Raw genomic sequence first — 57,671 nt, 5'->3', positions numbered from 1 at the left:
CGGCGGCGGCCACGCGCGGGTCCTCGACCCGGAGGGTCACCACGTCGAGACCGGTCTCGGGACGCGACCGCCAGTAGTCGTGCAGCACGACGGCCTGCGCGCTGCGCAGACCGAGTACGTCGATCCGCAGGGCTCGCGAGCCCGGCCCGACCGAGGCGACGGCGCGCTCGACACCCGCCACGATGCTCCGCGCGTGGGGGAGGAACGCCTGACCGTCGAGCGTCAGCTCGACCCCCCGGGCGGTGCGGGTGAAGAGACGGACGTCCAACTCCCGCTCCAGGGCGGCGATCCGCTTGGAGACCGCCTGTTGCGTCACGCCCAGCTCATCGGCCGCACGCCTCAACTGCCCGAGCCCGGCGGCCCGGACGAACGATCGCAGTGCCTCGGTGTCCACGGCTTCACCCTAGGCACGCACAACCGGCCGTTGTGGCGCGCCGGGGATCAGTTGTCCGCGTCGGACCCGCCGGCCGCCGCGTCCTCGGCGGGGGTGTCGTGCAGTCCGAGACGGAGGTGTTCGATGTGGAAGAGGGCCTGGTCGAGGAGTTCGGCGACATGGTGGTCGTACAGGGCGTAGACGATCGAGCGGCCTTCACGCTCTCCGGTGACCAGGCCCAGGTTCCGCAGCAGGCGCAGCTGGTGGGAGCAGGCGGATGCCTCCATGCCGACGGCTTCGGCGAGGTCGCCCACCGCGCACGGGCCCTCCTGGAGCCGGGCCAGGATCCGTAGCCGCGAAGGGGTGGCGAGCGCCTGGAGGGTCGCGGCGACGTCCGCGGTGCCGACCGCGTCGAGGCGTTCGCGGGTGGTGGCGGAGTTCCGGGCGTCTGTTCCATGACCCATGCCGGCCATCCTAACGATGACACCTGAAGACCTGTTCATATATTCCTGTACGGTGGACGCGTCGTCCTCTCCGCCCGCGAAGGGTTCCTCCGTCATGCCTCCAGCCGTACTCAGGCGCCCGGCTCCGCCCATCGGGGGCCGCGGGGCTCTCGCTCCCCGGCGCCGCACACCCGTGCTCGCGCTGTCCGAGGCCCGCTGGGCCGGAGCCGCCCTGGCGCTCTTCCTGATCGCCCTGCCACTCCAACTCACGGGCGCTCCCGCGTGGTTGTGGGGCCCGCTGTACGCGGTCGCCTATGTCACCGGCGGCTGGGAACCGGCCTGGGCCGGGCTCACGGCACTGCGGGAGAAGACCCTCGACGTGGATCTGCTGATGATCGTCGCCGCGATCGGCGCGGCCTCGATCGGGCAGGTGATGGACGGCGCGCTGCTGATCGTCATCTTCGCCACCTCGGGCGCGCTGGAGGCGCTGGCCACCGCCCGTACCCAGGACGCGGTACGCGGCCTGCTCGATCTCGCTCCCACGACCGCGAACCGTCTCCGCGACGACGGCGCCGAGGAGACCGTCGCCACCGGCGAACTCGTCGTGGGCGACACGATCCTCGTCCGGCCCGGCGAGCGCGTCGGCGCGGACGGGCGGGTACGGGAGGGGGCGAGCGAGGTCGACCAGGCGACGATCACCGGCGAGCCCCTGCCGGTGGCCAAGGAGCCCGGTGACGAGGTCTTCGCCGGCACCCTGAACGGCACCGGCGCCCTGCGGGTGAAGGTGGAGCGCGACGCCGCCGACTCGGTGATCGCCCGGATCGTCACGATGGTCGAGGAGGCGTCCGCGACCAAGGCGCCGACCCAGCTGTTCATCGAGAAGGTCGAACAGCGCTACTCCATCGGCATGGTCGTCGCGACCCTGGCGATCTTCCTCGTTCCACTCACGCTCGGCGGGGAGTTGACGGACTCGCTCCTGCGGGCGATGACGTTCATGATCGTCGCCTCGCCGTGCGCGGTGGTGCTGGCCACCATGCCGCCCCTGCTCTCCGCGATCGCCAACGCGGGCCGCCACGGCGTCCTGGTCAAGTCCGCGGTGGTGATGGAACGACTGGGCCGGATCGACGCGGTCGCCCTCGACAAGACGGGCACCCTCACCGAAGGCACCCCACGGGTCACCGACATCCGCCCCCTGACCGGCTCCGGACTGGACGAGGACACCCTGCTGGCGCTGGCCGCCGGGGCGGAACACCCCAGCGAACACCCGCTGGCCCGCGCCGTCGTGACCGCCGCGCGCACGCGCGGCCTCGACGTGCCGGAGACACGGGACTTCACCTCCGCCCCCGGCGTCGGGGTCACCGCGACCGTCGGAGGCGCGACCGTCGCGGTCGGCGCCCCCGCCCGCCTGCCCGGCGGCGCGGACGGTACGGCCCCGGCGGTCCGTGAGTTGGAGGACGGCGGCCGTACGGTGGTCCTCGTCCTGCGCGACGGTTCGCCCGTCGGGGTCCTGGGCATCGCCGACCGCCCCCGCCCCGACGCCCTCGCCACGGTCGCCTCCCTGACCACCCTCACCGGCGCCGCACCGACGCTCCTGACGGGCGACAACCCGCGAGCCGCCGCCCACCTGGCCGCGGAGCTCGGCATCACCGACGTACGGGCCGGCCTGCTGCCGCAGGACAAGGTCACCGCCGTACGCGACTGGGAGGCGGCCGGGCGCAGGGTCCTGGTGGTCGGCGACGGCGTGAACGACGCCCCCGCCCTGGCCGCCGCGCACACCGGCATCGCCATGGGCCGCGCGGGCTCCGACCTCGCCCTGGAGACCGCCGACGCGGTCGTCGTCCGCGACGAACTCGCCACCGTCCCCGCGGTCCTGAACCTCTCCCGCGCCGCCCGCCGCCTGGTGATCCAGAACCTCGTCATCGCAGGGGTGTTCATCGCCGGCCTCACGATCTGGGACCTGGCGGGCCACCTCCCCCTGCCGCTCGGCGTCCTGGGCCACGAGGGCTCCACGCTCCTGGTCGCCCTCAACGGCCTCCGCCTCCTCCGAGAGACCGCCTGGACCCGCGCGACCACACTCCCCGCTCCCCCGGCCCCGGCCCCGGCAGCCGACCCCGGACAGAGCAAAAGCCCCGGATCACGGCGAGTGAGTTCCGGGGCTTGAGCGGAGCCGCCTTCGGGATTCGAACCCGAGACCTACGCATTACGAGTGCGTTGCTCTGGCCAACTGAGCTAAGGCGGCAAGCTGCGGAGTTGTCTGTCCGCGCACGGTCAGGTTCGCATCAGCAGCGGGGCCGAGTCTACAGGGTTCTTATGGGTGCCCCGCACCAGCCCGGGGGTCGGGCGGAGGGGTGGTCAGCACTTCTTGCCGTTCTTGGGTGGGGTGCCTTCGAGGAGGTAGGTGTTGATCGCCGTGTCCACGCAGTCGCTGCCGCGCCCGTACGCCGTGTGGCCGTCGCCGTCGTAGGTGAGCAGGACGCCGGAGGAGAGCTGCTCGGCGAGGGCCTGGGCCCACTTGTACGGGGTCGCCGGGTCGCGGGTGGTGCCGACCACGAGGATCGGGGGCGCGCCCTTCGCCTCGATGCGGTGGGGGGTGCCGGTCGCCTCGGCCGGCCAGTAGGCGCAGTTCAGGCCGGCCCAGGCCAGGCCCGTGCCGAAGACCGGGGACGCCTCCTGGAAGGAGGGGAGTGCTCTGTCGACGTCGGCGGGTTCCTTGAAGGCGGCCGGGAGGTCCAGGCAGTTCACGGCCGCGTTGGCGTACATGAGGTTGCTGAAGGAGCCGTCGCCCTCGCGTTCGTAGTAGCTGTCGGCCAGGGCGAGGAGCCCGGAGCCGTCGCCGTCCATCGCGCTGGTGAGGGAATCCCGGAGACCGGGCCAGCCGGACTCGTCGTACATGGCGTTGATCACACCCGTGGTGGCCAGGGACTCGCCGAGCTCGCGCGGTTCGCCGGTCGGGACCGGCTCGGTGTCGAGGGTCTTGAAGAAGGACTTCATACGCTCGGCCGCGTCGGCGGCCGAGACCGTGCCGAGCGGGCAGTCCGGCCGCTTGACGCAGTCCGCCGCGAACGCCGCGAACGCCGTCTCGAAGCCCGCCGTCTGGTCGCGGTTCATCTCGTCGGCCGGCAGGGAGGGGTCCATCGCCCCGTCGAGGACGAGGCGGCCGACCCGCTTGGGGAAGAGTTCGGCGTACGTGGCGCCGAGGAAGGTGCCGTACGACGCCCCGACGTACGACAGCTTCCTGTCGCCGAGGGCCGCCCGCAGGATGTCCATGTCGCGGGCGGCGTCGATCGTGGAGACGTGCGGGAGGATCTCGGCGGAGCGCTTCGCGCAGCCCTGGGCGAGCTTCTTGTAGGAGGCCGCCAGGAGGTTCCGCTCGGCCGCGTCGTCGGGTGTCTGGTCGACCTGGGTGAAGGCGTCCATCTCCTTGCCGGTGAGGCATTCGACGGGGGCGCTGCGGGAGACTCCGCGCGGGTCGACCGCCACCATGTCGTACCGGGCGAGGACCGGCGCCGGGTAGCCGATGCCCGCGTACCCCTGGAGGTAGTCGACGGCCGAGCCGCCGGGCCCGCCCGGATTGACCTGGAGGGAGCCCAGGCGCTCGCCGGGACCGGTGGCCTTCTTGCGGGCGACGGCGAGTTTGATCTCGGTGCCGTCCGGCTTGTCGTAGTCGAGCGGCGCCCGCATCGTGGCGCACTGGAAGTCGGGCACGCCGCATCCGCGCCAGTCGAGCTTCTGCGCGTAGTACTTCTTCAGCGCGGCCGGCGCCCCGGACTCCGGCGACGCCCCGCCCGACGACGAATCGCCGGACGTGCAGCCCGAGACGAGCAGCCCGGCCGCGGCCAGCCCGGCGGCGGAGAGACGGAGGAGGCGCCTGAGGTCCATTCGAGGAGCCTAACCGTCACACGGCGGGTGTCTCCTTTCCGAGCCCGTACGGGTGAGGGCGCTCACCCGGCCCGCAGCGACACCGTCATCGCCTCGACCGCCAGCAACGGCGCCACGTTGCGGTCGAGCGCCTGGCGGCAGGCCACGATCGCCTCTATCCGGCGCAGGGTGGCCTCCGGCGCCGACCCTCTGGCGATCCGGTCGAGGGCGTCCCGTACGTCCTCATTGGCGATCCCCGTGCGCGAGCCGAACTGGATCGCCAGCACGTCCCGGTAGAAGCCCGTCAGATCGGTGAGCGCCAGATCGAGGCTGTCCCGCTGCGTACGGGTGGAGCGGCGCTTCTGCCGGTCCGCCAGCTCCTTCATCACGCCCGCCGTACCGCGCGGCATCCGGCCGCCGGGCGCGGCACCGAGGGCGGCCTTCATCTCCTCGGTCTCCTTGGCGTCGACCCCCTCGGCGACCTCCTTGGAGTCCTCCCCCGCCGCGTCGATCAGCTCCTGCGCAGCCCGCAGACAGCCGCCGATGTCCTCGACACGCAGCGGGACCTTGAGGACGGTGGCCCGGCGGGCCCGGGCCCGCTCGTCCGTGGCGAGACGGCGGGCGCGGCCGATGTGCCCCTGGGTGGCACGCGCCGCCGCGGCGGCGGCCTCCGGCTCGATGCCGTCGCGCCTGATCAGGACGTCCGCGACGGCGTCCACCGGTGGCGTACGGAGCGTGAGATGGCGGCAGCGGGAGCGGATCGTGGGCAGGACGTCCTCCAGGGAGGGCGCGCAGAGCAGCCAGACCGTGCGGGGCGCGGGCTCCTCGACGGCCTTCAGCAGGACGTTGCCCGCGCCCTCGGTGAGGCGGTCGGCGTCTTCGAGGACGATGACCTGCCACCGTCCGACCGCCGGGGAGAGCTGGGCGCGGCGGACCAGCTCCCTGGTGTCCTTGACGCCGATGGAGAGCAGGTCGGTGCGGACCACCTCGACGTCCGCGTGCGTACCGATCAGGCTCGTGTGGCAGCCGTCGCAGAAACCGCAGCCCGGTGTGCCGCCGAGCGCGCGGTCGGGGCTGGTGCACTGGAGGGCGGCGGCGAAGGCCCTGGCAGCGGTGGAACGGCCGGAGCCCGGCGGGCCGGTGAAGAGCCACGCGTGCGTCATCTTCGTCGCCTCGGGCGGCGCGGCGCCCGAGGACTCGGCGGTGACGTGGGCGTCCGCGTCACGGGCGGCCGCGGTGAGCGTGTCGGCGATGCGGTCCTGCCCGACGAGGTCGTCCCATACGGTCATGCGCCGTCACCGCCTCCGAGTTCGCGTGCTTCGGCATCCGGACCGGCTGCCGACTTCCGGGATCCATTGTGGGGGCAGGGTCTGACAATCCCGCCCCAGCCGGACGGAGGCCGACATTCCGGCCCCGGCCGTCAGCCGGGGCCGGACCCTCTCAGCGACCGTGCCCCCGACCGCCGCGCGCCCCGCCGTTGTCGTCCTCGTCGTCGTGCGGGCCGAGCAGTTCGTCCGCCAGCGTCGGCAGGTCGTCCAGCGGAGTCTCCTCCGCCCAGTCGGAACGCCGCCGGGCCGGCCGCTCCGGGTCGATCTGCGGCATCTCGCGCGTCCGGTCGTCCCCCGACGACGTGGCCGGTGCGGGCGCCGTTCCCCGCTCGCCCTCCCGGAAGTAGCCGGGCGGCACCCGGTCGGCCGGGTCCGCGTCCCGTACGGGCGGCAGTACGGCGGTCTCGTCCGCCGCCCGGTCGCCGGGCCGCGCCCCCGAGCCCTCGCGTACGTCGGGCATGTCGCGCACCGGAGGCAGTACGGCCGTCTCATCGACCGCTCGGTCCGACGCGCCACCCGGACCCGACCCACCACCAGTCCCCGACGCGGCACCCGGACCGGACCCGGACCTTGAACCCGAACCGGGCCCCGAACCGGACTCCGGCGTTCCCGCCCCGTCCGCCGGGTCCGGAACCTTCGGGATCACCCGCGTCTCGTCGTTGTCCGTGCCGCCCGGTTCGCCGCCCTTCGGCGCCGGCACCTCCTGCGTCGCGTCGTCCGGGGCGACCACCCGCTTCCCGCCCGCGGTACCCGCGCCACCCGTCGGCGGCTGCACGACCGGCGTCGGAACGGTCAACTCACTGTCCGACTCGGCACGTTCGGCCTTCGCGGCCTCCTCGGCGGCCTCCGTCAGCCGCCGCGCCTCCTCGGCACGCAGCAGGGACTCCTCGGCCCGGCGCTGCTTCTCGCGCCGCCGCTCCTCCGCCTCGGTCCTGAGCCGGCTCTGCTCCTCGGCGAGCCGCCGCAGCCGCTCCTGCTCCGCGCGCCGCGCGGCGTCCTCGGCCTCGCGCCGTACGCGCTCCTCCTCGGCGAGCCTGCGCGCCTCCTCGGCCCGCTCCCGCGCCTCCATCGCCTGCCGGTCGGCCTCGCGCTGCCGCGCCTCCTCCAGCTCGCGGCGCTTGCGCTCCTCCTCCTCGGCCCGGAGCTTGGCGAGCTGCGCCTGCCGCTCGCGCTCCTGGCGCTCCTCCTCGGCCTTCCGCGCCGCCTCTTCCTCGGCCCGGCGCCGCGCCTCCTCGATCGCGGCCTTCCGCGCCTCCTCCTGCGCCTTCACCTCGGCGGCGGACAGCGGCAGCATCTGGTCGAGCCGGTGCCGTACGACGGTGGTGACGGACTCGGCCTCCTGTGCCGCGTCCACGACCAGGTAGCGGCCCGGGTCGGAGGCGGCGAGCGTGAGGAAGCCGTCGCGCACCCGCTGGTGGAACTCGACGGGCTCGGACTCCAGCCGGTCGGGCGCCTCCGTGAAGCGCTCGCGCGCCACCTCGGGCGAGACGTCGAGCAGCACCGTCAGGTGCGGTACGAGACCGTCCGTGGCCCAGCGCGAGATACGGGCGATCTCGGTCGGCGCCAGATCACGCCCGGCGCCCTGGTAGGCAACGGAGGAGTCGATGTAGCGGTCCGAGATGACGATCGCGCCGCGCTCCAGGGCGGGGCGTACGACCGTGTCGACGTGCTCCGCGCGGTCGGCGGCGTACAGCAGCGCCTCCGCGCGGTTGGACAGACCGGCGCTCGACACGTCCAGGAGGATCGAGCGGAGCCGCTTGCCCACGGGCGTCGCGCCGGGCTCGCGGGTCACGACGACCTCGTGGCCCTTGGCGCGGATCCACTCGGCCAGCGCCTCGACCTGGGTCGACTTCCCGGAACCGTCGCCGCCCTCGACGGCGAGGAAGAAACCGTTCGCCGCCTGCGTCTGCACCGGGTCGGCGCCGCCGCGCAGCGCGTCACGCAGATCACGCCGCAGCGGTACGCCCGACCGGTCGTCGGTCTTGGCGAGCACGACGGCGGCCACCGGCAGCAGCAGCGCGCCGACCAGCATCAGTGTGAAGGCCGCGCCGCCGTGCGCGAAGACGAAGTCCCCGGAGGCGAGCCGGTGCGGTCCGATCGCGGCGGCCAGCAAGGGCGCCACGACGGCGCCGAGCGCCACGAAGACGCGTACGACGGCCTGGAGATGGTCGGTCTGCCGGCCGCGCCGGTACTCCTCGGTCTCCTGGTCGATCAGCCCGTGGCCGGTGTTCGCCGCGACACCCGCGGACACACCGGCGAGGAGCGCCACGAACAGCACGGTCGCCGTGTCCGGGACCAGGCCCATGGCCAGCAGCGCGACACCGGTGACGGCGATCGCCAGCGCGAGCAGGCGCCGCCGGGACAGTCCGGGCAGCACCTTCGCGGCGCCGCGGATGCCGATTCCCGTGCCGCCGGTCAGGGCGAGCACCAGCAGGGCGAAGGCGACCGGCCCGCCGCCCAGGTCCTTGGCGTGCAGTACGGAGACGGCGGCGGCGGACGCGATGGCCGCGGCGACGGACGCGCAGGCGGCGACGAGCAGCGGCACCGCGCCCGTACGGCCCTTGTCGGGGCCGGTGCCGGTCTTCGGCAGGCGCAGTCCTTCGAGCGGCGAGCGCGGGCGCGGGGTGGGGCCGCCGGGCAGCTCCAGCATGAAGAGGGTCGACACGGAGGCGGCGAACAGGCCGGCCGCGACGTACGAACCGAGGGCCGCCTGGTGCAGCGAGAACCACTCGATGCCCGTGCCCAGCAGGTTGCCGATCAGCGTGACGACCAGCAGAACGGCGGCGGCCAGCGGGATCGCGACGAAGCCGGTGCGCAGCGAGAGGCGGCGCAGCGCGTCGAGGTGGTCCGGCAGCGGGCGTACGGCGGCGCCTTCCGGCGGCGGGGCCGGGAGCAGCGCGGGCGCCGCGCTCTCCTTGGCGACGGTCCAGAAGCGCTCGGCGACGCCGGCGACGAAGACCGTACTGAGAAGGATGGGCAGTGCGTTGGCGGGAGTCCAGTCGAGCCACAGCGGCGCGACGATGAGCAGCGCGAGGCGTACGCCGTCGGCCCCGATCATCGTCCAGCGGCGGTCCAGCGGGCCGCCCTTGACGTCGGCGTTGGTGCCGGCCGTCGCGCCCGCCTTCGGCTCCGGACTCCGCCCGCCGGTGCTCCCGGTGCTCCCGGCCTTCTTCGGCCCCGTCCCGCTTCCGGGTGCGGTGAGGGCGGAGAGCGGTCCGAGGAGCACGGCTCCGAAGAGCACTGTGGCAAGGATCCGGGCACCGAAGACCGCGGCGACCGCGAAGGCCACTCCTCGGTATCCGGTCCCGAACGAGCCCTCGACGACCGCCGCCTGCAACGACAGCAGCAGAAGCACGAGCAGGGCGAGTGCATCGCCGACGCTGCCCACGAGCTGTGCGCCCCACAGCCGCCGAAGCGGGGGGAAGCGCAACAAGGCTCGTACGGCACGCTCTCGTGAGTCTGCGGCAAGTGCGTCGGAGTCGGAGGTGGGGCTCACGACCGTTGGCTGCTCGGCTCGCGTCATCCGCCCAGCCTATCCGGAGCCCGGACGTCCTCGGAGGCCCGCCCGAACATACGACCGCCGCGCGGGTCTCCGGGGAGTCCCTGCGCGGCGGTTCCACTGGTCCTACGCGTCCTTGTGGCGGTCCTACTCGTCCGTCTTCGTGGCCGACGACGCGCTCGACTTCTTGGCGGCGGTCTTCTTGGCGGCCGTCGTCGTCTTCTTGGCCGCGGTCTTCTTCGCGGCCGCCGTCTTCTTCGCGGGAGCCTTCTTGGCGGTGGCCTTCTTCGCCGGGGCCTTCTTCGCCGTCTTCTTCTTGGCGGGCCCCTTGGCACGCTTCTCGGCGAGCAGCTCGTAGCCGCGCTCGGGCGTGATCTCCTCGACGCTGTCGCCGGTCCGCAGGGTCGCGTTCGTCTCGCCGTCCGTGACGTACGCGCCGAAGCGGCCGTCCTTCACGACCACCGGGCTGCCGCTCACCGGGTCCGTCCCGAGCTCCTTCAAAGGAGGCTTCGCCGCCGCCCGGCCGCGCTGCTTGGGCTGGGCGTAGATCGCCAGCGCCTCGTCCACCGTGATGTCGAAGAGCTGCTCCTCGCTGGTCAGCGACCGCGAGTCGGTGCCCTTCTTCAGATACGGGCCGTACCGGCCGTTCTGGGCGGTGATCTCGACACCTTCGGCGTCGGTACCGACGACGCGGGGCAGCGACATCAGCTTCAGCGCGTCCTCCAGCGTCACCGTGTCCAGCGACATCGACTTGAACAGCGAGGCGGTCCGCGGCTTGACTGCGTTCTTCCCGGTCTTCGGGGTGCCGTCGGGCAGGACCTCGGTGACGTACGGGCCGTAACGGCCGTCCCTCGCCACGATCTGGTGCCCGCTCCGCGGGTCAACGCCGAGTTCGAAGTCGCCGCTGGGCTTGGCCAGCAGCTCCTCCGCGTACTGGACGGTCAGCTCGTCGGGCGCCATGTCCTCGGGCACGTCGGCGCGCTGGTGGCCCTCCGCGTCCTTCTCTCCGCGCTCGACGTAGGGGCCGTAGCGGCCGACGCGCAGCATGATGCCGTCGCCGATCGGGAAGGACGAGATCTCGCGTGCGTCGATGGCGCCGAGGTCCGTGACGAGCTCCTTGAGCCCGCCGAGGTGGTCGCCGTCGCCGTTGCCCGCGGCGGCAGCGGCGGTCGCCGCGTCCGTCACGCCCTCCGGGCCGTCACCGGCGCCGAAGTAGAACCGCTTGAGCCACGGCACGGACTGCGCCTCGCCCCGCGCGATGCGGTCGAGGTCGTCCTCCATCCGCGCGGTGAAGTCGTAGTCCACGAGCCGGCCGAAGTGCTTCTCCAGCAGGTTCACCACGGCGAAGGAGAGGAACGACGGGACGAGCGCGGTGCCCTTCTTGAAGACGTAGCCGCGGTCGAGGATCGTGCCGATGATCGACGCGTACGTCGAAGGGCGCCCGATCTCGCGCTCTTCCAGCTCCTTGACCAGCGACGCCTCGGTGTAGCGGGCCGGCGGCTTGGTGGCATGGCCGTCGACGGTGATCTCTTCGGCGTTGAGCGCGTCTCCCTCGGCGACCTGCGGCAGCCGGCGCTCGCGGTCGTCGAGCTCCGCGTTCGGGTCGTCGGCGCCTTCCACATAAGCCTTCATGAAGCCGTGGAAGGTGATCGTCTTGCCGGACGCGGAGAACTCGGCGTCCCGGCCGTCGCTCGACGTGCCCGCGATCTTGACCGTGACGCTGTTGCCGACCGCGTCCTTCATCTGGGAGGCAACGGTGCGCTTCCAGATCAGCTCGTAGAGCCGGAACTGGTCGCCGGTCAGACCGGTCTCGGCGGGCGTGCGGAAGCGGTCGCCCGAGGGACGGATCGCCTCGTGCGCCTCCTGCGCGTTCTTGACCTTGCCGGCGTACGTACGCGGCTTGTCGGGCAGATAGCCCGCCCCGTAGAGCTGGGTGACCTGCGCCCGCGCCGCCGAGACGGCGGTGGCGGACAGCGTCGTGGAGTCCGTACGCATGTAGGTGATGAAGCCGTTCTCGTACAGCTTCTGCGCGACCTGCATCGTCGACTTCGCCCCGAAGCCCAGCTTGCGCGAGGCCTCCTGCTGGAGCGTCGTCGTACGGAAGGGGGCGTACGGGGAGCGGCGGTAGGGCTTCGACTCGACCGAGCGGACGGCGAACGACGTGTCCCGGAGGGCGGCGGCCAGCGCGTGCGCGTCGGCCTCGTCCAGATGCAGCACCTGGTCGGTCTTGAGCTGTCCGTCGGGGCCGAAGTCGCGGCCCTGGGCGATTCGGCGGCCGTCGACGGCCGACAGCCGGGCGTTGAGCGAGGAGGGGTCGGAGGCGTCACCGGCGCGTCCGGTGCCGAAGGTGCCCGTCAGGTCCCAGTACTCGGCGGAGCGGAAGGCGATGCGCTCGCGCTCGCGCTCGACGACGAGCCGGGTGGCGACGGACTGGACACGGCCGGCGGACAGGCCGCGCATGACCTTCTTCCAGAGGACCGGCGAGACCTCGTAGCCGTACAGCCGGTCCAGGATGCGGCGGGTCTCCTGCGCGTCCACCATCCGCTTGTTGAGCTCGCGGGGATTGGCGACGGCGGCCCTGATCGCTTCCTTGGTGATCTCGTGGAAGACCATCCGGTGCACCGGCACCTTGGGCCTGAGGACCTCCTGGAGGTGCCAGGCGATGGCCTCGCCCTCGCGGTCCTCATCGGTGGCGAGGAAGAGTTCGTCGGACTCGGCCAGCAGCTCCTTGAGCTTTCTGACCTGGGCCTTCTTGTCGGCGTTGACGACGTAGATGGGCTGGAAGTCGTGTTCGACGTCCACACCGAGCCGGCGTACCTCGCCGGTGTACTTCTCGGGCACCTCGGCGGCGCCGCTCGGGAGGTCGCGGATGTGCCCGACGCTCGCCTCGACGACATATCCCGGGCCGAGATAGCCCTTGATCGTCTTCGCCTTGGCAGGCGACTCGACGATGACGAGTCGGCGGCCGGCGCGTCCGGTCTCGCTGGTCGGGGACAACTTCGCTCTTCTCTCCGGTCGGCACTCGATGGCCCGTACAGCCCTACCGCGGTACGGCAGTACGACACCGCAGGGCAGGACATGCCCCGCTATGACGCTGCTTCGCTGCGGAGTGTGACGGTACAACCCGCCCCCGTGTCAAACGGCGAAAGACCGCAGCGGCCACTCGAACGGTAACCCGAGTCAGGACGTTTCCGCCGCCCGGACCCGGTGGCCCGCCGCGTGGGACGGCGCCCGCGCGCCGTACGGACGGGGTCGGCCACGGGCCCGTGGGAGCGGCTTCGCCGCAGGTCCCGGGGGTGGGCGCGGGGCACACCCCGGGCGGGATCCCGGCGGGAGCGGACCGCGTCCGGGCGGTGTGGGAGCGGTCGGGCGCGCCGGGTGGGCGGGGCGCCGGCCGTGCCGGAGGGACCGGGGGTCAGATCCGGCCGAAGCACCAGACGCCGAGTGCCAGGAACGACACGCCCGCCAGGGCGGCCAGCGTGACGGATGTCGCGGCGCTCACACCCTGCACCACGGGGGCGCGGTGCAGGACGCGCGCTCCCGTCCACACCAGCAGTGCCGCCCCGAACAGCGCGAACGCCGCTCCCGCGAAGATCGCCGGCCCGCTCTCCATGCCTGTACCCCGTTCGATTCCCGATGCCGTGAGGCTCCGGAGGCAGAGGCTGGCACCCCGGTGCGTCATTGGCGCGAATTCCGCGTGAACGGCGCGGGGGGTTCACTCGCGCGGCGTCCACCGGGGCCGGCGGGCCGAGACCGGTCGGGCGGCCTGTGAGGCGGCGGAGACGGCGGCGCCACCCGGCGTGCGCCGGCCGACTCCCGCCCCGGCACCCGTCGGCTGCGCCCGTACGGTCTCCGTCGGCTGGGCGAGGCGAAATACGCCAGGGGCACACAGGGGCGGACCGGTCCCGTGATCAGTGTCAGGACGGCCGGTCCGCGGTCAGGCGATCCGGTCGCGGACCGCCCGGCGCCCGGGGCACCGGCCGCCGAGAGGCCGGGACCGGAGGCTGGGGCCGGGGCCGGTCAGGGACCGGCGACCGGTACGAGGAAGCCCTCCTCCACCAGCAGCCGGATCGCGCGGGGCGTCCGGTCGCGCAGCAGCACCGGGTCCTCCCCCATGAGCTGGGCGATCGCGTCCAGGATCCGTCCGGCGCTCAGCGAGCCGTCGCAGACCCCCGCGAAGCCCGCGGCGACCGTGTCCACCTTCGTCGCGCGCCGCATACCGCGGTTCTGACGGAGCAGTACGTGCTCGGGGTCCTCCGCGCCGGGCAGCCCGACCTGTTCCTGGACGACCTCGGGGGCGAGCGTGAAATGAGCGGTCAGCAGGGCGGCGTCGTCGTGCGCGCGCAGATAGTCCTGGCGCTCGAAGTGGGCCCGTACGGTCTCGCCGAGAGGCTGCTCGACGGGGTGCGGCCACTCCTCCACGAGCACCGAGGGCCGCTCGGAGCCCGACTTCCTGAGGGTGATCCAGCCGAAGCCGACGGCCTTGGTCTTCCGTGCCTCGAACTCGTCCAGCCACGCGTCGTACCGCGCTGCGTACGCCTCCGGGTCCGTCCGGTGGTCGCCGCTGTCGCGCAGCCACAGCTCCGCGTACCGCGTCACGTCCTGCACCTCGCGCTGCACGATCCAGGCGTCGCACCCGCGCGGCACCCAGGACCGCAGCCTGTCCTGCCACTCCTCGCCCTCCACGTGCTGCCAGTTGGCGAGGAAGTGCGCGTACCCCCCGTCGGCGAGGCGGTCGCCCGTCTCCTGGACGAGCGTGCGGCAGAGGTCGTCGCCGCCCATGCCGCCGTCGCGGTAGGTGAGCCGGGCGCCGGGAGAGATCACGAACGGCGGGTTCGACACGATCAGGTCGTACGTCTCGCCGTCGACCGGCTCGAAGAGGGACCCCTCGCGCAGGTCGGCGGCCGGCTCCCCGGACAGGGCGAGCGTCAGCCGGGCGCACTCCAGCGCGCGCGGGTTGAGGTCGGTGGCCGTGACCCTGGTGGCGTGGCGCGCCGCGTGCAGCGCCTGGATGCCGGATCCGGTGCCGATGTCGAGGGCCTTGGCGACCGGCGTACGGACCGTGAGTCCGGCGAGTGTCGTGGACGCCCCGCCGACGCCCAGCACCACGCCCTCGCCGTGGCCGCTCGCCCCGGAGGCGCCGCCGACGGCGCAGCCGAGGTCGGAGACGATGAACCAGTCCTCTCCGTCCGGGCCGCCGTACGGCCTCACGTCCACGGCGGCGCTGACGTACGCCCCCTCCGGACTCTCCGGGCCGTGCTCCAGGACCCACCCGTCGGCCAGGCACTCCTCCAGGGGGAGTACGGCACGGGCCCGCTCGGCGGGGACCGGCCGCTGGAGCAGGAAGAGTCTGACGAGCGTTTCGAGCCGGGTGTCGCCGCGGGTGGCCCGCAGGGCGGGCACGGTCTCGCTGCGGGCCAGCGCGGCGTAGGCGGGCGCGCCGAGCAGGTCCAGCAGGCCGTCGACGGTGAAGTCGGCGGCGAGGAGTGCGTCGCGGAGCCGGGGCGAGTGGTCGGGCGCGGGAAGGCTGGTCGTACTCACCCGTCCATTGTGGCGGCTGCCACCGACAAACGCCCGCGGCCCGGCGCCCCGGGCGGGGTGCCGGGCCGCGGGACGCGCGTCCGAGAGCGCTGCTGCGACACGTACGAGGGGCCGGCGCACGACGGGGCTCGTGTACGACGGGCCCGCGCACGACAACCTGTGCACGGCGGCCCGTTCTTCTGACGAATCGGCAGAGGAGGAGGCCGCGCCGGGTCGGCGGGGCCGCGCCGGGAAGCCCACCTCGGGCGCCCGCTCCAGGGGACCCTTCTCAGGAGGACGCGTCGGCGGACGGCTCCGCCGCGGAGCCGCCCGATCCGGACTCGGCGGGCGCCGACGTCTTCGGCCGCTGGCAGCCGGACTGCTTCGCCATCGCCGCGCCCACGTCACCGGACTGGAGCTTCTGAAGCGCCTCGTCACCGCTCGCGCTGAGCTTGTCGAGGTCGTCGGCGACGCCCTTGAGGCCGTCGGCGAACTTCGCCTGGTCCTTGGTGTCGAGGTCGTCCACGTCGCTCTTGAGCCCGGCGTACGCCTTGGAGGTGGCGTTCAGCTCGGCGACGGCCTCCTTCTGGGTCTTCTCGCCGTCGTCGACGGGCGGGGCGCCCGCTCCCTGCACCGCGGCGCCCAGCGCCTTGTAGGCGTCCGAGATGGACTGGAAGGCCGCCGCGTCGGTCTTCTGGACGTCGGCGGGCTTGCTGCTGTCCGAGGTGGCCTGCTGGATCGAGGTGTTGGCGTTCGCGATCTTCGTCAGCTGCGGCTGGACCTGGTCGCAGACCTTCTTGGCCCAGTCGTTCACCTTGCTGTCGCTGTCGTCGCTGCACCCCGACAGCGCCATGAGCAGTACCGAGCCGCCGGACAGTGCGGCGGCGAGCTTCTTGTTCACCGGATTGGGTCCCTTCCAAGGCTCTCGGCCCCGGAACATACACGCCGAGTGGGTGACTACCGCATGCCGACTGTCCGACCTATTGGTTTATGCAACCATTTACCCCCAGGGAGAGAACCCTCACTCCAGCGGCGCCCGCAGTACGCGGGACGGGCGGGCGACGCGTCAACACGCGCCACCCGCCCGTCACTTGCCGTACCACCGCAAGGGGGCGGACACGTTCCGCCACCGAGCGGCTACCGAAGGGCTACGAAGCCACCGCCGGATCCGGCGACTTGGTCGTGCCGTCGCCGGAGCCGCCTCCGTCGTCGCCCCCTTCGCCGCCGTCGTCGACGGTCACCGAACGCCGCTTGGAGACGTACACCGCGCCGACGATCACCGCGATCGCCAGCACGGCCACCAGCGCGCGCACCCAGGGGTTGGCGTCGCCGCCGTAGCTGAACTGCACCACCGCCGGAGCGATGAGCAGCGCCACCAGGTTCATGACCTTCAGCAGCGGGTTGATCGCCGGTCCGGCCGTGTCCTTGAACGGGTCGCCGACGGTGTCGCCGATGACGGTCGCGGCGTGGGCGTCACTGCCCTTGCCGCCGTGGTGGCCGTCCTCGACGAGCTTCTTGGCGTTGTCCCACGCCCCGCCGGAGTTGGCGAGGAAGACGGCCATCAGCGTGCCGGTGCCGATCGCGCCGGCCAGGAAGGAGCCCAGCGCGCCGACGCCGAGGGAGAAACCGACCGCGATCGGGGTGAGGACGGCGAGCAGTCCCGGAGTGGCCAGTTCGCGCAGCGCGTCCTTCGTACAGATGTCGACGACGCGTCCGTACTCGGGCTTCTCCGTGTAGTCCATGATCCCGGGGCGCTCCCGGAACTGCCGCCGCACCTCGTAGACCACCGAACCCGCCGACCGCGACACGGCGTTGATCGCGAGCCCCGAGAAGAGGAAGACGACCGCGGCGCCGAGGATCAGCCCGACCAGGTTGTTGGGCTGGGAGATGTCGAGGCTCAGGCCCATCTCGCCGGCCTTCGCCCCCACGTCCGAGACGGCCGTGGCGATGGCGTCCCGGTAGGAGCCGAAGAGTGCCGCCGCCGCCAGTACGGCGGTCGCGATGGCGATGCCCTTGGTGATGGCCTTCGTGGTGTTGCCCACGGCGTCGAGGTCGGTGAGGACCTGGGCGCCCGCGCCCTCGACGTCCCCGGACATCTCGGCGATGCCCTGGGCGTTGTCGGAGACGGGACCGAAGGTGTCCATGGCGACGATGACGCCGACGGTGGTGAGCAGTCCGGTGCCGGCCAGCGCCACCGCGAAGAGCGCGAGCATTATCGAGGTGCCGCCGAGCAGGAACGCCCCGTAGACGCCGAGACCGATCAGCAGCGCCGTGTAGACGGCGGACTCCAGACCGATCGCCATACCGGCCAGGACGACGGTGGCGGGCCCGGTGAGCGCCGATTTGCCGATGTCGCGGACCGGGCGCCGGTTGGTCTCGGTGAAGTAGCCCGTGAGCTGCTGGATGAGCGCGGCGAGCACGATACCGATGGCTACCGCGACCAGCGCGAACGTCCTCGGGTCACCGGAGTGCGAGGTGATCTCCTCGGCGGTCACGCCGTCCAACTCCGCGTACGTGGACGGCAGGTACGTGTACGCCGCCACGGCCACCAGGATCAGCGAGATCACCGCGGAGATGAAGAAGCCGCGGTTGATCGCGGTCATCCCGCTGCGGTCGGAGGCCCTCGGTGCGACGGCGAAGATGCCGATCATCGCGGTGATGACACCGATCGCGGGGACGATCAGCGGGAAGCCGAGCCCGAAGTTGCCGAACGCGGCCGTGCCGAGGATGAGCGCGGCGACGAGTGTCACGGCGTACGACTCGAAGAGGTCGGCCGCCATGCCTGCGCAGTCGCCGACGTTGTCCCCCACGTTGTCGGCGATGGTCGCCGCGTTGCGCGGGTCGTCCTCGGGGATGCCCTGCTCGACCTTGCCGACGAGGTCGGCGCCGACGTCCGCGGCCTTGGTGAAGATGCCGCCGCCGACACGCATGAACATGGCGATCAGCGCGGCACCGAGGCCGAAGCCCTCCAGGACCTTGGGGGCGTCCTCGGCGTAGACGAGGACCACGCAGGAGGCGCCCAGCAGGCCGAGGCCCACCGTGAACATGCCGACCACGCCACCGGTGCGGAAAGCGATCTTCATTGCCTTGTGCGCGACGGCTGTCAGATCCTTTTCCGGTTCGCCCTCCGCCGGGGTCGCCTCTCGCGCGGCGGCTGCGACACGCACATTGCTGCGTACCGCGAGACGCATGCCGAAGTATCCGGTGGCCGCCGAGAAAAGCGCACCCACCAGGAAGAACAGTGAACGTCCCGCTCGTTCCGACCAGCCGTCGGCCGGAAGCAACAACAACAGGAAGAACACCACGACAGCGAAAATACCGAGGGTGCGCAACTGCCGTGCCAGATAGGCATTCGCGCCTTCCTGTACAGCCGCCGCGATCTCCTTCATGGAGCCGGTGCCCTCGTCGGCCGCCAGTACCTGACGGACCAGTCGCTGGGCGACGATCAGCGCCGCCAGCGCGATGACCGCGACAATGATCACGATCAGTCTGTTGTCGTCCGTGAGTATCGCGGCAGCGAGAGAAGTGGGGTGCTCGGACAGTTGTGGATCGATGTGGCCCGCCATTCGTCCTCCTTGACGCTCAGCGCTCAAGATGGACGGATTGTAGGGAGCGGAAGCTGATCAAAACAGAGTGCGCCGCGTGTAATGGACCTTGACTTGCGGAGCCGCAAATGATCGGAGCCCGAAAAGCGTTCCGAAATGCGTAATGGGATGAACGCATTGACTGGTGATCCATTATCCCGGGGAAATAGAAAAGGCCCTGCTCAGCAGGGCCTCATAGAAATTGGATCACACTCTCCCGGCCGAACCGGGGACGGACCGTCCCGGACGGGCCGACCGTACGCCGCAGGCCGTACACATACGCGTATTCAGGGGAGCGCGACCGCCGAGGCGGTCGGCCAGCTCATCCGGATGACGCCGCCGACGCCGTCCGACGTCACTTCGACGTCGTCGACGAGCCCGCTGATGACCGCGAGACCCATCTCGTCCTCGCCGTCGCCCGTGTCCTTCTCGTAGAGATCGCCCGAGAGGACGGACCTGCGGGAGACCGGCACGTTCTCGGCGGCCGCCGTGGTGCCCGGGGCGGGCACCTCGTCGCCGACCTCGATGGAGAAGGTCTTCTCCTCCTCCGTCAGCACGACCCGTACGGGCGCGGTGATGCCGTGGCTGCGGTGCAGACCGACCGCGCGACTGCACGCCTCGCCGACGGCGAGCCTGACCTCGTCCAACACCGCCTCGTCGACACCGGCCCTGCGCGCCACGGCAGCCGCCACCAGACGGGCCGTCCTGACGTGCTCGGGCTGGGCGCTGAAGCGGAGTTCAACGGTGGCCATGCGATCCCCCTCAGACGTTCGAGCGTGCGAAAACTGGGGCGCGGGCGCCCCGGGCACGGTGCCCGGCGCTCCCCGCCCTTCCTTCCGAAAGCCTCCGGCCGGACTCAGTCGGTGGCGGCGACGGCCTCTTCGACCGTGGTGTGAATGGGGAACACCTTGGTCAGGCCAGTGATCCGGAAGATCTTGAGAATGCGCTCCTGGTTGCAGACGAGCCGCAGCGAGCCCTCGTGGGCACGCACACGCTTGAGTCCGCCCACGAGCACGCCCAGGCCGGTCGAGTCCAGGAAGTCCACGCCCTCCATGTCGACGACCAGGTGGTAGCTGCCGTCGTTCACCAACTCGACCAACTGCTCGCGCAGCTTGGGCGCGGTATACACATCAATCTCGCCACCGACCTCGACGACCGTACGGTCGCCACCTGGGCCGGACACATTGCGAGTCGACAGGGACAGGTCCACGGATCCTCCAGCACCTTGCAATCGAGCGGTCGCCCCTCGGGTCTCTCCCGACGGAGCCAGGGGGCGTATCGCCAGCCGCGATGGCATTCAATCACTTACCGGCAGCCATGCACGACGCCTTAGGACCATTGTCCGCCACGCCAGTGACAGACTCGGTGCCGATGGCCACGAATCACGGTCCTGGCAGGCCGCCCGAGAGCGGGGAACCCCGCCCCTCCCCCGGTACGGTCCTGGACCGGCTCACCGCGGGAGCGGGCCGGGCCGCGCGCATCACCCATACGGAGCACTTGCCCCCACGTGCGGGTCGTCATGCGGTCTGGCCCGATCGCATCAGGCCAGAAGTGATCAACGCCATTCAACTGGCCGGGGTCGACCACCCGTGGGCCCACCAGGCCGCCGCCGCCGAGCACGCCCTGGACGGCGAATCCGTCGTGATCGCCACCGGCACCGCGTCCGGCAAGTCCCTCGCCTACCTCGCGCCGGTGCTCAGCACGCTCCTGGAGGGGTCCGAGGCACCCAACGGTCGCGGCACGACGGCCCTGTACCTTTCCCCGACGAAGGCGCTCGCCGCCGACCAGCGCCGCGCCGTGAAGGCGCTCGCCGCACCGCTCGGCAACGGTGTGCGCCCGGCCGTGTACGACGGCGACACCCCCGTCGAGGAACGCGAATGGGTACGCCAGTACGCCAACTACGTCCTCACCAACCCCGACATGCTGCACCGCGGGATACTCCCCGCCCACCCCCGCTGGTCCTCCTTCCTGCGCTCCCTGCGCTACGTCGTCATCGACGAGTGCCACACCTACCGCGGTGTCTTCGGCTCCCACGTCGCCCAGGTCCTGCGCCGGCTGCGGCGTGTCTGCGCGCGGTACGGCTCCGACCCCGTCTTCCTCCTCGCCTCGGCCACCGCCGCCGAGCCCGCGTCGGCCGCCGGGCGGCTCACCGGTCTGCCCGTCCACGAGGTCGCCGACGACGCCTCACCGCGCGGCGAGGTCGTCTTCGCCCTCTGGGAGCCCCCTCTCACCGAACTCCACGGCGAGAAGGGCGCGCCCGTCCGACGCACCGCCACGGCGGAGACGGCCGACATCCTCACCGACCTGACCCTCCAGGACGTCCGCTCGGTCGCCTTCGTACGGTCCCGGCGCGGCGCCGAACTGATCTCGGTCATCGCCCAGGAACGCCTCGCCGAGATCGACCGCTCCCTCGTCGGGCGCGTCGCCGCCTACCGGGGCGGCTACCTCCCCGAGGAACGCCGCGCCCTGGAGCGCGCCCTGCACTCCGGCGAACTCCTCGGCCTCGCGGCCACCACCGCCCTGGAGCTGGGCATCGACGTCTCCGGCCTCGATGCCGTCGTCATCGCCGGCTATCCGGGCACCCGCGCCTCCCTGTGGCAGCAGGCGGGCCGCGCCGGACGGGCCGGCCAGGGCGCGCTGGCCATCCTGGTCGCCAGGGACGACCCGCTGGACACGTTCCTCGTCCACCACCCCGAGGCGCTGTTCCGGCAGCCCGTCGAGTCCACCGTCCTCGACCCGGACAACCCGTACGTCCTCGCCCCCCATCTCTGCGCGGCCGCCGCCGAACTGCCGCTCACCGAGGCCGATCTGGCGCTCTTCGGACCTGCGGTGCCCGAACTGCTGCCGCAACTCGTCACCGCGGGCCTGCTGCGGCGGCGCACCACCGGCTGGTACTGGACCCGCCGTGAGCGGGCCGCCGATCTCGCCGACATCCGGGGCGAGGGAGGCCGGCCCGTCCAGATCGTGGAGGCGGGCACCGGCAGGCTGCTCGGCACCGTCGACGAGGCGGCCTCCCACACCGCCGTGCACGACGGTGCCGTCCATCTGCACCAGGGCCGCACCTATCTGGTGCGGCGACTGGACCTGGCGGACTCGGTCGCGCTCGTCGAGGAGGCCGCCCCGCCGTACTCCACCACCGCGCGCGACACCACCGCCATCTCCGTCCTCGAAACCGACACGGAGATCCCGTGGGGCGGTGGGCGCCTCTGCTACGGCTCCGTCGAGGTCACCAACCAGGTCGTCTCCTTCCTCCGCCGCCGGCTCATCACCGGCGAGGTCCTGGGCGAGAGCAAACTCGATCTGCCGCCCCGCACACTGCGCACCCGCGCCGTCTGGTGGACGGTCACCGAGGACCAGCTCGACGCCGCCCGGGTCAATCCCGAGCAGTTGGGCGGCGCCCTGCACGCCGCCGAGCACGCGTCCATCGGGATGCTCCCGCTGTTCGCGACCTGCGACCGGTGGGACATCGGCGGCGTCTCCGTACCGCTCCACCCGGACACGCTGCTGCCGACGGTCTTCGTGTACGACGGCCACCCCGGCGGCGCGGGGTTCGCCGAACGCGCCTTCCACACCGCGCGCGAATGGCTCACCGCGACGCGCGAGGCGATCGCCTCGTGCGAGTGCGAGGCGGGCTGCCCGTCGTGCGTCCAGTCCCCGAAGTGCGGCAACGGCAACGAGCCCCTGCACAAGCGCGCGGCCGTCCGGCTCCTGGGCGAACTCCTGAGGTCGGCTCCCCCTCCGGCGGAGGCACCGGACCTGCCGGGACCGCGGACGGCCGAGTCCGGAGCCGACGTCACGGGCTGAGCGCGCCGCCCGGCGGCGGTCCGGGCCCCGCGGGCGCCGGTACGGGCGCCCATCGCGTCCCCGGCACCTGGACCGGTGGGGGCGGCGCGGCAGAGGGGGCCGGGAGCATCTTCCCGGACCCCGGTGGGGGCGGGGGCGCCGCGTCCGGTGGGCCCGCGCGGGACCTGACCGTCGGGGTGTACGGGCCGAAGCCGGCCCGCGCGGTCACGTCCGCGATCTCACCGGCCACCGCGCACCGCACCACCTCCGCCCCCTGTGCCCCGGCCACCTCGGCCGCCCGCGCGCACGCGGCCTCCGCCCCGCGCAGCGCCCGACCGGCCGCCGCCAGCGCCGCCATATCCGCCGCCGAGCCCGCACGGTGCCTGGCCACCACCGCCTGGCCCATGGCGAGCACCACCGCGAACACGGCGATCAGCGCGGCCGTCGCCATGGCCACCCATAGGGTCGCCGACCCCCGGTCCCGGCTCATGGCGCCCCCTTCGCGGGCGCGGACGGCCGACCGCTCGGGGCGGCCCCCTCCCTCGGAGAGGTCCCGCCCGCCGCCGTGTCCTCAGCCGGTGCCACCGCTTCGGCGGTGAGCGTCAGGGCGATGCCCCGGGGCCCCGGAGTCGGGGCCTCCACGCGCACCCGCCACAGGTCGGCCGAGCGGGCCAGCGTGATCTCGGCGCCGGCGGGAGCCGCCGAGCGGGCGGCGTCCACCGCCGCGTCCCGGGGCTCCGAGCGGGCCGCGGCCCGCGCACCCGCCCTCGCGGCGTCCACGCACTGGATCTGGGCGGAGGCCGCCATCAGCGCCCACAGCAGCGCCGCGACGAACACCACCAGCGCCGGCACCGCCACGGCCGCCTCCGCCGTCACCGACCCCCGGTCGCCGTGCTCCGCGGACGGTCGCGAGGCCCCGACACCGTCGACCGCCGCTCGGGACTCAGAACTTCGCATCGAGCGCGTTCCCGATGACCGACTCCAGAGCGCCCGTGACGGACGCACTCGTGACCACCTTGTAGAGCACGGCGGCGAGTCCGCACGCGGCGAGCGTCACCATCGCGTACTCGGCGCTCACATTTCCGGAGTCCGCCGACAGACCGGCCCGGGTCCGCAGAGCGCCTCCCGTCCGCAGACCGCCTCCCGTCCGCGGGCCGCTGCCGACCCGGGCCCCGCTCCGGAGCGGTCGGCTCATCCTGCTCACCTCCTCCACCACACGCCACGCCTGTCGCCTCGACAGTCCCGTCCGCTTCTTCATGTCAACCTCCCGTTGAACCAGCACAGTTGGACCGGCACCCATGGACCGGCACAGGTGAAAGAGCGCCAATGAGAGCGCCGTCGAAAGAGAGCCGGTGGAAAGACAGAGCTGAATCAGCCCGGCCGAAGGGTCAGTTGCCGCCCAGGAACCCGGTCGCCAGACCGATCACCACCGGTGCCACCCCCACCGCCAGAAAGGCGGGCAGGAAGCACAGCCCCACCGGAGCGGTGATCAGCGCCTGGGCACGGCCCGCGCGCGCCGCCGCCTGCCGGGCGCGCTCCGCCCGGAGCCGGTCGGCCAGCCGGGCGACGGGCTCCGCCGCCGGCGCTCCCGTGGATCCGGCCCGCTCCAGACAGCGGGCCAGGTCCGAGGCGCCCGGTATCGCGCCGAACCGCCCCCACGTCTCGACCGGTTCGCCCCCGAGCCGCAGCGCCGCCGCCGTACTCACCAACCGGTCTCCGACCGGGCCGCCGAGCGACTCCCCCACCGCCTCCGCCGCCTCGCGGGGACCCGCGCCGGCCGACAGACAGGCGGCGAGCAGATCGGCGGCGAGAGGCAATTGGCGCGCGGTCTCGTCCGTGACGGCCGTGGAGTCCGGCTCACGGGTACGCAGCCACCGCCCGGCGCCGTACGCCAGGGCGAGCCCCACCACCGGGCCGGCGATCCCTCCGACCAGGACCCAGCCGAGGCACCCGATCCCCAACGGCGTGCCCCACGCCTTGAGTCGGGCCACGAACCCCGGCCGTACGCGCCACCGACGGGGCGCCGATTCCATGGCCAGCAACGCCACCGTCCGTCCGCGCGCGGCCCGTTCACGCCGCCATCCCGACCAGGCGAGGACCACGGACACCACCGCCGCCAGCAGCGAGGCGGCCACCCACGCGCTGTGGACGAAATCCCCCTGCGTGATCCGCTCGTTCATACCGCGCTCCCGCCCCGGACGATCCGCCCCGCCCACCAGAAGCCCACCGCTTCCAGCAGCCCGCCCACCACCAGACAGCTCAGCCCGGCGGGGGTGTGCAGCAGCACGCTCATCGGGTCGGCGCCCATGGCCCAGCCCATCGCCAGACCCACCAGGGGCAGCAGCGCCAGCACTACGGCCGTGGACCACGCACCGGCCAACTGGGCCCGCAAGGAATCCTGTTGATCCCGCTGCGCCCGCAGCGTGGCACCGAGCCGTTCGAGCCCGGCGGCGAGCCCCGCCCCGCCGTCCACCGCGACCCGCCAGCAGGCCGCGATCCCGGCGAGGCCCTCCGCGCCCGGCAGCCGGGCCGCCCTGCGCAGAGCGGCGGGGACGTCGCCCCCGAATCGGGCGTCCGCGACCACCAGGGCGATCTCGGGGCCGTCCAGGTCACGCTCGACGGCCCGGACGGCCGTGGTGAGCCCCTCGGCCGGTTGCGCCCCGGCTCTCAACTCCCCGACGAACGCGTCACAGAGACCGCGCACCGCCCCGGCACGCCGCTCCGCCGCCCGGCGCCGCTCCCCGGCCCGCAGCCGCCGCCGCACGAGCGGCGCCGCCACCGCACCGGCGGCCAGCGGCATCACCGACTCGCCCCACAGCGCGAACACCGCCGCGACGGGCAGACAGAACCACTCCTTCGGCAACCCCGTCAGCCACTCCCGGACCGCCGTCGCCGTCCGCTCCCGGTGCGGAAGCACCTTCCGCACCGCCCCGGCCCCGCCCGGGCCGCCGGCTCCGGTGCCGAGCAGCAGCTCCGCCCGCCGCGACACCGCACCAGCGGCCATCCAGTGCCATACCGCCAACCCGGCCGACACCGCCGCACAGAAGGCGGTGACACTCATCGGGCCCGGCATCAGGGCCGTCCTCCCCGTCGCCGTCACAGCGCGTCCCCGATCAGCGACCGCAGCCCCGGCCAGCCCCGCTCGTACGTGAACCCCTCCGCGCCCCAGCGCAGCGCGGGCACCGGCACCACCAGCCCCGCCGCGTCCCGCTCCAGCACATGCACCTCGGCGATACGACGGCTCCCGGTCCGGTCCCGTACGAGATGGATCACGACCGACAGCGCCGCCGCCAACTGGCTGTGCAGGGCGGCCCGGTCGAGCCCCGCGGCCGTTCCGAGGGCTTCCAGGCGCGCGGGCACGTCGGCGGCGGTGTTCGCGTGGACCGTCCCGCAGCCGCCCTCGTGGCCCGTGTTCAGGGCCGCGAGGAGCGTCGTCACCTCCGCTCCGCGCACCTCCCCGACCACCAGCCGGTCGGGCCTCATGCGCAACGCCTGCCGGACCAGGTCCTCAAGGGTCACCTCGCCCGCGCCCTCCTGGTTGGCGGGCCGCGCCTCCAGGCGCACGACATGCGGGTGGTCGGGCCGCAACTCGGCCGAGTCCTCGGCCAGGACGATCCGCTCCCGCTCGTCCACCAGACCGAGCATCGCCGCCAGGAGGGTTGTCTTCCCTGAGCCCGTACCACCGCTGATCAGGAACGACACCCGGGCCCCGATCAGCGCCCGCAGCAGTCGCTCGCCGCCCGGCGGAACCGTCCCGGCGGCGGTCAGCTCCGCCGGTGAGAAGGCGCGGGGGCGCACGACCCGCAGTGACAGACAGGTCGATCCGACGGCCACCGGGGGCAGCACCGCGTGCATCCGTGTCCCGTCGGGCAGCCGGGCGTCCACCCAGGGGCGCGCGTCGTCCAGCCGTCTGCCCGCCACCGCCGCGAGCCGCTGCGCCAGCCTCCGTACGGCCGAGGCGTCCGCGAACGAGACGTCCGTCAGCTCCAGCCCGCCGCCCCGGTCCACCCAGACGCGGTCGGGCGCCGAGACCAGCACATCGGTCACCGAGGGGTCGGCCAGCAGCGGCTCCAGCGGCCCCGTACCGACCAGCTCGCACCTCAACTCCTCCGCCGCGCCCAGTACTTGCGTGTCCCCCAGGAGCCTCCCCTGGGCCCTCAGAGCCGCCGCCACGCGCGCCGGGGTCGGCTCGGCCCCGCTCTCCGCCAGACGCTGCCGTACGGCGTCGAGGAGTGCTCCGCCGACCTGAGCGCCCCTGGGTCGCGCCACGGCGCTCACGCGGTCACGCTCCCGTCCCCGGCGCCCACCAGCGCCCGGTCCCAGAACGCGGCGCAGAAGCGCGCCAGCGGCCCACGCGCGCTCGCCCCCGGCGGCGCCCCGCTCTCCTGGGCGGCCAACAGGCCCGGCTCTTCGGGAAGTTCACCCACGAGCGGCAGCCGCAGCGCGTCGGCCACCCAGCTGTCGTCCAGCCCGGCCGCGTACGGCCCACGGACGACCGCCCGCAGGTCCGGCAGGACCATGCCCACCACGGACGCGACCCGCCCGGCCGCCGCGACGGCCCGCAGCTCTCCCGGCACGACCAGCAGCCCCACGTCCAACTGCGCCAGGGCCTCCGCCACCGCCTCGTCGACCCGGCGCGGCAGATCCACCACCACGACCTCGCACCGCCTGCGGGCCGCCGCGAGGACGGAGCGCATCGCCTCGGGCGGGACCAGCACGCTGTCGCCCCGGTCCCAGCTGAGGACGCGCAGATCGTGCAGCCGGGGCAGCGACTCCTCCAGGGCGCCGCCCGCCACCCGTCCCTTGGAGGCGGCGAAATCAGGCCACCGGCGGCCGTCCACCCGCTCGCCGCCGAGCAGCACGTCGAGCCCGCCGCCGAGCGGATCACCGTCGACGAGCATGGTCCGCCGGCCCTGCCGGGCCGCCGTGACCGCCAGGGCGGAGGCGAGCGTCGAGGCCCCGGCACCGCCCCGGCCGCCGATCACCCCGACAGTGAGCGCCTGGCGCCCCACCCCTTCCGCGACGTCGGCGATCCGGTCCACGAGCCAGCTCTCGGCGTCGGGCAGCCGCAGCACACACTCGGCGCCGATCTCGACCGCCAGCCGCCATACGTCCGGGTCGTCCTGGTCCCGGCCGACGAGCAGCACGTCCCGCCGCCGGGTGGCGGACCGGCAGCGCGCGGCCGCGTCGTCGCCCACCAGGACCAGCGGAGCGGACTCCCAACCGCCCCGTCGCTCGGGCACGGAGTGGTGCACCTCCGGCTCCGCGCCCGCGGCCGCGCACAGCCGCAGCAGATCGTCGAGCAGCTCGACGTCCTCGGTCACGATCAGCGGTCCGGCCATGCGCCCTTCGGTGACCGGCGAGCGCTCGGACGTCCTGAATCCAGCCATTCTCTCCACCCCCTATTTACCGCGATGCCGGATCGATGTCCGCTGTCGCGCCGAAGCGCGAACCCCTGCCTTCCGCGGACACCCGAAGGGCATCGACGGAGCGGGATCTCAGCGATCTCGAAGTGATCCGGCATCTGCGATTCCGGCTACCGCGAACTTTCGCGGTGGGAAATCACCGTGCCCCGCGCGGAAAAAACGTGTGGATCTTGCTCAAAAGCTGTGGACAACTCACCGGTTGTGAATAACTCCGTAGCTCATACCGGTGACTTCTCAGCGCAGCCTGGCCGCTACGCACAGTGACCAGTAGAGTGCGATCCAGATCCGCGCACGCGAGGTACGGCGAAGGGAGGAGTGCGCGAGGGGCAGGGGTCCGGGCGCCGGAAAGGCATCCGGACATGCGACGACCCCCGCCGGGGGGGAGAGCGGGGGTCGTCCCCCAGACCGACTCGGGGGGGGAGGAGCCGGACCAGGTGAGCACGGTCGCGAACGATCCGTGACTTCCATGGTGTACCCGAGGGCCTTCTCAGGCAAACCCACGCGCCGTACCTTACGCCGAATGGTGGGCGCCTATGCTCGACTTCGTGGAAAACCACTCCTTGCCTCGCACAGCGGCCTTCTTTGACCTGGACAAGACGGTCATTGCGAAGTCGTCGACGTTGACCTTCAGCAAGTCCTTCTATCAAGGCGGACTGATCAACCGCCGAGCCGTACTGCGCACCGCATACACGCAGTTCGTCTTTCTCGCCGGCGGCGCCGATCACGACCAGATGGAGCGCATGCGCGAGTACCTCTCCGCGCTCTGCAAGGGCTGGAACGTCCAGCAGGTCAAGGAGATCGTCGCCGAGACGCTGCACGATCTCATCGACCCGATCATCTACGACGAGGCCGCCTCCCTCATCGAGGACCACCACACGGCCGGACGCGACGTGGTGATCGTCTCCACGTCCGGCGCGGAGGTCGTCGAGCCCATCGGCGAACTCCTCGGCGCCGACCGGGTCGTGGCGACCCGCATGGTGGTCGGCGAGGACGGCTGCTTCACGGGCGAGATCGAGTACTACGCGTACGGGCCGACCAAGGCCGCGGCGGTCAAGGCGCTCGCCGCGTCCGAGGGGTACGACCTGGACCGCTGCTACGCGTACAGCGACTCCGCCACCGACCTGCCGATGCTCCAGTCGGTCGGCCACCCGTACGCGGTGAATCCGGACAAGGCGCTACGGCGCGAAGCGGTGGCCCGCGATTGGCCGATTCTCGTCTTCGACCGGCCGGTGCGGCTCAAGCAGCGGCTGCCGGCCTTCTCCATGCCGCCGCGGCCGGCGCTCATGGCGGTGGCCGCGGTGGGCGCGGCGGCGGCCACCGCCGGACTGGTCTGGTACGCGAGCCGGCGGCGCCAGGCGGCCGCCGTATGACCTGATCGGCGGCCACACCGGCCACGACCGTGCGGTTCGCCCATATTTGAACCTAAAAGTAAAGTTGTCGGACGAAGACTTTCGCTCGACTCCGGACAGGAGTACAAAGGAATCAACGGCCCGCGAGACCAAGGACATCCGCGAGGATGACCTGTTGACGCAAGAAGGCCCCACGGACCGAGCATGAAAACCGAGTACCCACGCGACGTCGACCCGTCGATTACGGGCCAGCCGCACCAGGGACGGGCGAAGTACCCGACCTGATGGGCACATTTCGAGGACGCTTGGTAACTGGGTGGACGTGCCAGCGGCGGTACCTCTCCGGTACCGCCGCATTCGTGTGGGACGAGCACCCCTCCGGCAGTGCCCCGGACCGGCGGGCACGCCGGCCGGGCCGGGGGCACCGGCCGCGCGACTCAGGCCGCGCCGCGCTGGAGCGCCTCGCACACGGCGGTCGACTCCCTGACACCCAGCTCGACCGCGCGACCGCAGTGCGCGATCCAGGCCGCCATCCCCTCCGGCGTCCCCGAGAGATAACCGTCGAACGCCGCCACGTACGCGGCGCGCCCCAACTCCGCGTGCCCGACCTCGGACGGGCAGATCGACTTGGGGTCGAGTCCGCTGCCGATCAGGACGATCCGCTCGGCGGCCCGCGCGACCAGCCCGTTGTACGAGCCGAAGGGGCGCAACGCCAGCAGTTCGCCGTGCACCACGGCCGCCGTGACGAGCGCGGGCGCCGAAGTCCCCTCGACCACCAGCGCCGAGAGACCGTCCAGCCGTCCGGCCACCTCGTCGGCACCGGGCAGCGGTGCCTCGATCAGCGGCTTGGGACTGTCCGGCCCCGGTGTCTCGACGACCGGTTCACCGGCGAGCCTCGGCCGGCCCACCGCATCCCCCGCGACCCCGGAACCCTCCGCACCCGCGACGCCCGCGCCGACGCCACCGGCCGCCACCAGATGCAGCCGCGCCAGCACCCGCACCGGCGACTGCCGCCAGATGGAGAGGAGTTGGCCCGCCTCGGCCGTCAGCCGCAGCGCGGCTCCCACGGTCAGCGCGTCGGCCGCGGAGCCGAAGTCGCTGCGCCGGCGCACCTCTTCCAGTGCCCAGTCGGCCCCGGAGAGCGCCGCCGATCCGCGCGCCGCGCGCAGCGCCGCCTCGGAGGTGACCTCGTTGCTGCGCCGTCTCATCACGCGGTGCCCGTAGACACGGTCGACCGCCTCGCGCACCGAGTCCACCGCGTCGGGAACGCCCGGCAGGGAGCCCAGTGTGGCGAGAGGGTCGTGCCCTCGTGGAGCGGACGAAGCGTTCGAAGCTGTCGTACTCATAGGTAGCAAGGCTACGCGCCCACAGCGCGCGCCCCACGTTGGAGTGGTCTTCCCCACCGGATACGGCAGCGCACAGCGACAGCGGCACTACGCTAGGTGAACATGAAGATCGCTTTCGTGGGCAAGGGCGGCAGCGGCAAGACGACGCTGGCCTCGCTCTTCATCCGCCATCTGACCGCCAACGAGGCCCCCGTCATCGCGGTGGACGCCGACATCAACCAGCATCTCGGGGCCGCGCTGGGTCTCGACGAGGAGCAGACCGCCGCGCTGCCGGCGATGGGCTCGCGTCTCCCGCTCATCAAGGAGTATCTGCGCGGCACCAACCAGCGGATCACGTCCGCCGACTCGATGATCAAGACGACACCCCCGGGTGAGGGTTCCCGGCTGCTGCGGGTCCGGGAGTCCAACCCGGTGTACGAAGCCTGCGCCCGCACCGTGCGGCTGGACGACGGTGACATCCGGCTGATGGCCACGGGCCCGTTCACCGAGTCCGATCTCGGGGTGGCCTGCTACCACTCCAAGGTCGGCGCGGTCGAACTCTTCCTCAACCACCTCGTCGACGGCCCGGACGAGTACGTCGTGGTCGACATGACGGCGGGCTCGGACTCGTTCGCGTCCGGGATGTTCACCCGCTTCGACATGACCTTCCTGGTGGTGGAGCCGACCCGCAAGGGAGTGTCGGTGTACCGGCAGTACAAGGAGTACGCGCGGGACTTCGGGATCGCGCTGAACGTCGTCGGGAACAAGGTCCAGGCCCAGGACGACGCGGACTTCCTCCAGGACGAGGTGGGCGACGACCTGCTCGTCACCGTCGGCCACTCCAACTGGGTGCGGTCGATGGAGAAGGGCCGCCCCGCCCACTTCGAGCTGCTGGAGGCGGAGAACCGCGTGGCGCTCCAGGTCCTGGAGGACGCCGCCGAGGACTCGTACGCGAACCGCGACTGGGAGCGCTACACGCGGCAGATGGTGCACTTCCACCTCAAGAACGCGGAGAGCTGGGGCAACGCGAAGACCGGCGGGGACCTGGCGGCACAGGTCGATCCGGCGTTCGTGCTCCGTGAGGACGCGGCGGTTCCGCAGCCGAGCTGAACGGCGGTACGGCGGTACGGGCGGCGCGCGCCGGGCCTCCGCCCGTACCCGCGCCGCCCCTACCGCCCTCGCCCTCACCCGTACCGCCCGTCCTCGGGTCTCGGCGGGCCGCGGCCTCTTAAGAACCGGCGCCGGGGTCCGCGTCCGGAACCGTCGGGGAGTCCGGAGCGGCCGGTGAGTCGCCGGCCTCCGGGCCCGCCGGAGCCGCGGGCGCCGTCGGAGAGGCCGGTGCCAGGGGCGCCGTCAGATACGACTGCCAGCCGCCCTTGGGCTTCTGTCCCACGGCCAGCCCGCGCAGCCTTTCGAGCGTCTCGGGGTCCTGTGCGTCCAGCCAGTCCGCGAGTTCCTTGAACGTCACGCACCGCACGCCGTCCTTCACACAGACGGTCTTGATCGTCTCCTCGACGGCGCGCATGTACGTGCCGCCGTTCCACGACTCGAAGTGGTTGCCGATGATCAGCGGCGCGCGGTTGCCGTCGTAGGCACGGCCGAATGCCTGGATCAGGCCGTCACGCATCTGGTTGCCCCAGTACTCGTGCTGGGACGGGTCGCCGTTGACCGTCTTCGACTGGTTGAACATGAAGTTGTAGTCCATCGAGAGCGTCTCGAACTGCCGCCCCGGCACCGGGACGAGCTGGAGCGGGATGTCCCACATGCCCTCGGACTTCTTCGGCCAGACCTGGGTGCCGACGCCGCTGGAGTCGTAGCGGAAACCCATCGTCTTCGCCGCCAGCATCATGTTCTTCTGCCCTTCCAGGCAGGGCGTGCGGGCGCCGACGAGCTCCTTCTCGTAGTCGAAGGGCAGCGGGGCCTCGGTGGTCAGGCCGGTGTTGCTCTTCCAGTTCTTGACGAACGCCTTCGCCTGGCTGATCTCGCTCTTCCAGTCGTCGACCGACCAGCTCCCGACGCCGGTCGCCCCGCAGAAGTGGCCGTTGAAGTGGGTGCCGATCTCGTTGCCGTCCTGCCAGGCGCCGCGCAGCTCCCGCAGTGTGTTCCTGATCCCCTCGGTGTCGTTGAAGCCGATGTCCGAGCGGCCGACGGCATGCTGTGGCGGGCTGTACTGATTGGACTTGTCCTTCGGCAGCAGATAGACGCCGCTGAGGAAGTACGTCATCTTCGCGTCGTACTTCTTGCCCACCTCGCGGAAGTGGGAGAAGAGCTTCTGGCTGTCCTCGCCCGCCCCGTCCCAGGAGAAGACCACGAACTGGGGCGGCTTCTGACCGGGTTTCAGCCGCTCCGGCTTGAGGACTCCGGGCTGGGCACCGGTGTACGCGGTCGAGCCGTCGCCGATGAGCCGCACCGCGCTCTTGGCCGGGCCCGCCCCCTTCTTCGCCCCGTGGGAGCCGTCCTCGGACTCGGCGTTGGCCTTGTCCTTCGGTTCCGGCGAACCGGCCCCCGAGCATCCGGCGAGTCCCACGGCCAGCGCCGTGACGACCGCGCCGCAGGCGATCCTCTTCGTGACGGCCAGCATCCGCCCACCTCCTCAGATTCTGTGCGTTGAGCGTCGAAACGCCGGGCACGGCGCCGAGCGCCGACAACGTCGCACTGGGACCCGAGGGGATCCGGTATGACAAGCCGTACAAAATGACTAATCACCTACGCGAGTGAAACTTTGCACCATTTGCCCTGAAAGTCATGCCTGAATCTTTACTCTCCATTACGATCCATTTACTGAGCGTTGATGATTCCGTCCTCGCACCGCCGTGCCCCACGGCCCCGCCCCCCTTGCCCGCGACCGCGCCGCCCCGGAGGAGACGGGAACCATGTCTGCCTGCGTCCCCACACACGAAGACAAGCCCCCCAGCCCCCCGCCCGGCCGGCGGCGGGGATTCCGGATCGCCGGAGCGGACCTCTCCGCCTCCATCTCGGTCTTCCTGATCGCGCTGCCGCTCTCCCTCGGCATCGCACTCGCCACCGGTGCCCCGCTCCAGGCCGGTCTCGTCGCCGCGGCGGTGGGCGGCATCGTGGTCGGCCGATTCGGAGGCGCGCCGCTCCAGGTCAGCGGGCCGGCGGCCGGTCTGACCGTCGTCACGGCCGATCTGATCCATCAGTACGGCTGGCGCACCACCTGCGCCATCACCGTGCTCGCGGGCCTCGCCCAACTAGGCCTCTCCGCACTGCGCGTGGCCCGCTCGGCGCTCGCCGTGAGCCCGGCGATCGTGCACGGGATGCTGGCCGGCATCGGTGTCACGATCGCGCTCGCCCAGCTGCACATCGTCCTCGGCGGCAGCCCGCAGAGCTCCGCCGTCGCCAACGTCCAGGCCCTGCCCGCCCAGTTGGCGGATCTGCACCCGGCCTCGATCACCGTGAGCTTGCTGACCGTGGGCGTGCTGCTCGCCTGGCCGCGTATCCCCGGGCGTACGGGCCGGATCCTGCGCAAGGCGCCCGCCGCCCTCGCGGCGGTGGTGGCCGCGACTCTCGTGGCCGTCTCGGCGGGGCTGAGTCTCGAACGGGTCGATCTGCCCTCCTGGAGCAGTCACGCGCTGCCCGAGATGCCGCAGGGGCCGGTGCTCGGACTGCTCGCCGCCGTTCTCACCGTGACCCTGGTCGCCAGTGTCGAGTCGCTGCTCTCGGCGGTGGCCGTCGACAAGCTGGTGGCCGCCCGCAAGGACAAGGACGTCCAGATCCCACGCGCCCGCCTGGACCGGGAACTGACGGGGCAGGGCGCGGCGAACGTCGTCTCCGGGGCGCTCGGCGGGCTGCCGGTCACCGGCGTCGCCGTCCGCAGCGCGGCGAACGTGGCAGCGGGCGCCGTCAGCCGGCGTTCGGCGATGCTGCACGGGCTGTGGGTCGCCGTCGCCGCGCTCTTCCTGGTGCCGGTGCTCGATCTGATCCCGCTGGCCGCTCTCGCCGCGCTGGTCATGGTCATCGGCATCCAGCTGGTCAACGTCGTCCACATGCGCAATGTGCAGCGCAATCGCGAACTGCTCGTCTACGTCGGGACGCTGGCCGGTGTCGTGTTCACCGGTGTCCTGGAGGGCGTCGCCATCGGCATCGCGCTGGCGGTCGCCGTCGCGCTGCACCGGCTCACCCGGACACGGATCACGCTTGAGGAGCACGACGGCGTCCACCGGCTCCGCGCCCGCGGCCAGTTGACCTTCCTGGCCGTCCCCCGGCTGAGCCGGCTTCTGCACCAGGTGCCCCAGGGCAGCGACTGCGTGGTCGAGTTGGACGGCTCCTTCATGGACCACGCGGCGTACGAGGCGCTGCACGACTGGCAGGTCGCGCATCTGGCGCAGGGCGGCACGGTCGAGTTCGCCGGCGGATCGGGGGACCCGATCGCCGAGCCCGCCGAGCCGGCGATGGGGTCGAACTCCTGCTGCCGGCCATGGACCCCGTGGCGCAACCACCACTGCGGCACCCCCGTGGAGCAGCCACCGACGCGGGGGCGGACGACGGACAAGCAGTGGGTGTCGAGCCGGGTGCGGGGCGGGAAACTGGCGAGCGGGCTCAGCTCGTTCCAGCGCCACACGGCTCCGCGTGTACGGGGTGAGCTGGCGCGGCTGGCGCGCGAGGGCCAGCAGCCGTCGCAGCTCTTCCTCACCTGCGCGGACTCGCGGCTGGTCACGAGCATGATCACGGCGAGCGGCCCCGGTGATCTCTTCACCGTGCGCAATGTCGGCAATCTGGTCCCCCTCCCGGGAGAGGAGGGCGCGGAGGGGCAGGACGAATCGGTCGCGGCGGCGATCGAGTACGCGGTCGAGGTCCTCCAGGTCGAGTCCATCACGATCTGCGGGCACTCCGGATGCGGCGCGATGCAGGCCCTCCTCAGCACGCCCGAACCGCCCGACACGCCTGACGCTCCCAACACCCCTGACACCACGACCACCATGACCACGCCCGGCCCGCCGGACGCGCCCCCCGCGCAGGCCGCCGCGCAGACCACCGCGCGGACGACCACACGAGCCGGCTCACAGACGGTCGCGCCGGCCACCCCGCCCACCGGCTCCTCCCCCCTCACCCGCTGGCTCCGGCACGGTCGGCCCAGTCTGGAGCGGATGCGGAGCAGCGACCACGCGTGGGCCAGGATCTCCGGCCGACTGCCGGCCGACGCGGTCGAGCAGCTCTGTCTGACCAATGTCGTGCAGCAGTTGGAGCATCTGCGCGCCCATCCGGCGGTGGCCCGGCGCCTGGCCGAGGGCCGGCTCGAACTGCACGGCATGTACTTCCATGTCGGCGAGGCGCAGGCGTATCTGCTCGCCACCGACGGTCCGTCCAGCGGATCGCCGGACGGGCCGTCCGGCAGCTCCGACGAGGTGTTCAACCGGGTGGCCCCGGCGGCTTTCGAGGAGTCGCGCGCCTGAACCGGAGCCCCGCCGCATCCGTGAGAATGTGTGGCCCCGTTCCCCACCACAGCCGGGGAACGGGGCCACTCAGCCGTTCCGCCCACCCGTAAGCCCAGCCGCATAGGTCTAAACCAATTTCCTGAAGACCCTTGTCACCCGGGCATCTGCCTGATGAGCTAGGCCCGGGGACACATAGGACGCCCTGGGAAAGGGAGATGTCGTGAGCAACGAAAGCCTGGCCAACCTGCTCAAGGAAGAGCGGAGGTTCGCGCCACCGGCGGAGCTGGCCGCCAACGCCAACGTGACGGCGCGGGCGTATGAGCAGGCCGCGGCGGACAGGCTTGGCTTCTGGGCCGAGCAGGCCCGGCGGCTCACCTGGGCCACCGAACCGACCGAGACCCTCGACTGGTCGAACCCGCCCTTCGCGAAGTGGTTCGCGGACGGCGAACTCAACGTCGCGTACAACTGCGTGGACCGCCACGTCGAGGCGGGCAACGGCGACCGGGTCGCCATCCACTTCGAGGGCGAGCCGGGCGACAGCCGCTCCCTGACCTACGCCGACCTGAAGGACGAGGTCTCGCGGGCCGCGAACGCGCTCACCGAGCTCGGCGTGACCAAAGGCGACCGCGTCGCCATCTACATGCCGATGATCCCCGAGACGGCCGTGGCGATGCTGGCCTGCGCCCGTATCGGCGCCGCGCACTCCGTGGTCTTCGGCGGCTTCTCGGCCGACGCAGTGGCCTCCCGTATCCAGGACGCCGACGCCAAGCTGGTCATCACCTCCGACGGCGGCTACCGGCGCGGCAAGCCGAGCGCGCTCAAGCCCGCGATCGACGACGCCGTCGCCCGCTGCCCGCAGGTCGAGCACGTCCTGGTCGTACGCCGCACCGGCCAGGAGACCGCCTTCAGCGAGGGCCGGGACGTCTGGTGGCACGACATCGTCGACCGTCAGTCCGCCGAGCACACGCCGGAGCCCTTCAACGCCGAGCACCCGCTCTTCATCCTGTACACGTCGGGCACGACGGGTAAGCCCAAGGGCATCCTGCACACCTCGGGCGGCTATCTCACCCAGGTGGCATACACCCACCACGCGGTCTTCGACCTCAAGCCGGAGACGGACGTCTACTGGTGCACGGCCGACGTCGGCTGGGTGACCGGCCACTCGTACATCGTGTACGGACCGCTGGCCAACGGCGCGACGCAGGTCATGTACGAGGGCACGCCCGACACCCCGCACCAGGGGCGCTTCTGGGAGATCGTCCAGAAGTACGGCGTGACGATCCTCTACACGGCACCGACCGCGATCCGCACGTTCATGAAGTGGGGGGACGACATCCCCGCCAAGTTCGACCTGTCGTCGCTGCGCGTGCTGGGCTCGGTCGGTGAGCCGATCAACCCCGAGGCATGGATCTGGTACCGGCAGAACATCGGCGCCGGCCGGACCCCCGTCGTGGACACCTGGTGGCAGACCGAGACCGGCGGCATGATGATCTCCCCGCTGCCCGGTGTCACCGAGGCCAAGCCCGGCTCGGCGCAGCGCGCTCTCCCCGGTATCTCGGCGACCGTCGTGGACGACGAGGCCAACGAGGTGCCGAACGGGGGCGGCGGTTATCTCGTTCTCACGGAGCCGTGGCCGTCGATGCTCCGCACCATCTGGGGCGACGACCAGCGGTTCATCGACACCTACTGGTCGCGTTTCGAGGGCAAGTACTTCGCGGGCGACGGCGCCAAGAAGGACGACGACGGCGACATCTGGCTGCTCGGCCGGGTCGACGACGTGATGCTGGTCTCCGGCCACAACATCTCCACCACGGAGGTCGAGTCGGCCCTCGTCTCGCACCCGAAGGTCGCCGAGGCGGCCGTCGTCGGCGCGGCGGACGAGACGACGGGCCAGGCGATCGTCGCCTTCGTCATCCTGCGCGGTACGGCGTCGGTGGACGACGGCCTGGTGGCGGAGCTGCGCAACCACGTCAGTACGGCGCTGGGGCCGATCGCCAAGCCGAAGCGGATCCTGCCGGTGGCCGAGCTGCCGAAGACCCGTTCCGGCAAGATCATGCGGCGGCTGCTGCGCGACGTCGCCGAGAACCGTCAGCTCGGGGACGTCACGACGCTCACCGACTCCTCGGTGATGGAGCTGATCCAGACCCAGCTCCCGGGCGCGACCAGCGAGGACTGACCGCACAGCGGCCCAGCGGGAGTCCCCGGCGTACCGCGCCGGGGACTCCTCTTTGTAAAGTGGGCGGCGCGTCAACAATGTAATAAGGAACCAAAGGTGCGCCGGGAAGTCTGGTCGGCAGGTGATTCGTCATGCCCGCCCGAACCGACCGGAGTCTTCCTGTGGCCACCCCGCGCACCTTCCTCGGACGCCTCCCGCTGCCCGAGCGGAACTATCTCGCGAGCGCGCTGCGTACCGAGACCGTCGGCGGTGTCCTGCTGCTCGTGGCCGCGGTCGCGGCGCTGATCTGGGCCAACAGCCCGGTCAGTGACAGCTACACGGCCGTCGGCGACTTCCATCTCGGACCCGCCTCCCTCGGCCTTGACCTCTCCATCACGCACTGGGCCGCCGACGGGCTGCTCGCCGTCTTCTTCTTCGTGGCCGGCATCGAGCTGAAGCGCGAACTGGTCGCCGGAGAGCTGCGCGATCCGAAAGCCGCCGCCCTCCCTGTGATCGCCGCGCTGTGCGGCATGATCGTGCCCGCGGTCGTCTATCTGGTGGTCAACGCGGCGGGCGGGGGCTCCACGGACGGCTGGGCCGTCCCCACCGCCACCGACATCGCCTTCGCCCTCGCCGTACTCGCCGTCCTCGGCACCTCGCTGCCGTCCGCGCTGCGCGCCTTCCTGCTCACGCTCGCCGTCGTGGACGACCTCTTCGCGATCCTGATCATCGCGATCTTCTTCACCAGCGACATCGACCTGATCGCCCTGGGCGGCGCCTTCGTGGCGCTCGCCGTCTTCTGGCTCCTCCTCAGAAGGGGCGTCCGGGGCTGGTACGTGTACGTCCCGCTGGCGCTCGTCGTCTGGGGCCTGATGTACAACAGCGGCGTCCACGCCACCGTCGCGGGCGTCGCGATGGGCCTGATGCTCCGCTGCGTCAGGCGCGAGGGCGAGAAGGAGTCGCCGGGCGAGCGCATCGAGCATCTCGTCCGCCCACTGTCGGCCGGTCTCGCCGTCCCGTTGTTCGCGCTGTTCTCGGCGGGTGTCCCGGTCAGCGGCGACGCGCTGTCCAACGTCTTCACGCGGCCGGAGACCCTCGGCGTGGTCCTCGGGCTCGTCGTCGGCAAGGCGCTCGGCATCTTCGGCGGCACCTGGCTGACCGCGCGCTTCACTCGGGCGGAACTCAACGAGGACCTGGCCTGGCCGGACATCCTGGCGGTGGCGACGCTCGCCGGGATCGGCTTCACCGTCTCGCTGCTCATCGGCGAGCTGGCCTTCACCGGCGATCCGGGGCTGACGGACGAGGTGAAGGCGGCCGTCCTGACGGGTTCGGTGATCGCCGCCGTACTCGCCGCCGTACTGCTGCGTGTACGGGTCCGTACCTACCGGGCGCTGTACGACGCCGAGGAACTCGACGAGGACATGTCCGGTGTCCCCGACATATACGAACAGGACGACCCGGCGTACCACTTGAGAATGGCCGCCATCTACGAGGGGAAGGCAGCTGAACACCGCCGGATGGCGGAACACGCCGCAGCGACGCGCGAGGACGGCGCCGGTCCGGCATGATCTGACATCCGGCATGATCTGAAGGCGCAGAGCCGGAAGAATCCCAGATCTGTGAGAGCGCAGCCGAAACGAGGGAGTCAACGATGAGCGACCCCGGCAGCCATGCCGCCGTGACCACCACCGCCGACACCGTTCCAGCCGTCCGGGTCAACGGCGACCGCAGTCTGGGCCAGTTGGTCTCGACGGCGACCGCGGAGATGTCCGCGCTGGTGCACGACGAGATCGCGCTGGCCAAGGCGGAGCTGCGGCAGGACGTCAAGCGGGGCGTGACGGGCAGTGCCGCCATCGGTATCGCGGGAGTGTTCGCCCTCTTCTCGCTGCCGGTACTGAGCTTCGCCGCCGCGTACGGGATCCACAACTGGGGCCTGGGGCTCGCGTGGTCGTTCCTGATCGTCGGCGGAGCGTTTCTGCTTCTCGCCGGTCTGCTGGGCCTGATCGCCATGCGCAAGTTCAAGAAGGTCAAGCCGCCGGAGAAGAGCATCGCGTCCGCCAAGCAGTCCGCCGCCGTGCTCCAGACGGTCAAGCCACACCCGCGCCCGGTCCATGAGGTCGGCGAGACTGTGGCACGCTCATCTGCATGACCGCCCCCGAAAACGGCTCTGGCACCCCCTCCGGCAGCATCCCAGGCGCGACCGTCGCCGCCGATGTGCGACTCGACGGCCCCTGGACGCACCGGGACGTGGCCGCCAACGGGGCCCGCTTCCACATCGCCGAGATGGGCGACGGGCCGCTGGTGCTGCTGCTCCACGGTTTCCCGCAGTTCTGGTGGACCTGGCGGCACCAGCTGCCCGCGCTCGCCGAGGCCGGGTACCGGGCCGTCGCGATGGACCTGCGGGGCGTGGGCGGCAGCGACCGTACGCCCCGCGGTTACGACCCCGCCAATCTGGCCCTCGACATCACCGGTGTCGTGCGCTCGCTCGGCGAGCCGGACGCCGCGCTCGTCGGGCACGACCTCGGCGGGTACCTCGCCTGGACCGCCGCCGTCATGCGGCCGAAGCTGGTGCGCCGGCTCGTGGTGTCGTCGATGCCGCATCCGCGCCGCTGGCGGTCGGCGATGCTGTCGGACTTCTCACAGAGCAGGGCCGGCTCGTACATCTGGGGTTTCCAGCGGCCGTGGCTGCCGGAGCGTCAGCTCGTCGCGGACGACGGGGCGTTGGTGGGGGATCTGATCCGCGCCTGGTCGGGGCCGCAGCCGCCCGACGACAAGACCGTCGACATCTACCGGCGCGCGATGACCATCCCCTCCACCGCGCACTGCTCGATCGAGCCGTACCGCTGGCTGGTGCGGTCGATGGCCCGGCCGGACGGGATCCAGTTCAACCGGCGGATGAAGCGGCCCGTGCGGGTGCCGACCCTCCAGCTGCACGGGTCGCTCGATCCGGCGATGCGCACGCGCAGCACGGCGGGGTCCGCAGAGTACGTCGAGGCCCCCTACCGCTGGCGGCTGTTCGACGGTCTTGGCCATTTTCCGCACGAGGAGGACCCGGTGGCGTTCTCCACGGAGCTCGTCAACTGGCTGAAGGACCCCGAGCCCGACCGCTGATCAGCGACGCGCGGGCGCGGTTCGTGACGGCTCACGCGACCCCTCAGGAACAGTCGTACGACGAGCAGCCAATTGCCTGGCGCATAGGCCAATTGGCCGAGGTGTGAGCGATTACCGACCATGAGGCCCGGGCACACGTCGGTGTATGGGCTGGACGCACGACTACGGTGACGCAGCACGCAACCGCCGCTCGGCCACAGTGCCGATCACCCGCGAGAGGGGCGGCCCGGAGGATCAGGGCCATGATCTCCGACTCGGTATTCCATTGATTCTCCGCCGAAGGGCCCGTTGGGTCTCGGCACGGCTGCGGCATCCACGCGGCTAGGCACGGCGGAATCGGGATCAGGGAGAGCGAGAAGGAGTACCGGAACGAAGCCGGAACCACGTCCGGAACGATGACCGGAACGAAGACCGAAGACCTGGCAGACCTGAAAGACCCGAAGTAGGCGGAATTACTGGCGCACGCGACACGGACCATCGGAGGACAGAGCCGGGCCGGACCAGGATCTCCTGGCCCGGCCCGTCCCCTTGTCCGCCCGTCGTCAGGGCGCCCCGCGCGGGGCCCGGCCCCCTACAGCGCGCATCCCTGGCTGTCGACCTGCTGGTTGGCCGTGCGGCCCAGCTCGATGTCCTCGCGGATCTCGTCCGCCGTCAGGGCGTAGCCGGTGTCGGGGTCGTCGAGCGACCGGGCGAAGATCACGCCGTACACCTTGCCGTCGGTGGTGAGCAGCGGGCCGCCGGAGTTGCCCTGCCGGACGGTCGCGAAGAGCGAGTAGACGTCGCGCCGGACCTCTCCGCGCCGGTAGATGTCCGGGCCGTTGGCGTTGATACGGCCCCGGACACGGGCCGAGCGCACGTCGTACGCGCCGTTCTCCGGGAAGCCCGCGACGATCGCGCCGTCCCCGCTGACGGCGTCCTTGCCGGAGAACTGGAGCACCGGGGCGCGCAGGTCGGGCACGTCGAGGACGGCGATGTCCCGCTCCCAGTCGTACAGGACGACCTTTGCGTCGTAGAGCCGGCCCTCGCCGCCTATCTGGACGGTGGGCTCGTCCACACCGCCCACCACGTGCGCGTTGGTCATGACACGGCGCTCGGCGAAGACGAAGCCGGTGCCTTCGAGGACCTTGCTGCAGCTCTGCGCCGTACCGACCACCTTGACGATGGAGCGCTGCGCGCGGGCCGCGACGGGGCTGCCGACGAGCGCCGGGTCCGGCGGGTCGACGGCGGTGATCGGCTCGTTGGCGAACGGGCTGAAGACCTGCGGGAAGCCGTTCTGCGCGAGGACGGAGGAGAAGCCGGTGAACCAGGTGGCCGCCTGCCCCGGCATCACCCGCGAGACGCCCAGCAGGACCTTGGAGTTACGGACCTCCTTGCCGAGCGTCGGCAGGGACGTCCCGGCGAGGGCGGAGCCGATCAGCCAGGCGACCAGCAGCATGGCGACGACGTTGACGAGCGCGCCGCCCGTCGCGTCCACGGCGCGCGCCGGTGACCAGGTGATGTAGCGGCGGAGCTTGTTGCCGAGGTGGGTGGTGAACGCCTGTCCCACGGAGGCGCAGACGATCACGACGACCACGGCGACGACCGTGGCCGTCGTCGTCACCTCGGCGTCCTCGGTGATCTGGTCCCAGAGCAACGGGAGGAGATAGACGGCGACGAGACCGCCGCCGAGGAAGCCGATCACCGACAGGATGCCCACGACGAAGCCCTGGCGAAAGCCCACGATCGCGAACCACACGGCGGCGAGCAGCAGCAGGATGTCCAGCACGTTCACCGTCAATAGCCTCGCTAGCCTCGCTGATGCGTCTCCCGTCGCCCCGTCGGGTGGGGGTCCGGACCTGCGGCGGAATCGCTGTCGGGCGCCGGGTCACCGTGCCGCGACAGCCATTGGGCAAGCCTGTCATGAGCGCCGGTCGAGCGGGACCTCCTTGGTGCGGTCCCAGGGGCGCTCCCAGCCCGAGAAGTGCAGAATGCGGTCGATCACCCCTGCGGTGAAGCCCCAGACGAGCGCCGAGGCCACCGTGAACGCGGGGCTGTGCACCCCGCTGGGGTGGGTGGCCGTCACGCGGTTGGCCGGGTCCGTGAGATCCGCCACGGGCACCGCGAAGACACGGGCGGTCTCCGCGGGATCGACCGCGCCGACCGGGGTGGGGGTGTGCCACCAGCCGAGCACCGGGGTCACGACGAACTCGCTCACCGGGATGTACAGCTTGGGCAGCACGCCGAAGAGCTGGACACCGGTGGGGTCGAGCCCGGTCTCCTCCTCGGCCTCCCGCAGCGCGGCGCGCAGCGGTCCGGTCGTCGCCGGATCGCCGTCCTCCGGATCGAGGGCGCCGCCGGGGAAGGACGCCTGTCCGGCGTGCGAGCGCAGGGTGCTGGCCCGCTCCATGAGCAGCAGCTCGGGGCCTCGGGTGCCCTCACCGAAGAGGACGAGGACGGCGGACTGGCGGCCGAAACCGTTCTTGGGCGGCAGGAAGCGGCTCAGCTGCTCCGGTGCGACGGTCCGCATGGCGCGCACCACCGGGCTCAGCCATTCGGGCAGGCCCTCGGTGGTGACGGGGATGTCGGTCACGGCTCTGTCGTGGATTCGAGTGGCGTTGTCGTGGATCCGTTCGGCACCCGACCCTGGGGCGCCCGACCCTGGGGCGCCCGTTCGTGCGGCACCCGTTCGTGCGGCGGGTGAGGTCTCTGTGGTGCGTGCGGTGCCTGCTGTGTCTGCGGTGCGTGCGCCATGTGTGTCAGCTCGTGTCATCGGCAACCCCCGACGTACAACGCCGGCCGTCCCCCGGATCGTTCCAGCCGCATGCGCCGCTGCCCTTCCTCCGCCGCCCGCCCTCTGCCGCCCGGCCGCTCCCGTGGCCCGCTGTCCTGTCCGGTGATACGGATCCGGCCCGCCGCGTGCTCACCGCGCGGGCGCTCATTCGGCCCCGGCGGGCGTGCCGAGGGGCGGCGCCGGCTTGCCCGGGTAGTCAGGCGGCGGGGAGAGCCGCTGTCCCGGATAACCGCCCATCTCGTACTTCAGCAGCTTCCTGGCCTTCTCCGGGTCGGTCTCGCCTTCTCCGTAGGAAGGGCAGAGGTGCGCGATCGGGCAGGCTCCACAGGCCGGTTTACGGGAGTGGCAGACCCGGCGTCCGTGGAAGATGATCCGGTGCGAGAGCATCGTCCACTCGCTCTTGGGGAAGATCGCGGCGATCTCCGCCTCGACCTTCTCCGGGTCCTCCTGGTCGGTCCACTTCCAGCGGCGCACGAGCCGCCCGAAGTGGGTGTCGACAGTCAGGCCGGGGACACCGAACGCGTTGCCCAACACGACATTGGCCGTCTTGCGGCCCACGCCGGGCAGCGTCACGAGGTCCTTGAGCGTGCCGGGCACCTCGCCGTCGTAACGGTCGCGGAGTGCCGTCGACAGCCCTATCAGGGACCGCGCCTTGGCCCGGAAGAACCCCGTGGGCCGGATGACCTCCTCCAGCTCCTCGGGCACGGCGGCGGCCATGTCCTCCGGCGTCGGGTACTTCGCGAAGAGCGCGGGGGTCGTCTGATTGACGCGCAGGTCCGTCGTCTGGGCGGACAGGACCGTGGCGACGAGCAGCTCGAAGGGGTCGCGGAAGTCCAGCTCCGGGTGGGCGTACGGATAGACGTCGGCCAGCTCACGGTTTGTCCGGCGGGCGCGACGGACCATCGCCAGCCGGGACTCCGGCTTGGCGCTCTTGGGCCGTTTGGCTCTCGTGGCCCCGGCTGTCGTGGGCGACGCGGCTGTGGCGGGCCCGGCGGACTCGGCGCTTGCGGGCTTGGCGCTTGCGCCTTTTGCGGCTTTGTTCGACTTCGCGGAAGGCTGTTCGCCCACAGCGGAATTCTGCTTCGGTGACACTCTTCCAGCTCCCTTGGGCTGCCCTCTCACCGGCGAGTTGGACACCCGGCCAGCGTAGAGCCCGGCACTGACATCCGCCCCGGCCCCGGCCGATCACCACCCGAATCGGGCCCCGGGGCACGGCCGGGGGCCGCTGTACGTCAAACTTGTGACTGATCGCACGTTTTCGACAATGGGCGCCCGGTACGGAGACAGAGTCGCCGCCGGCCCGAGCCACCCGTGAACAGGCAGCACGTCCGGCATCATGGTGACCGAAGGTCCCCTGAGCAGGTCGACAAGGAGAGAATTCGTGGACGACGTTCTACGACGTGCCCCGCTCTTCGCGGCGCTCGACGACGAGCAGGCCGCGGAGCTCCGCGCCTCGATGAGTGAGACGACGCTCGCCCGCGGCGACGCGCTGTTCCACGAGGGCGACCCCGGCGACCGCCTCTATGTGGTCACCGAGGGCAAGGTCAAACTGCACCGCACGTCCCCCGACGGCCGGGAGAACATGCTGGCCGTCCTCGGCCCCGGCGAGCTGATCGGTGAGCTGTCGCTCTTCGACCCGGGCCCGCGCACCGCCACCGCGAGCGCGCTCACCGAGGTCAAGCTCCTCGGTCTCGGCCACGGCGACCTCCAGCCCTGGCTGAACGCCCGCCCCGAGGTGGCCACCGCACTGCTGCGCGCCGTCGCCCGGCGCCTGCGCAAGACGAACGACCAGATGTCCGACCTGGTCTTCTCGGACGTACCGGGCCGCGTCGCCCGTGCGCTGCTGGACCTGTCGCGCCGCTTCGGCGTGCAGTCGGAGGAAGGCATCCACGTCGTCCACGACCTCACGCAGGAGGAGCTGGCCCAGCTGGTCGGCGCGTCCCGCGAGACGGTCAACAAGGCGCTCGCCGACTTCGCCCAGCGCGGCTGGCTCCGCCTGGAGGCCCGCGCGGTGATCCTGCTGGACGTCGAACGTCTCGCGAAGCGCTCGCGCTGACCGGTACCGCCGCCGTCGGGCGGGCCGCGGACGGCGGCCCGCCCGGCGAGTGACGGATCCTCCTGGGAACGAGCCCGGCGGCCCGGCGGCGGCCCGGCCGGCCCGGCCACGGATCGGCCGGCCCGACAGCTGACCGGCCGGCCCGGCGGCGGCCCGGCCGCTACGGACCGGAAATCAGCCCGTGCTCCCGCAGGTACTCCAGCTGCGCCCGCACCGAGAGTTCCGCCGCCGGCCACAGGGACCGGTCGACGCCGCTGCCTCCGTACACGTGCGCCACGATCTCCGCCGGCGAGCGGAAGCCGTTCTCCACCGCCGTCTCGACCTGCGCGAGCCGGCTGGCCCGGTGCGCGAGGTAGTACTCCACCGCACCCTGGGCGTCCTCCAGTACGGGCCCGTGCCCCGGCAGCACCGTGTGGACGCCGTCGTCCACGGTCAGCGAGCGCAGCCGCCGCAGCGAGTCGACGTAGTCGCCGAGCCTGCCGTCCGGGTGGGCCACCATCGTCGTACCGCGGCCGAGGACCGTGTCGCCCGTCAGTACCGCGCGGTCGGCCGGCAGATGGAAGCAGAGCGAGTCCGAGGTGTGCCCGGGGGTCGCCACGACGCGCAGCTCCAGCCCGCCCTCCGTGACGACGTCACCGGCCGCCAGCCCCTCGTCGCCGAGACGCAGGGCCGGGTCCAGGGCCCGTACGGCCGTGCGCGTCAGCTCGGCGAAGCGCGCCGCGCCCTCCGCGTGGTCCGCGTGACCGTGGGTGAGGAGGGTCAGCGCGACGCGCTTGCCCGCGCGCTCGGCGGTGGCGACGACCTCCTGAAGATGCGCCTCGTCGAGCGGACCGGGGTCGATGACGACGGCGAGCGGGGAGTCCGGCTCGGAGACGATCCAGGTGTTCGTGCCGTCCAGGGTCATCGCGGACGGATTGGGCGCGAGCACGTTGACCGCGCGGGCCGTCGCGGCGCCCGAGAGGACGCCTCCGCGCGGCTGGCCCGGCAGGGCGGCGGCGTCGGTCATCGGTCGCCACCCCCCAGCGGTACGCGCAGTGGCACGCGCTTGGTGAACTCCTCCTGGCCGGGCCAGGCGAGCACCACCTCGTCGCCCTCCACCCTCGGCTTCGCCAGCACGGGCGCGAGATCCCGCCCGGCGGCCGCTTCGAGCGCCTCGGCGGCGGAACCGTACGGCTGGAGCTGGCGCAGGGTCGCGACAGTGGGCGGCATCATCAGCAGCTCGCCCCGGTCGTATCCGAGCGCCGCTTCCGCGGGCCGGATCCACACCGTCCGGTCGGCCTCCGTAGAAGCGTTGCGCGTACGCTGCCCGGCCGGCAGCGCGGCGACGAAGAACCAGGTGTCGTACCGCTTCGGCTCGAACTCGGGAGTGATCCACCGGGTCCACGCGGCCAGCAGGTCGCTGCGCAGCGTCAGCCCGCGCCGGTCCAGGAACTCCGCGAAGGACAGCTCACGGTCGACGAGAGCGGCGCGGTCCGCCTCCCAGTCGTCCCCGGTGGTGTCGCCGACGACGGTCCCGGCCGTCTCCCCCGCGAGCAGGACCCCGGCCTCCTCGTACGTCTCGCGCACCGCCGCGCAGACGACGGCCTGCGCGGACGCCGCGTCGACGCCGAGCCGCCGCGCCCACACGTCCCGCCCCGGCCCCGCCCAGCGGACGAGCCGGTCGTCGTCGCGCGGATCGACGCCGCCGCCCGGATACGCGTACGCGCCTCCGGCGAAGGCCATGGAGGTGCGCCGGCGCAGCATGTGTACGGAAGGTCCGCCGGCGTCGTCACGCAGCAGCATCACGGTCGAGGCCCGCCGCGCCGGGGCCACGCTGAGCTCGCCCCTGGCGAGCGCGCGGATGCGGCCGGACCACTCGGGCGGGAACCACTGACCATTGGACATGCCGGGATGCTACGGGCTTCCCGAGCGATGTTCGAGAGCCACTGCCCTGGGGCCCGAGGCCCTGGCACGGGCGGCAGCGGCCCGAGGGCCCGTCCGGCGCCGTCCGCCCGCGGCGCGGGGCAGACGGCGTCCCCGTGCCCCTCCGGGGCGGGTACGGGGAGAAGTGCCGGGCCGGGTGTCGCGCGCCGAGCGGCGTGCCGGGGACCGGGACGCACGAGCAGCCCGGCGGGCGAGGCGCGGAGAACTCCGCGCCTCCCGCCGGGCGGTCCCGCGAGGCGCCGCCGTTCGGTCCGTGACCGGGCCGTCAGTCCGCGGCCAGCTCGACCTGGATCTCGATCTCGACCGGTGCGTCCAGCGGCAGGACGGCCACACCGACCGCGCTGCGCGCGTGCACGCCCTTGTCGCCGAAGACCTGGCCGAACAGCTCGCTCGCTCCGTTGAGGACCGCGGGCTGGCCCGTGAAGTCCGGGGCGGAGGCGACGAATCCCGTGACCTTGACGACGCGCGCGACGCGGTCCAGATCACCGGCGACCGACTTCACGGCGGCCAGCGCGTTGAGCGCGCAGACCCGCGCGAGGTCCTTGGCCTCCTCGGGCGTCACCTCGGCACCGACCTTGCCGGTCACCGGAAGCTTGCCCTCCACCATCGGGAGCTGCCCCGCCGTGTAGACGTACACGCCGGAGCGCACGGCCGGCTGGTACGCCGCGAGTGGCGGTACGACCTGCGGGACCGTCAGCCCCAGTCCGGCGAGAGCCGCCTCCACCTCGCCGCTCACGCGGACTTCTCTCGCTTCAGATAGGCCACCAGCTGCTCGGGGTTGTTGGGACCCGGAATGACCTGGACGAGCTCCCAGCCGTCCTCGCCCCAGGTGTCCAGGATCTGCTTCGTCGCGTGCACGAGGAGAGGCACCGTCGCGTATTCCCACTTCGTCATGGGCCCGACTGTATCGGCACCGCGCGAGGACCTCGTACGGAGCCCGTTGACGGCCTCGTGCGTAGCGCGCGGTCCGACTGGTTAGGCTCGAATGTGTGAGCAGGCTCCAGGTCGTCAGCGGCAAGGGGGGCACCGGTAAGACGACGGTCGCCGCCGCCCTCGCGCTCGCCCTCGCGACGGAGGGCAAACGCACCCTCCTGGTAGAGGTCGAGGGCAGACAGGGCATCGCACAGCTCTTCGAAACGGAGGCGCTTCCCTACGAAGAACGGAAGATCGCCGTCGCCCCTGGCGGCGGCGAGGTGTACGCGCTGGCCATCGACGCCGAGCGCGCGCTCCTCGACTACCTCCAGATGTTCTACAAGCTCGGCAGCGCCGGCCGCGCCCTGAAGAAGATCGGCGCCATCGACTTCGCCACCACCATCGCGCCGGGCGTCCGGGACGTCCTGCTGACGGGCAAGGCGTGCGAGGCCGTACGCCGCCGCGACAAGCGGGGCCGGTTCATCTACGACTACGTCGTGATGGACGCCCCGCCCACCGGCCGCATCACCCGCTTCCTCAACGTGAACGACGAGGTGGCCGGGCTCGCGAAGATAGGGCCGATATACAACCAGGCCCAGGCCGTGATGCGGGTGCTCAAGTCGCCCGGCACCGCGGTGCATCTGGTGACCCTTCTTGAGGAGATGCCCGTCCAGGAGACCGCCGACGGCGTCGGCGAGCTGCGCGGCGCCGAACTGCCCGTCGGCAAGGTCATCGTGAACATGGTGCGACCGCACGTCCTCGACGAGGAGGCGGTCAACGGCGTGGCTGGCGACCGCCGCAAGGAGGTCACCAAGGCGCTCGCGGCGGCCGGCGTCAGCGCGCCCACGAAGCTCGTCGGCCCGCTCCTGGAGCAGGCCGCCGAACACGCCCAGCGCGTGGAGCTGGAGCGCGAACAGCGGGCCCTGCTGGCGCGGCTCGGGCTGCCCACGTACGAACTCCCCCTGATCGGCGAGGGGATGGACCTCGCCGGTCTGTACCGCCTGGCGGGGGAGCTAAGGAATCTTGGGGAGGTCTGATGACTCTGGACCCGGCGGCGGCCCCGCTCGAAGTCGATCCGCTGCTCGACGACCCGCAGACGCGCATCATCGTCTGCTGCGGCTCCGGCGGCGTGGGCAAGACGACGACGGCGGCGGCTCTCGGCGTACGGGCCGCGGAGCGCGGCCGGAAGGTGGTCGTGCTGACCATCGACCCGGCCCGCCGGCTCGCCCAGTCCATGGGCATCGACTCGCTCGACAACACCCCGCGGCAGGTCAAGGGCATCGAGGGCAGCGGTGAACTGCACGCGATGATGCTCGACATGAAGCGCACCTTCGACGAGATCGTCGAGGCGCACGCCGACCCCGAGCGGGCCCGGGCCATCCTGGAGAACCCCTTCTACCAGTCCCTGTCGGCCGGGTTCGCGGGCACGCAGGAGTACATGGCGATGGAGAAGCTGGGGCAGCTGCGGGCCCGCGACGAGTGGGACCTGATCGTCGTCGACACCCCGCCCTCGCGCTCCGCGCTGGACTTCCTGGACGCGCCGAAGCGGCTCGGCTCCTTCCTGGACGGCAAGTTCATCCGGTTGCTGATGGCCCCGGCGAAGATGGGCGGCCGGGCCGGGATGAAGTTCCTGAACGTCGGGATGTCGATGATGACCGGCACCCTGGGGAAGCTGCTGGGCGGCCAATTCCTGCGTGACGTGCAGACGTTCGTGGCCGCCATGGACACGATGTTCGGCGGTTTCCGCACGCGCGCCGACGCGACGTACCGGCTGCTCCAGGCGCCCGGCACGGCGTTCCTCGTCGTCGCCGCGCCGGAGCGGGACGCGCTGCGCGAAGCGGCGTACTTCGTGGAACGGCTCGCCGCGGAGGGGATGCCGCTCGCCGGTCTCGTCCTCAACCGTGTGCACGGCAGCGGGGCCGCCCGGCTGTCGGCGGAGCGGGCGCGGGCCGCCGCGGAAAATCTTGAAGAGGGCCGCATTGTGGATCAGGGCCGCGGGAAGGATCGAGTTCGTGAGGCCGCTGCCCCCGCGGGCTCATCTCCCGACGCCCCCGAAGCCCCAGAGGCATCCCGCACGCCCGAGCCGCCCAAGAAATCGCAGAAGCACGACAAGTCGCAGACGGCCGAGCCGTCGCTTTCAGAACCTTCGCTCTCAGAACCGTCGCGCTCCGAATCACCGACCGAACCGCCGTCGGTCAATCAACTGACGGCCGGTCTGCTGCGTCTGCACGCGGAACGTATGCAGGTACTCAAGCGTGAGCAGCGCACACGCGACCGCTTCACCGCGCTCCACCCCGAAGTGCCCGTGGCCGAGGTCACGGCACTGCCCGGCGATGTGCACGACCTCGCAGGGCTCCGGACCATCGGCATCCGCCTCGCGGGCGAGGAGCCGGTGCCCGGGACCTCATGACCGAACGGCGTGTGCCCGTCGGCACCCGACCGTCAGCACCCGACCGCAGACAGGTTGCCCGCAGACAGGTGACCGTAGCCGTACGGCCCTCGGTCCGTAACGAACCGGCCCGTGGCCGACCTTGGCGCCCGGGCCGGGGCAGTTTGGGCGACCGGCGGTTCGCCCACCGGGCCCTCGGGGACGGACGTACTCCGCGCACCGCCCTGTCCACGCAACGGGCAGCGCTGTCCGTCCAGCGGGCCGCCGCGAGGACAGGCCCGCGTCGACGGCCGCGCGGTGCGGACCGCGCGGTGGCGAGCGGTCGTGCGCGACCGGCCCCGTGGTGACCGGCGCGCCGACGACCTGCTACCCGCAGGTGTGTGGGTGCGCGCGTCCGCCGCGCCCGTACGGCGGCCTACCCCACCGCCGCCCATGTCTCGTCGATGACGTCGGCGTAATGGCGCGAGCCGTACGTCTCGTCGTCGTCCTCAAGGCCGGCGGGCAGAATGCCCGCGCTGCGCTCGTACTCGGTGCGTGCGGTTTCGAGCAGCCGTCGCCAAGAGGTGACAGTGGGGCGTCTGCGCAGCAATGCGCGTCGCTCCCGCTCGGTCATTCCGCCCCACACGCCGAATTCGACGCGGTTGTCCAGCGCGTCGGCCAGGCACTCCGTCCGCACCGGGCATCCGGTGCACACCGCCTTGGCCCTGTTCTGCGCTGCGCCCTGTACGAACAATTCATCCGGATCGGTAGTGCGGCATGCTGCTTGCGCACTCCAGTCGGTTACCCAGCCCATCCCGGCGCCGTCCTCTCCCGAATCGAGGCTCCCCCACGGCGGAAGCGGCATATTCACCGCTGCCAGTTGAGGACGTTACGGAAGGTGGGCACAGCGCAACACCCCCTTCGGGCCCAATCTTGAATGGCCCGAACGGACTATGCGTACGCGGCAGATCACCCAGGGGAGTGACCCGAGGACATCCGCGACGAACCCCGGCAGATCGGGGCGTTTCAGTTGAGGCACAACGGGCGTAAGACGACATACGCGGCGGAATCGGGCAGGGCCCCAACGCGTCGGCGGCGGAACCTGGTTCGCCGGATGTCCACGTCGGGGACTTGATACGGAACCGCACTGCTGTGACAGTTGAGTGCAGCTTAGGCCAGAGCCTTTATGTGTGTCCGGCGAATGACAACGTAGGCTGCTCGCATGCCAAAGAAGCGCTCCGGCGGTGGTCTGACCGGGACCCAGCAGGCCGCCAAGTTCCTCGGTGTCAGTGTGCTCGCGGGAGCGGTGCTGGCGGGAATCGCCCTGCCCGCTTTCGGAGTTCTGGGCCTCGCGGCCAAGGGCACGGTCGAGGGATTCGACGAGATCCCGGCCAATCTCAAGACGCCGCCGCTCAGTCAGCGCACCACGATCCTCGACAAGGACGGCGGCCAGATCGCCACCGTCTACTCACGTGACCGCACGGTCGTGCCGCTCACCGACATGTCGCCGTACATGCAGAAGGCGATCGTCGCGATCGAGGACTCGCGCTTCTACGAGCACGGGGCGGTCGACCTCAAGGGCGTTCTGCGCGCGGCGAACCGGAACGCGCAGTCGGGCGGCGTCTCCCAGGGCGCGTCGACCCTCACCCAGCAGTACGTGAAGAACGTCTTCGTGGAAGAGGCCGGCGACGACCCCGACAAGGTCGCCCAGGCCACCCAGCAGACCATCGGCCGCAAGATCCGCGAGCTGAAGTTCGCGATCCAGGTCGAGGAGGAGCTGGGCAAGAAGAAGATCCTCGAGAACTATCTGAACATCACCTTCTTCGGGCAGCAGGCGTACGGCGTCGAGGCCGCCTCGCACCGCTACTTCTCCAAGTCGGCGAAGGACCTGAAGCTGGAGGAGGCGGCGCTGCTGGCCGGCCTCGTGCAGTCGCCGAGCCGGTACGACCCGGTGAACAACACGGACGAGGCGACCGAGCGCCGCAACATCGTGATCCAGCGCATGGCCGACGTGAAGGACATCTCGCAGGCCGAGGCGGACCGCGCCAAGAAGACCGACATCAATCTGAAGGTGAGCCGTCCCAAGAACGGCTGCATCACGGCGGTCAAGGGCGCGGGCTTCTTCTGCGACTACGTACGGAAGGTGTTCCTCACCGACGCCTCCTTCGGCAAGACGCAGGAGGACCGGGCCAAGATCTGGAACCAGGGCGGTCTGACCGTCCGGACGACGCTCGACCCGCAGGCGCAGGAATCGGCACAGGAGTCGATCAAGAAGCACGTCTACAAGACGGACGAGGTCGCCACCGCCCTGTCGATCGTCGAGCCGGGTACCGGCAAGATCCTGGCCATGGGGCAGTCGCGGCCGTACGGCGGCGGCAAGAGCGAGACCTACATCAACCTCTCGGTCGACGAGGACATGGGCGGCGGCGCCGGCTACCAGCCGGGATCGACCTTCAAGCCCATCGTCGCGGCGGCGGCCCTGGAGCAGGGCATTCAGCCGACGCAGTCGTACGCGTCGCCGTACCAGATGGACTACCCGAGCCCCGTACAGACGTGCCGGGGCCCGTGGACGGACCAGGGTGTCCCGGTCGAGAACGAGAACGAGACCGAGGTCGGCCCGTACGGGATGAAGGAGGCGACCGCCAAGTCGGTCAACACCTACTTCGTCGAGCTGATCAGCCAGATCGGTGTCTGCCCGGTGACCGAGCTGGCCCGGAAGATGGGCGTCGAGCGGGCCAACGGCAAGGCGATCGACCAGGTCCCGTCGATCACGCTGGGCACGCAGGAGATGTCGCCGCTCACCATGGCGTCGGGGTACGCGACGTTCGCCAACCGCGGCACGTACTGCTCCCCGATCGCCATCTCGTCCATCACCGGCCCCAACGGCAAGGAGATGGACGTCCCGAAGTCGACCTGCTCGCGGGCGATGTCGGAGAAGACGGCGGACACGATAAACACACTGCTGGCGGGTGTGGTCGAGGACGGTACGGGCCAGGAGGCGGGCCTCGGCAGCAGGCCGAGCGCGGGCAAGACCGGTACCACCGACTTCCGGCTGGCCGCGTGGTTCGTGGGCTACACGCCGAACATGGCGGGCGCGGTGTGGGTCGGCGACCCGGCGCACAAGAAGAAGATGGTGGACATCACCATCGGCGGCCGGTACCACGACAAGGTCTTCGGTGGCGCCGTGCCCGGACCGATCTGGCGCGACGCGATGGGCGGGGCGCTGGACGGCAGGGAAGCGCCCGGGTTCAACAACGTCGACATCCCGGATCCTGAGAAGGACAAGGACAAGGGCCGTGACCGGCCGGGCGACAACGGCGGCGGTGACAACGGCGGGAACGGCGGCGAGGGCAACGGCGACGGGGGCGGTGACGGGGGCAACGGCGACCAGGACCCGGGCCAGGGCCCCGGGAGGCCGGGCGGGAACGGCAACGGGGGGAACGACGGCGGGAACCCGTTCCCGGACTTCCCGGGCACGTTCGGCTAGGCCGTAGGCGGTAAGAACCGCCGAGACCGCAGAAGAGGGGCTCCCGGCCGGATCGAGGAATCGATCGACCGGGAGCCCCTCTCGTTACGCGTACGCGGGAGTGCTCGGCGTATGAGCCGCGCTCGGCACATGCGGGCGTGCTCGGCGTATGCGGGCGTGCCCCGCGTATGCGAGGCGGCGGTGGACCGGGCGCGCGGCTGGGTGCACCGGCCCGACGCCCCCGGCCGTACTCGGCGCATGTGGGGCCGTACTCAGCCGGCGGCGAGGCTCCGCTTGACCGCGGCGGCGACGCGACCACCCTCGGCACGACCCGCGACCTTCGGCCCGACGATCTTCATGACGGCGCCCATCGCCCGCGGCCCCTCGGCGCCCGCGGCCTTCGCCTCGCCGACGGCCTGCGTCACGATCCCGTCGAGCTCCTCGTCGCTCAGCTGCTGCGGCAGGTACGCGTCGAGCAGTACGCCCTCCGCCTTCTCCCGCTCGGCCTGCTCGGTCCGCCCGCCCTGCGCGAATGCCTCGGCCGCCTCCCGGCGCTTCTTGGCCTCCTTGGCGATCACCTTCTGCACCTCGTCGTCGGAGAGCTCACGCGCCGACTTGCCGGAGACCTCCTCCTTGGAGATCGCGGCGAGGGTCAGCCGGAGGGTGGCGGAACGCAGCTCGTCGCGCGCCCTGATCGCGGCGATGAGGTCGTCGTGCAGCTTGGACTTGAGCGTCGTCATGCGGACAGTGTGTCAGGTACGGCCCAAGGTCCGCCGAGGAGTTTTCCGGCGCCACGGGGCCCCCGCGGCCCCCGTACGGCGGTCATCGGATCATCGAGGGCGCGACCACGTGGACAGTGCGGGTCTGCGACCATGAACACCATGCGCGCACGCTACGGAGTCCCCCTGAAAGTCACCGCGGGAATCGCGGCCGTCGGGGCGGCCGGCCTCGCCTACGCCGCCGGTTTCGAGGCCCGCTCCTTCCGGCTGCGACGGGTGTCCGTCCCCGTACTGCCGGAGGGCATGCGACCGCTTCGGATCCTCCATGTCTCGGACATCCACATGGTCAGCGGCCAGCGCAAGAAGCAGCGCTGGCTCCGCTCCCTGGCCGGCCTGCGCCCCGACTTCGTCGTGAACACCGGCGACAACCTCTCGGACCCGGAGGGCGTACCGGAGGTGCTCGACGCGCTCGGCCCGCTGATGGAGTTCCCGGGCGTCTATGTCTTCGGCTCCAACGACTACTACGGCCCCGCACTGCGCAACCCGGCGCGCTACATCTACGAGAAGGCCCAGGGCAGGCACGGCCTGAACGGCAACGCACCGGCCGTCAACGTCGTCCACAACCTGTGGGAGCCGATGCGCGACGCATTCGACGAGGCGGGCTGGGTGGGGCTCACCAACGCCCGCGGCCGACTCAAGATCGACGGCCACGAGATCGCCCTCACGGGCGTCGACGACCCGCACATCAAGCGCGACCGGTACGCGGAGGTCGCGGGTGGCCCGGAGCCCGACGCGGACCTGTCGATCGGTGTGGTCCACGCGCCGTACCTCCGCACGCTGGAGGCGTTCACCTCGGACGGTTACCCCCTGATCCTGGGCGGTCACACACACGGCGGCCAGCTCCGCATCCCGTTCTACGGCGCCCTGGTCACCAACTGCGACCTGGACACGGCCCGCGCGCGGGGCCTCTCGACGTACGACGCCGGGGGCCACACGGCCTACCTCCACGTCTCTGCGGGCTGCGGCACGAACCGCTACACCCCGGTCCGCTTCGCCTGCCCCCCGGAGGCCACGCTCCTGACCCTCACCCCACCCCGCTGACCCCGCGCTCCCGCCCCTAAACCGGATTTCGCCTGCGGCCGCCGGTGGGCTAAAGTAATCGATGTCGCAGCGACACGGGCGACATCGGGGTGTAGCGCAGCTTGGCAGCGCGCTTCGTTCGGGACGAAGAGGTCGTGGGTTCAAATCCCGCCACCCCGACAGTAAAACGCCAGCTCAGGGGCATGATCCGCATTGCGGGTCGGGTCCCTGGGGTGTTTTCGGGGGTGGGGCTAGGGGGTGTCCGGAGAGTCATGGGAGCCAGAGTTGAAGGCAGGCGATGGTGACCATGGCTTGGTAGTGGCGGGCGCGTTTGTCGTAGCGGGTGGCCAGGGCCCGGTTCTGTTTGAGCAGGCTGAAGCAGCGTTCGACGACGTTGCGCCTGCGGTAGGCGGCCCGGTCGAGGCGGCAGCGGGCCTCGCCGCGGCGGATGCGGCCGTTGATCTGGTCGATCCGCTCGGGGATGGTGCAGGCGATGCCGCGTCGCCGCAGGTAGGCGCGGATCTTCCGAGGTGAGTAGCCCTTGTCCGCAGCCACGCGGTCGGGCCGGGTCCGGGGCCTGCCCGATCCCGGCCGGGCGATCCTGATCCGGTCCATGACCGCCTCGAACTGGGTGCAGTCATTCACGTTCCCGCCGGTCAGCGTGAACGCGAGGGGCCGGCCCTGTCCGTCGCAGGCCAGGTGGATCTTGCTGGTCAGCCCGCCGCGCGACCGGCCGAGGGCTTCCCCTTCCCAGGGTCCCCTTTTCGGGCGCCGGCCGCATGTTGATGGGCCCGCACCGTCGTCGAGTCGACGCAGATGATCGTCCAGTCGACCTGGCCGACAGCGTCGGAGTGCTGCTGGACATAGGCCGGCAGACGGTCCCAGGTGCCGTCGGCAGACCAGTGCCGGAAGCGTTCGTAGACCGTCTTCCACGGCCCGTACCTTTCCGGCAGATCCCGCCAGGCGGCCCCGGTGGACAGCTTCCACAAGATCCCGTTCACGACCTGGCACCGGTCCCGCACAGGCCGACTCATACGACCCGGCGCCAATAACGGCCCGATCAACGCCCACGACTCATCCGTCAGTTCATGCCTACACACCACAAACGGAGCAACGAGCCATCGACTTTACGGACACGGCCTAGGTGTATTGCTCATGAGCGTTGTTGACGCTCGGTAGGTCTTGATCATGGCGAAGACCTCCGGTGTGGTGGGAGCTGTCTAGGAA

Annotated in this window: 45 protein-coding genes, 2 tRNA genes and 1 pseudogene (1 of these 48 running past the window's edge); 16 read left to right on the top strand and 32 right to left on the bottom strand. The window is 71.6% G+C overall.

Features of this window, described 5'->3' with window-relative positions:
• Both ACZ61E_RS14155 and ACZ61E_RS14150 read right to left on the bottom strand, forming a co-directional pair.
• Positions 1 to 394 carry the beginning of a LysR family transcriptional regulator gene (locus ACZ61E_RS14155; RefSeq protein WP_469699916.1) on the bottom strand. Its footprint begins 635 nt before the window's first position, so 394 of the gene's 1,029 nt are visible here — the first part of the coding sequence; it begins with the start codon at positions 392 to 394; its stop codon lies beyond the left edge, outside the window.
• Positions 395 to 441: 47 nt separating this feature from the next.
• The gene (locus tag ACZ61E_RS14150; RefSeq protein ID WP_469699915.1) at positions 442 to 837 is read right to left on the bottom strand and encodes an ArsR/SmtB family transcription factor; all 396 of its coding nucleotides are present in this window, start codon (positions 835 to 837) and stop codon (positions 442 to 444) included.
• Between the two features lie 94 nt (positions 838 to 931).
• Between ACZ61E_RS14150 and ACZ61E_RS14145 the strand changes: the two genes are divergently transcribed.
• Positions 932 to 2,977 (top strand): heavy metal translocating P-type ATPase, encoded by a 2,046-nt coding sequence (locus ACZ61E_RS14145; RefSeq protein ID WP_469699914.1) that lies wholly within the window; start codon positions 932 to 934, stop codon positions 2,975 to 2,977.
• Between the two features lie 4 nt (positions 2,978 to 2,981).
• Here the strand turns inward: ACZ61E_RS14145 and ACZ61E_RS14140 are convergent.
• The 11 genes from ACZ61E_RS14140 to bldG all read right to left on the bottom strand — a co-directional run bounded on the left by ACZ61E_RS14140 (position 2,982) and on the right by bldG (position 19,815).
• Positions 2,982 to 3,055, bottom strand: a tRNA-Thr gene (locus ACZ61E_RS14140).
• Between the two features lie 113 nt (positions 3,056 to 3,168).
• Positions 3,169 to 4,695: an alpha/beta hydrolase gene (locus ACZ61E_RS14135; RefSeq protein WP_469699913.1), complete on the bottom strand. Its 1,527-nt coding sequence runs from the start codon at positions 4,693 to 4,695 to the stop codon at positions 3,169 to 3,171.
• Between the two features lie 62 nt (positions 4,696 to 4,757).
• Positions 4,758 to 5,963 (bottom strand): DNA polymerase III subunit delta', encoded by a 1,206-nt coding sequence (locus ACZ61E_RS14130; RefSeq protein WP_469699912.1) that lies wholly within the window; start codon positions 5,961 to 5,963, stop codon positions 4,758 to 4,760.
• 151 nt (positions 5,964 to 6,114) lie between these two features.
• Complete coding sequence (gene tmk / locus ACZ61E_RS14125; RefSeq protein WP_469699911.1) at positions 6,115 to 9,525, bottom strand: dTMP kinase; 3,411 nt, start codon at positions 9,523 to 9,525, stop codon at positions 6,115 to 6,117.
• 123 nt (positions 9,526 to 9,648) lie between these two features.
• The gene (topA, locus tag ACZ61E_RS14120; RefSeq protein ID WP_469699910.1) at positions 9,649 to 12,498 is read right to left on the bottom strand and encodes a type I DNA topoisomerase; all 2,850 of its coding nucleotides are present in this window, start codon (positions 12,496 to 12,498) and stop codon (positions 9,649 to 9,651) included.
• Between the two features lie 418 nt (positions 12,499 to 12,916).
• The gene (locus tag ACZ61E_RS14115; protein WP_469699909.1) at positions 12,917 to 13,114 is read right to left on the bottom strand and encodes a hypothetical protein; all 198 of its coding nucleotides are present in this window, start codon (positions 13,112 to 13,114) and stop codon (positions 12,917 to 12,919) included.
• A 407-nt stretch (positions 13,115 to 13,521) separates the two neighbouring features.
• On the bottom strand, positions 13,522 to 15,042 hold the full coding sequence (locus ACZ61E_RS14110) for a DUF7059 domain-containing protein (RefSeq protein WP_469699908.1): 1,521 nt from the start codon (positions 15,040 to 15,042) through the stop codon (positions 13,522 to 13,524).
• 268 nt (positions 15,043 to 15,310) lie between these two features.
• Positions 15,311 to 15,922: a small secreted protein gene (locus tag ACZ61E_RS14105; RefSeq protein ID WP_469699907.1), complete on the bottom strand. Its 612-nt coding sequence runs from the start codon at positions 15,920 to 15,922 to the stop codon at positions 15,311 to 15,313.
• Between the two features lie 247 nt (positions 15,923 to 16,169).
• A complete protein-coding gene (locus ACZ61E_RS14100) occupies positions 16,170 to 18,587 on the bottom strand; it encodes a sodium-translocating pyrophosphatase (protein ID WP_469699906.1) in 2,418 nt (805 codons plus the stop codon).
• Positions 18,588 to 18,892: 305 nt separating this feature from the next.
• Positions 18,893 to 19,357 carry an ATP-binding protein gene (locus tag ACZ61E_RS14095; RefSeq protein WP_469699905.1) on the bottom strand — a complete coding sequence of 155 codons (465 nt, stop codon included), beginning with the start codon at positions 19,355 to 19,357 and terminating at the stop codon, positions 18,893 to 18,895.
• Between the two features lie 104 nt (positions 19,358 to 19,461).
• Complete coding sequence (gene bldG / locus ACZ61E_RS14090) at positions 19,462 to 19,815, bottom strand: anti-sigma factor antagonist BldG (RefSeq protein WP_078075833.1); 354 nt, start codon at positions 19,813 to 19,815, stop codon at positions 19,462 to 19,464.
• Between the two features lie 80 nt (positions 19,816 to 19,895).
• On the opposite strand from bldG, the gene ACZ61E_RS14085 reads away from it, so the two are divergent.
• On the top strand, positions 19,896 to 22,409 hold the full coding sequence (locus tag ACZ61E_RS14085) for a DEAD/DEAH box helicase (protein ID WP_469699904.1): 2,514 nt from the start codon (positions 19,896 to 19,898) through the stop codon (positions 22,407 to 22,409).
• Here ACZ61E_RS14085 and ACZ61E_RS14080 read toward each other — a convergent pair.
• The 7 genes from ACZ61E_RS14080 to ssd form a co-directional block, all read right to left on the bottom strand.
• Positions 22,399 to 22,878, bottom strand: coding sequence for an Rv3654c family TadE-like protein (locus ACZ61E_RS14080; protein WP_469699903.1), 480 nt, complete (start codon positions 22,876 to 22,878; stop codon positions 22,399 to 22,401). The genes ACZ61E_RS14085 and ACZ61E_RS14080 overlap by 11 nt on opposite strands.
• The gene (locus tag ACZ61E_RS14075) at positions 22,875 to 23,345 is read right to left on the bottom strand and encodes a TadE family type IV pilus minor pilin (protein WP_469699902.1); all 471 of its coding nucleotides are present in this window, start codon (positions 23,343 to 23,345) and stop codon (positions 22,875 to 22,877) included. The genes ACZ61E_RS14080 and ACZ61E_RS14075 overlap by 4 nt, the downstream gene beginning before the upstream one ends.
• Positions 23,332 to 23,646 (bottom strand): DUF4244 domain-containing protein, encoded by a 315-nt coding sequence (locus ACZ61E_RS14070; RefSeq protein ID WP_469699901.1) that lies wholly within the window; start codon positions 23,644 to 23,646, stop codon positions 23,332 to 23,334. The genes ACZ61E_RS14075 and ACZ61E_RS14070 overlap by 14 nt, the downstream gene beginning before the upstream one ends.
• A gap of 130 nt (positions 23,647 to 23,776) precedes the next feature.
• Complete coding sequence (locus ACZ61E_RS14065) at positions 23,777 to 24,568, bottom strand: type II secretion system F family protein (RefSeq protein ID WP_469699900.1); 792 nt, start codon at positions 24,566 to 24,568, stop codon at positions 23,777 to 23,779.
• Positions 24,565 to 25,449 (bottom strand): type II secretion system F family protein, encoded by an 885-nt coding sequence (locus tag ACZ61E_RS14060; RefSeq protein ID WP_469699899.1) that lies wholly within the window; start codon positions 25,447 to 25,449, stop codon positions 24,565 to 24,567. Before ACZ61E_RS14060 ends, ACZ61E_RS14065 begins: the two co-directional genes overlap by 4 nt.
• 35 nt (positions 25,450 to 25,484) lie before the next feature.
• Positions 25,485 to 26,666 carry a TadA family conjugal transfer-associated ATPase gene (locus tag ACZ61E_RS14055; protein WP_469699898.1) on the bottom strand — a complete coding sequence of 394 codons (1,182 nt, stop codon included), beginning with the start codon at positions 26,664 to 26,666 and terminating at the stop codon, positions 25,485 to 25,487.
• On the bottom strand, positions 26,663 to 27,778 hold the full coding sequence (ssd, locus tag ACZ61E_RS14050; RefSeq protein WP_469699897.1) for a septum site-determining protein Ssd: 1,116 nt from the start codon (positions 27,776 to 27,778) through the stop codon (positions 26,663 to 26,665). The genes ACZ61E_RS14055 and ssd overlap by 4 nt, the downstream gene beginning before the upstream one ends.
• Before the next feature lie 569 nt (positions 27,779 to 28,347).
• Between ssd and ACZ61E_RS14045 the strand changes: the two genes are divergently transcribed.
• A complete protein-coding gene (locus ACZ61E_RS14045; RefSeq protein WP_469699896.1) occupies positions 28,348 to 29,184 on the top strand; it encodes an HAD family hydrolase in 837 nt (278 codons plus the stop codon).
• Between the two features lie 416 nt (positions 29,185 to 29,600).
• On the opposite strand, the gene ACZ61E_RS14040 is transcribed toward ACZ61E_RS14045, so the two are convergent.
• Positions 29,601 to 30,509 carry a Fic family protein gene (locus ACZ61E_RS14040; RefSeq protein WP_469699895.1) on the bottom strand — a complete coding sequence of 303 codons (909 nt, stop codon included), beginning with the start codon at positions 30,507 to 30,509 and terminating at the stop codon, positions 29,601 to 29,603.
• A gap of 102 nt (positions 30,510 to 30,611) precedes the next feature.
• On the opposite strand from ACZ61E_RS14040, the gene ACZ61E_RS14035 reads away from it, so the two are divergent.
• Complete coding sequence (locus ACZ61E_RS14035; protein ID WP_469699894.1) at positions 30,612 to 31,598, top strand: ATP-binding protein; 987 nt, start codon at positions 30,612 to 30,614, stop codon at positions 31,596 to 31,598.
• Positions 31,599 to 31,716: 118 nt separating this feature from the next.
• Here ACZ61E_RS14035 and ACZ61E_RS14030 read toward each other — a convergent pair whose 3' ends face one another.
• Complete coding sequence (locus tag ACZ61E_RS14030) at positions 31,717 to 33,069, bottom strand: polysaccharide deacetylase family protein (protein ID WP_469699893.1); 1,353 nt, start codon at positions 33,067 to 33,069, stop codon at positions 31,717 to 31,719.
• Positions 33,070 to 33,361: 292 nt separating this feature from the next.
• On the opposite strand from ACZ61E_RS14030, the gene ACZ61E_RS14025 reads away from it, so the two are divergent.
• From ACZ61E_RS14025 to ACZ61E_RS14000, 6 genes are all read left to right on the top strand, one after another.
• On the top strand, positions 33,362 to 35,902 hold the full coding sequence (locus tag ACZ61E_RS14025; protein ID WP_469699892.1) for a bifunctional SulP family inorganic anion transporter/carbonic anhydrase: 2,541 nt from the start codon (positions 33,362 to 33,364) through the stop codon (positions 35,900 to 35,902).
• Positions 35,903 to 36,104: 202 nt separating this feature from the next.
• Positions 36,105 to 38,060, top strand: a complete 1,956-nt coding sequence (gene acs / locus ACZ61E_RS14020) for an acetate--CoA ligase (protein ID WP_469699891.1) — start codon at positions 36,105 to 36,107, stop codon at positions 38,058 to 38,060.
• A gap of 131 nt (positions 38,061 to 38,191) precedes the next feature.
• The gene (gene nhaA, locus ACZ61E_RS14015) at positions 38,192 to 39,607 is read left to right on the top strand and encodes a Na+/H+ antiporter NhaA (protein WP_469699890.1); all 1,416 of its coding nucleotides are present in this window, start codon (positions 38,192 to 38,194) and stop codon (positions 39,605 to 39,607) included.
• A gap of 83 nt (positions 39,608 to 39,690) precedes the next feature.
• Positions 39,691 to 40,188, top strand: a complete 498-nt coding sequence (locus ACZ61E_RS14010) for a phage holin family protein (protein WP_469699889.1) — start codon at positions 39,691 to 39,693, stop codon at positions 40,186 to 40,188.
• Positions 40,185 to 41,150, top strand: coding sequence for an alpha/beta fold hydrolase (locus ACZ61E_RS14005; RefSeq protein ID WP_469699888.1), 966 nt, complete (start codon positions 40,185 to 40,187; stop codon positions 41,148 to 41,150). The genes ACZ61E_RS14010 and ACZ61E_RS14005 overlap by 4 nt, the downstream gene beginning before the upstream one ends.
• Before the next feature lie 145 nt (positions 41,151 to 41,295).
• Complete coding sequence (locus ACZ61E_RS14000; protein WP_469699887.1) at positions 41,296 to 41,475, top strand: hypothetical protein; 180 nt, start codon at positions 41,296 to 41,298, stop codon at positions 41,473 to 41,475.
• A 246-nt stretch (positions 41,476 to 41,721) separates the two neighbouring features.
• On the opposite strand, the gene ACZ61E_RS13995 is transcribed toward ACZ61E_RS14000, so the two are convergent.
• The 3 genes from ACZ61E_RS13995 to nth form a co-directional block, all read right to left on the bottom strand.
• On the bottom strand, positions 41,722 to 42,921 hold the full coding sequence (locus ACZ61E_RS13995) for a MarP family serine protease (RefSeq protein ID WP_469699886.1): 1,200 nt from the start codon (positions 42,919 to 42,921) through the stop codon (positions 41,722 to 41,724).
• Positions 42,922 to 43,047: 126 nt separating this feature from the next.
• Positions 43,048 to 43,899, bottom strand: a complete 852-nt coding sequence (locus tag ACZ61E_RS13990; RefSeq protein WP_469699885.1) for an NUDIX hydrolase — start codon at positions 43,897 to 43,899, stop codon at positions 43,048 to 43,050.
• Positions 43,900 to 44,064: 165 nt separating this feature from the next.
• On the bottom strand, positions 44,065 to 44,988 hold the full coding sequence (gene nth, locus ACZ61E_RS13985) for an endonuclease III (protein ID WP_469699884.1): 924 nt from the start codon (positions 44,986 to 44,988) through the stop codon (positions 44,065 to 44,067).
• A gap of 313 nt (positions 44,989 to 45,301) precedes the next feature.
• On the opposite strand from nth, the gene ACZ61E_RS13980 reads away from it, so the two are divergent.
• A complete protein-coding gene (locus ACZ61E_RS13980; RefSeq protein ID WP_023539685.1) occupies positions 45,302 to 45,976 on the top strand; it encodes a Crp/Fnr family transcriptional regulator in 675 nt (224 codons plus the stop codon).
• A 160-nt stretch (positions 45,977 to 46,136) separates the two neighbouring features.
• Here the strand turns inward: ACZ61E_RS13980 and ACZ61E_RS13975 are convergent, their stop codons facing one another.
• From ACZ61E_RS13975 to ACZ61E_RS13960, 4 genes are all read right to left on the bottom strand, one after another.
• Positions 46,137 to 46,982, bottom strand: a complete 846-nt coding sequence (locus ACZ61E_RS13975) for an MBL fold metallo-hydrolase (protein ID WP_469699883.1) — start codon at positions 46,980 to 46,982, stop codon at positions 46,137 to 46,139.
• The gene (locus ACZ61E_RS13970; protein ID WP_469699882.1) at positions 46,979 to 47,860 is read right to left on the bottom strand and encodes an NUDIX hydrolase; all 882 of its coding nucleotides are present in this window, start codon (positions 47,858 to 47,860) and stop codon (positions 46,979 to 46,981) included. The genes ACZ61E_RS13975 and ACZ61E_RS13970 overlap by 4 nt, the downstream gene beginning before the upstream one ends.
• 304 nt (positions 47,861 to 48,164) lie before the next feature.
• Positions 48,165 to 48,635: a RidA family protein gene (locus tag ACZ61E_RS13965; RefSeq protein WP_469699881.1), complete on the bottom strand. Its 471-nt coding sequence runs from the start codon at positions 48,633 to 48,635 to the stop codon at positions 48,165 to 48,167.
• Entirely contained in the window at positions 48,632 to 48,793 is a 162-nt protein-coding gene (locus ACZ61E_RS13960; RefSeq protein WP_023539689.1) for a DUF4177 domain-containing protein, read from the bottom strand. The genes ACZ61E_RS13965 and ACZ61E_RS13960 overlap by 4 nt, the downstream gene beginning before the upstream one ends.
• Positions 48,794 to 48,888: 95 nt before the next feature.
• On the opposite strand from ACZ61E_RS13960, the gene bagA reads away from it, so the two are divergent.
• Both bagA and bagB read left to right on the top strand, forming a co-directional pair.
• On the top strand, positions 48,889 to 49,848 hold the full coding sequence (gene bagA / locus ACZ61E_RS13955) for an ATPase BagA (protein ID WP_469699880.1): 960 nt from the start codon (positions 48,889 to 48,891) through the stop codon (positions 49,846 to 49,848).
• The gene (gene bagB, locus ACZ61E_RS13950) at positions 49,848 to 51,221 is read left to right on the top strand and encodes an ATPase BagB (protein ID WP_469699879.1); all 1,374 of its coding nucleotides are present in this window, start codon (positions 49,848 to 49,850) and stop codon (positions 51,219 to 51,221) included. The genes bagA and bagB overlap by 1 nt, the downstream gene beginning before the upstream one ends.
• Before the next feature lie 394 nt (positions 51,222 to 51,615).
• Here the strand turns inward: bagB and ACZ61E_RS13945 are convergent, their stop codons facing one another.
• Positions 51,616 to 51,993, bottom strand: coding sequence for a WhiB family transcriptional regulator (locus tag ACZ61E_RS13945; protein ID WP_187280032.1), 378 nt, complete (start codon positions 51,991 to 51,993; stop codon positions 51,616 to 51,618).
• Positions 51,994 to 52,401: 408 nt separating this feature from the next.
• On the opposite strand from ACZ61E_RS13945, the gene ACZ61E_RS13940 reads away from it, so the two are divergent.
• Positions 52,402 to 54,666: a transglycosylase domain-containing protein gene (locus tag ACZ61E_RS13940; protein WP_469699878.1), complete on the top strand. Its 2,265-nt coding sequence runs from the start codon at positions 52,402 to 52,404 to the stop codon at positions 54,664 to 54,666.
• Positions 54,667 to 54,917: 251 nt separating this feature from the next.
• Here ACZ61E_RS13940 and ACZ61E_RS13935 read toward each other — a convergent pair whose 3' ends face one another.
• Positions 54,918 to 55,385, bottom strand: a complete 468-nt coding sequence (locus tag ACZ61E_RS13935; protein WP_469699877.1) for a GatB/YqeY domain-containing protein — start codon at positions 55,383 to 55,385, stop codon at positions 54,918 to 54,920.
• Positions 55,386 to 55,526: 141 nt separating this feature from the next.
• Here ACZ61E_RS13935 and ACZ61E_RS13930 point away from each other — a divergent pair, with 141 nt between their 5' ends.
• Entirely contained in the window at positions 55,527 to 56,465 is a 939-nt protein-coding gene (locus ACZ61E_RS13930; RefSeq protein ID WP_469699876.1) for a metallophosphoesterase, read from the top strand.
• A gap of 85 nt (positions 56,466 to 56,550) precedes the next feature.
• Positions 56,551 to 56,624: transfer RNA gene (locus ACZ61E_RS13925), tRNA-Pro, on the top strand.
• 90 nt (positions 56,625 to 56,714) lie between these two features.
• On the opposite strand, the pseudogene ACZ61E_RS13920 reads toward ACZ61E_RS13925, so the two are convergent.
• Positions 56,715 to 57,544, bottom strand: a pseudogene (locus tag ACZ61E_RS13920) (IS5 family transposase).
• Between the last annotated feature and the right edge of the window lie 127 nt (positions 57,545 to 57,671).

This window comes from Streptomyces sp. NPDC104581 (assembly GCF_055583685.1).
Note: the sequence above shows the minus strand (reverse complement) of the source record. Positions and strands in the feature narration are given on the sequence as shown.

Bases quoted from the DNA above. Each gene is read 5' to 3' on its own strand.
- ACZ61E_RS14150 (WP_469699915.1), bottom strand. From the start codon at position 837: ATGGGTCATGGAACAGACGCCCGGAACTCCGCCACCACCCGCGAACGC.
- ACZ61E_RS14145 (WP_469699914.1), top strand. From the start codon at position 932: ATGCCTCCAGCCGTACTCAGGCGCCCGGCTCCGCCCATCGGGGGCCGC.
- ACZ61E_RS14135 (WP_469699913.1), bottom strand. From the start codon at position 4,695: ATGGACCTCAGGCGCCTCCTCCGTCTCTCCGCCGCCGGGCTGGCCGCG.
- ACZ61E_RS14130 (WP_469699912.1), bottom strand. From the start codon at position 5,963: ATGACCGTATGGGACGACCTCGTCGGGCAGGACCGCATCGCCGACACG.
- tmk (WP_469699911.1), bottom strand. From the start codon at position 9,525: ATGACGCGAGCCGAGCAGCCAACGGTCGTGAGCCCCACCTCCGACTCC.
- ACZ61E_RS14115 (WP_469699909.1), bottom strand. From the start codon at position 13,114: ATGGAGAGCGGGCCGGCGATCTTCGCGGGAGCGGCGTTCGCGCTGTTC.
- ACZ61E_RS14100 (WP_469699906.1), bottom strand. From the start codon at position 18,587: ATGGCGGGCCACATCGATCCACAACTGTCCGAGCACCCCACTTCTCTC.
- ACZ61E_RS14095 (WP_469699905.1), bottom strand. From the start codon at position 19,357: ATGGCCACCGTTGAACTCCGCTTCAGCGCCCAGCCCGAGCACGTCAGG.
- ACZ61E_RS14085 (WP_469699904.1), top strand. From the start codon at position 19,896: ATGGCATTCAATCACTTACCGGCAGCCATGCACGACGCCTTAGGACCA.
- ACZ61E_RS14080 (WP_469699903.1), bottom strand. From the start codon at position 22,878: ATGAGCCGGGACCGGGGGTCGGCGACCCTATGGGTGGCCATGGCGACG.
- ACZ61E_RS14075 (WP_469699902.1), bottom strand. From the start codon at position 23,345: ATGCGAAGTTCTGAGTCCCGAGCGGCGGTCGACGGTGTCGGGGCCTCG.
- ACZ61E_RS14070 (WP_469699901.1), bottom strand. From the start codon at position 23,646: ATGAAGAAGCGGACGGGACTGTCGAGGCGACAGGCGTGGCGTGTGGTG.
- ACZ61E_RS14065 (WP_469699900.1), bottom strand. From the start codon at position 24,568: ATGAACGAGCGGATCACGCAGGGGGATTTCGTCCACAGCGCGTGGGTG.
- ACZ61E_RS14060 (WP_469699899.1), bottom strand. From the start codon at position 25,449: ATGAGTGTCACCGCCTTCTGTGCGGCGGTGTCGGCCGGGTTGGCGGTA.
- ssd (WP_469699897.1), bottom strand. From the start codon at position 27,778: ATGGCTGGATTCAGGACGTCCGAGCGCTCGCCGGTCACCGAAGGGCGC.
- ACZ61E_RS14045 (WP_469699896.1), top strand. From the start codon at position 28,348: ATGCTCGACTTCGTGGAAAACCACTCCTTGCCTCGCACAGCGGCCTTC.
- ACZ61E_RS14040 (WP_469699895.1), bottom strand. From the start codon at position 30,509: ATGAGTACGACAGCTTCGAACGCTTCGTCCGCTCCACGAGGGCACGAC.
- ACZ61E_RS14035 (WP_469699894.1), top strand. From the start codon at position 30,612: ATGAAGATCGCTTTCGTGGGCAAGGGCGGCAGCGGCAAGACGACGCTG.
- ACZ61E_RS14030 (WP_469699893.1), bottom strand. From the start codon at position 33,069: ATGCTGGCCGTCACGAAGAGGATCGCCTGCGGCGCGGTCGTCACGGCG.
- ACZ61E_RS14025 (WP_469699892.1), top strand. From the start codon at position 33,362: ATGTCTGCCTGCGTCCCCACACACGAAGACAAGCCCCCCAGCCCCCCG.
- nhaA (WP_469699890.1), top strand. From the start codon at position 38,192: ATGCCCGCCCGAACCGACCGGAGTCTTCCTGTGGCCACCCCGCGCACC.
- ACZ61E_RS14010 (WP_469699889.1), top strand. From the start codon at position 39,691: ATGAGCGACCCCGGCAGCCATGCCGCCGTGACCACCACCGCCGACACC.
- ACZ61E_RS14005 (WP_469699888.1), top strand. From the start codon at position 40,185: ATGACCGCCCCCGAAAACGGCTCTGGCACCCCCTCCGGCAGCATCCCA.
- ACZ61E_RS14000 (WP_469699887.1), top strand. From the start codon at position 41,296: ATGGGCTGGACGCACGACTACGGTGACGCAGCACGCAACCGCCGCTCG.
- ACZ61E_RS13990 (WP_469699885.1), bottom strand. From the start codon at position 43,899: ATGACACGAGCTGACACACATGGCGCACGCACCGCAGACACAGCAGGC.
- ACZ61E_RS13975 (WP_469699883.1), bottom strand. From the start codon at position 46,982: ATGACCGACGCCGCCGCCCTGCCGGGCCAGCCGCGCGGAGGCGTCCTC.
- ACZ61E_RS13970 (WP_469699882.1), bottom strand. From the start codon at position 47,860: ATGTCCAATGGTCAGTGGTTCCCGCCCGAGTGGTCCGGCCGCATCCGC.
- ACZ61E_RS13960 (WP_023539689.1), bottom strand. From the start codon at position 48,793: ATGACGAAGTGGGAATACGCGACGGTGCCTCTCCTCGTGCACGCGACG.
- bagB (WP_469699879.1), top strand. From the start codon at position 49,848: ATGACTCTGGACCCGGCGGCGGCCCCGCTCGAAGTCGATCCGCTGCTC.
- ACZ61E_RS13945 (WP_187280032.1), bottom strand. From the start codon at position 51,993: ATGGGCTGGGTAACCGACTGGAGTGCGCAAGCAGCATGCCGCACTACC.
- ACZ61E_RS13940 (WP_469699878.1), top strand. From the start codon at position 52,402: ATGCCAAAGAAGCGCTCCGGCGGTGGTCTGACCGGGACCCAGCAGGCC.
- ACZ61E_RS13935 (WP_469699877.1), bottom strand. From the start codon at position 55,385: ATGACGACGCTCAAGTCCAAGCTGCACGACGACCTCATCGCCGCGATC.
- ACZ61E_RS13930 (WP_469699876.1), top strand. From the start codon at position 55,527: ATGCGCGCACGCTACGGAGTCCCCCTGAAAGTCACCGCGGGAATCGCG.